Below are 55,925 nucleotides of genomic sequence, written 5' to 3' on the forward strand. Positions count from 1 at the left end.
TTATTTTTGCAAATCAGTATTTAGGATATACTGATAATTTCTACGTGTCTGCACTATTCATTAATTAGGAAAAATTTCAAACTAATCATAGATAATTTCTACTTGAAGTTTATATCAAAATTATCGCTATCTAATTTATGTTTCGTCTAAAAAAGAAAAGAGAATTTGTATTCATTCCTATTCCGTCAATCTCACGCATACACCCACAAGACTAGTTTTTGGTAAAAATAAAAGACACAACTTGCTCTAATTTCTGTTGAATGTAAAGCAAAAAATTATACTCATTGTATCCGTACAAATTGCTCTAATCATCGGTAGTTTTACGTTTAATGTATATCTTGAATCTGAATGGCTTGAATTTGGACAATCAATTAATCGTGCAGGATTAAACCGATTTTTGACTAGTGAGACGCATCTACAAGTACAAAATTTAATTATTCAAAAAAATTTTGATGAAATACCACAATCGCTTGAAAAACTGAAAAATAATTTGTTGGTAATAAAAGATGGTGGCACAATTGAAAATGTCCCTCTAAAGCCGTTACCTGAAGAATTACAAAAGGATTGGAATAAAGTATATGCTGACTATTTGATCTTTGAAAAAGATATCTCAAGTTTATCTGATGTGGATCCTCAAAAGATCTCAAATTTTCAAATATCTGTTGATGAATCTTCAAATAATCTAATTGAAAGCTCAGATCATTTTGTTTTTAAAATTACTATATTTCTTGAAAAATTACATACAATGCTAATTAAATTACAAATTGTTTTGTTATTTACAAATACGCTAGTTCATCTGTTAATGATATATCTAATATTTTTAATTTTAAACAGAGATGCAGAAGAAAAAATTCAATTAGAACGATTTGCAATTATAGGCAAAATAGGAGCAACTATTATACATGATTTAAGAAATTCTTTAACCGTGATAAAAGGATCTATCGATATCTTAAAACTACAAAAAAATAATACTGAAGATAAATTTAAAGAAAAACAATTTCAAAAGATTGATGATTCTATTCGTAAAATAAAATACCTGACAAGTGATATTCTAGATTACACTAGAATCACAAAACTAAATAAAGAAGAATTTATTTTTTCTGAAATTGTTCAAAAATCTCTTGATGAGGTTGATGTTCCAAATCAAATAATAATTACATTGCCGTTAAATGATTACAAAATTAACGCTGATAAAATAAAACTTCAAACTGTAATTTCAAATTTAATTAAAAACTCAATAGATGCGATTGGTGATAAAGGAACAATTATAATGGATTTAAAGAAAAATATTAATTTTTTTATATTTTCAATAACTGATTCAGGAAATAGTTCTCTTATGAATACGTCCAAAATTTTTACACCACTATACACTACAAAACAAGAGGGAACAGGTTTAGGATTGGCAAGCTGTAAAAGAATCATGAAGGAACATGGAGGAGAAATCACTGTTAGTACAAATCCTACAAAATTTACCCTGTTTATCCCTAGAAAATAAAAATTTAGAGCCTATTTTTTAGCATAAAATTTTTTTGCAAGCTCTTTTAATTTTTCAGCAGAATATGGTTTCTCAATTAATTCCAAGGCATTTTTACTTTTTGCCTTTTGCCATTCTGAATAATCAGCATGTGCAGTCATAAATATGATTTTTGCATCTGGAAATTCTTTTTCGATCTCGAAAAATGTTCTATATCCATCCAACTTTGGCATTTTTACATCAAGAAAAACTAATCCTGGTTTGTGTTCTTTATATTTTGATATTGTCTCTAAACCATTTCTAGCTTGAACCACATCAAATCCGAATAATTCTAACAACGTACTAGTTGTATCTAATACTGCAGAATCATCATCCGCTACTAGAATTGTTCCTTTTTTATTCATACCTAATAATTTTAATAATGACTTTAAATTTAAACAATTGAAATATCCTCTAATTTTTTTGAGCGTTGTTTATAGAAATTCTTTGCTTCTGAAAGAAAATCTGAGAACCATGTTTGTAATTCATGATCTTTTCTAAGAACTTTGTAAAGAATTTTTTCATTCCTTTTATTTTTTTATCTTCCATTAAATTTGGAAAATATAACATTGTAACATAAAACCATAGAGAAATTGCTTCTCCAATTTTTTGTTCATTAAACGATTCTGTAAGTGTATTCACTTTAATTCCAAAAAATGAAATTAACTCATAAAATTCATCTTTTTCAATACTTATGATGTTTAAATTGTCAAATAGTAATCCTTTTCCAAGTAATGAAATGTTGTATACATATTTGCCTATAACTGATTTCAAAAATCCCCACTTACCAAAAACCAATGGGAGAATGATTTCATAATTTTTTGCTACTCTATCTACTTCTTTTTCACTAAAATTCATTTGATCTAAACAATAAAGAATACCAAAAAGAGATAACCTATACCTATTTCCAGAATTCCTTTTTGTAGATATGCTATCAACTAATACTAGATTTAGATCAATTATTCCGTCTGAATGTGTGCCTCTGTCTGTTCTACCTATTAACAAACGTCGATATTCTTTTTCTTTAGAACGAATTTTTGAATTATCAGTTGCAAATCTAATCTTTGCCATCTCCCATGTAGTCATAGGTCCTTCCAAAGCCAATATTTTAATAATTCTCTGGACATTTTGATGATGTTTTGATTTTGAGGATTTGTTTCCGTATAATTGATGAGCAGTTGGACGAATATAGTACTTGTATGAAAGCAAATTTGGCATTTTTCCTTCATTAAGAATAACCATACCGCAAGTGGTATGATAATTTAATATAAAAATTCGTATTTACATAAATTGAGATGTCAAGACGAGTGACAATTATGCTTGAAGACGATTTGGTAAAGAAGCTTAGAGTTAAGCAATCTAAAATGCTTCAAGAAACAAATGATACTGTTAGCTTCTCACATGTGATAAATGAAACATTACGAACTTGCTTAAAGATGAAATAATTTTCTCTGAATCTTAAATCTCGATTCTGATAAATCCGTTATTTATAATCCATTGTATACTTTTTACGAATTCATCATCTGATAACAATCCCTGACTCCACCATCCAGCATTTTTCCGTAACCATGAAGGCAAGTTTGACTGAGAATCCTCATTTGATACTGTATCTTTTGGTATGGTGATTATTTCTTGCTTTACGAGGTATTCAAGACCTACTACAAAATCCTTATCTGAAATTTGTGTTAGAGACCACCACTTTGCATTTTTTCTTACCCAATCTGGTATCTTTGTGATCTGTTCTACAAAGTACTTACCATCTTCGGTTCTACACTGTCTTGGATATGATTCCATTATTGGATTTCCAGCAGATATACAATCATCAAAATTATCTATTGGTTCATCTAATGGAACAATTCGAAGAATTCTATCATCATTTGTATCTGGAGATCCTCGTCCATCTTGATTACTAGTAAGAATATACAAAAACCCATCAGGCCCAGTCCTTACATCTCGTAATCTTCCAAACTCATCTTGAAATAATTTTTCGTGAGAAATTACTCTGTTGTTTTGTAAATCAAAATCTATCATGTGTAAATGATTTCCTCTTAATGTTGCAACAAAAAACTTACCCGTCCATTGTGGAATTTTATCGCCATAGTAAAATTCGGCCCCTGATGGTGCCCATGTTTCATCCCCCGTATGTAGAATTGGATTTTGTAGTCCTTCTGCAGTATCATCACCAATAATGTCAGGCCAACCATAATTTGTACCTGGAATAATCACATTAACTTCATCATGGGCAACTCCTCTCCAACCAGAAGGACCGTGTTCTGTTGCAACAAGATTTCCTGAACTATCCCAGTCAATACCTTGTGGATTTCTGTGCCCAATTGAATAAATCGGAGACTCTTTCCATGGGTTGTCTTTTGGATTTGTTCCATCAGAATTAATTCTTAAAATCTTCCCTCCCAAAGAATTCAGATCTTGTGATAATACTGGATTTCCAGCTTCACCTGTTGTAATGTAGAGTTTCCCATCTGGCCCAAACTTTATTCTGCCACCGTCATGGAATGGTCCTCCTGGAATTCCATCAAGCAATACCTTGTCCTCAATAATCTGTCCATCTGATAGTTGATAACGAACTAATTTGTTTGTAATTGATAAAAATTCATTGTATGTGTAATACAGATAGATGTATTTGTTTTCATCATAATTTGGATCCACAGCAATACCTAGTAATCCTCCTTCCACACCTCCAACATTGACTGATAATAGTGGTTCTTTTAATAATTGACCATCTTCAATAATTCTGAGATGTCCGTTTCTTTCAGTGAACAGCATTGTTTTGTCAGAAATCCAATCAATACTCCATGGAATGTTTAGATTCTCAGCTACTGTTTCTACGCTTACACCGTATTCTGGATAATCTTCTGCATATGCTGCTGGAAAAATAAATAGTGAAATGAAAAAAATTATTTTCTTCAATATCATTATGTATTCTTTTTACAATTAATGTTGATTGTTATTGCAATAAAAAAACGAGGAATGCTGGAAGACAACACAATTTTAGATGTTCCCATCTTTTCTTGCGTCTTCCTTTTTCCTATCTGCCTGCCTCCTCAAAGCATATTCTTCAAATTTCGGCTGGTATGATAGTCCTCGTCAAATATATGATGTGACGATAGAATTTAAACTGATCTTAATTAAATCTTAACATTTGTTTATTATTTAAATCAAAATCAGTACAAACATAAATGTTAATGGGATATAAATGATCTCTATCTTGTGAGTCTTTTTGCTCTTTGAAATACTTCCGACCACTGACTCCAAGTGAGTCTTCCTGTCTGTGTATTTTGTTTAGAAGGATGATATGATGTAAGAATTTTGATTTTATCATATCGGAATAATTTATTATGTCCAAACTTTTCTGATTTTACCTTATACAATTTGCATGATGCATCATATGCAATTTTTCCAAGACATAAAACGGTTGTAATATTTTTTAGAATTTCTTTTTCTTGCACTAAATATTCAAAACAAGTTTGCATCTCTTCTCTTGATGGTTTGTTTTGAGGTGGCGCACATCTTACTGTAGCAGTAATGTATGCATTTTTTAACACCAAACCATCATGTATATTCTGACTAGTTGGAATTGAAGCAAATCCATATCTGTGCATTGCTTTTGCTAGCCAATCCCCTGACGAATCCCCTGTAAACATTCTCCCTGTTCTGTTTCCGCCATGAGCTGCAGGAGCTAACCCTACAATTAGCAATTTGGCATTTATATCACCAAACCCTGATAGTGGTTTACCATAATATTTTTCATCTTTGAATCGCCTAACTTTGTTTTTTGCAATATCTCTAATGTACACTGATAATCTTGGACATTTTTTACAAGATGCAATTTTTTTGTTTAGTGATTCAATTTGCTTCAACTATTTGGTTTTGTCTGGTGTTAATAATACCTTTTTCTAAATCATTTTCTACAAAAACTGATTCTATGTTTCCATGTCTGTTTGAATAATGCATTACTATTCCATATGGTAGTTTAGTTTGTCCGATATATTTCATACTTTTCATTCCAAATTTTATACTTAACAAAATGTATGTTCAAAAACTACACTTGCACCGGATCCCTATCAAGATTGATTCCAATTGATTCGGCCCATCTTGCAATCTGTTCTACAAATTCATTTTCATTTTGTAACTTCATGAGAAAACTATCTATTTTTCTATAAAAGAAATTACTATCAATTTATCTATTATTTAGGAAATATGCTTACTAGGCACAAATTTGACAAAAAATGTCTTATTTGTAATAAAGTATACTACGATCTGATCCGTTATTCTTTATATGTCAAAATCAAATAATCTTGTAATGAAAAATAGACAACTTCTAAGCATTGTTTTTTCATTGATCATGTTTACCGGCGTTACTGCTGGTAGTGCAGCATTTGCTGATTCAGATGATCTTGATGAAACAGATGAAGTAACTTCTGAATTAAGAGATATTGAAGACAACTCTGAAACTGAAGATGAAACTGAAGATGAAACTGAAGGTGAAACTGAAGGTGAATTAGATGATAATAGTAAAAGCCTTGATGATAGACTAGAAAGATTTTGTGATATGAATGACGAAGATAAACGTCAATTATTTGCAGATCATCCTAGACTAAAAGACTTCGTTGATAGATTAACAAAATCTTGCCAAATGTCTGAAGATGAAAGAGAAATAGCAATCGATGCTTTAATCAAAGAACACTTTCCTGGAGAACTAGAACGTCATCAACTCAGAGAATATTCAGATGAATACCACATGAATCCTGAAAAAGATATGAGAGTTATGCTTGACAAATACTGTGAATTGTCTGATGAAGACAAGAGAGCATTTGTTGCAGAACATGACAAAGCCGAAGATCATGTTGAGAAAATGAATCAATACTGTGTACTAACTGATGAAACAGATAGAATGAATTTCATTAAAGAACACAGAGATGAGCACATTGCTCAAATGGATAAACAAATGATGGACAATATGTCTGATCATATGGATTATGATCGACTTTGTACACTCTCAGAAACAGACAGAGCTTCTGAAATTACTGATGTTGCAAAACTTGATAGAATTTCTGCTTGGTGTCAAATGACTCCTGATGAGCGAGAAGACTACTTGAAAGAGTATCATGATGACAAAATACATGACTTTGATGGAATGTCAGATATGGCAAAAGACAAACTTCATGAAAATAAAATTAAGATGTCTGATAAATCTGATCGTCTAAAAGCAATGATCATGGATAAACGTGATATTTCTGATGAGAGACAAGATGAAATCAGAATGAAATACATTGAGAAACATGGTGATTTAGACGAGAAAAAGTCTGCACTCAAAATGAAATTCAAAGAATACATGAAAGAAATGAGAGTCAAAATTTCTGATGAGAGAAAAGCTTCAATTCATGATAGATTGGCAGAGATGAAAGCCTTCAAGGCAGAACTCCGCGAACGAGCATCTGATATGACAGACGAAGAAAAACAACAACTTAGAGAAGATTTCATTGAAAAGGCAAAAGATATGCAATTAGCATGGATTTCCCCACGTACCCAAATAACTGCTGGCGTTGACGCCGCAGAAGTTGAGTGTCGTGAAGGATACAGCCTTGTAATGAAAGCATCAAATGGCGTTCCAATATGTCTTAAAGCAGATACTGCACTTAAGATGATAGATAGGGGAATTGTAGTTCCTGCTAACTAACCTTTCTTTTTTATTTCCAAAAATTTCTATAAATTACAGCTAAATTATTTTTGCAAGGTATGCACACTTTGTTAACTAGTGATGTAATCAATAATTAAATTCTAAATTTATCTGATTGCAATGATTTTCCATGACGAAGAATTAAACAATAATGACTTTTTTGAAGCGCTTGAAAAATTATTAGATCCTAAAGATATTGAATTGATGAGGCAAGAATATCAAAATGATTGATTCGGAAAAATTATATACAAAAATTGAAATCTATATCCAAAAATGTCTTAGAGGAAAAACTCCATTTAAAGACACATCTGATTTTATCCAATATATTGCAAGAAAAGAACAGGCAAAAAAGTCAAAACTGGAAAATCAGTCATAAAGTTTGAGAATACCTGATTTCATCTACTAGAAAGATTCTTAGATATTTGTACACTAATACTTCATTATGGATAATCCGACTGAAATCAATTCTGTATATTGGGATGAGAAGACAAAATCATGGAAGTATAGGATGGTTAAAGTTGAAGAATATCATGGGTTTGTACAATGTCAATACTGTCACCAACCGATATCTCATAATATCAAAACTGACGGTGAATTCAAAGTAGTATATGTAAAATGTAGATGCTCTAGAAGCTGAATTTCTTCTAAAATGGTTATAGTATGCTATTTTTACCAAAAATAAGCTAGTTGCCACTAGATGAGAATTTAGATCAATTTTAAATATCATTTTCACGTATAGATTATGACGAGAAGCCGTTATTCTGCGTAGTAGAATGAATGGTTGGAAAACACATCATGTTAGGTATACGTCCTAGAATTGGTGTTTTCCATGTATCTCGTTGTTTTAAGAAACAAACTTTATTCTATATAGAATACGTAGATATTCATAATTCGTACACTCTAAACCTAATACTGTTTACTTTGATGTAATATTATGAAATTGTATGATTTTGATATCATCGAGTGTTATGATGATGACGATTATGACTTTGATGATGACTCAGATTAGTTCATAGATTTTTTAATTAAATTACAGTTTACCTGTATTCATCACCACAATCTCCAATGACATTAAACAAGTCATTTGATCTTGTAGTAATTTCATCTATTGATAAAATGTCATCCGAGTCTAATTTTACCTCAAAAATTTTAGCATTATCTTCTCTGTGATTAATGATTCCTAGTCTTGCTCCTATAATTACTCCTGCAACTTGAGGTTTGTCTAAAATAAATCTCGTTGCAATATTTGCAATACTACACTGGTGTTTTTTTGCAATACCATCCAAGATATTCAGTAATTCTTGAAATAATTTCCATCCACCCCAAGCATCTATCATATTTTTGTATTTTTGCAGACTGGGTGTGGATAGTTCCCCTCTATGTGGCTCATCTACTCCCAAATATTTTTCTGAGAAAAATCCACCAAGTAATGTTCCATATGTTAGAATCTTTATTCCATGTTTTGTAAAAAATGATGTCATAAGTTTTTGTGGTCTTTGATCTAAAATAGAATATTGAACCTGATTTGATACAATCTTAAAACCATTTTCTATCATTATTCTTACTCGCTCAGTATCAAAGTTCGTTAGTCCCAGATGTTTAATTTTTTGCTCGTTTTGTAATTTTGATAAATGATTTAACGCATCAAGATAGCTTACATTATTGTAATCCCACCAATGAAATTGTAGTAAATCAATACAATTAGTATCCATTTTTTTTAATGATTGGTCGATATAATGAGTTACAATGCTATTGCTCATTGGTCCTGGATTTGGGACAAATTTGGTTAATGCTTGAAATTTTTCTTCCTTACCTATCTTTCTTCTAAAATTACCAATAAGTGACTCTGCTGGGCCATAAATGTCTGCAAGATCCCACGTTGTAAATCCACACTTTTGATATTTTTCCATATCGTTAATTGCTAATTCTGAATCAATTTGACCGTGACCTCCTGACACTTGCCACATTCCATTTAAGATTCTGCAAATCTCAAAATCATTTGCAAGACTAGTCTTCTCTATTGCTGGGTGAGAATCACCATCAGATATTTTTTCTGACAAACAATACACATAGTATCTCTAGTGTATAAATTTCCAATGTAATTTGGAAATTCTCAAACTGTATATTTCAGAAATTGTTTTCCAATATACTTAATTCCATTAATTTTATTAAAATCATATGAATAATAAAATTGAAGACAAGATCCAATCAATCATTATTGAAACATTTCAAGACGTAGAGTCTGAGTGGATAAGCTATTTTCAACATAAAGCAGAACAAATGCATTTGGACAAAAAGTCCTTCTTTATTGGAATGATGTATCCAAAAATCACAAAGAATCTAGAAGATAATAATATCCACATTAGGATAAAATCTGATTCTTGGGGTGATCATGAAAATCAAAGAATCAACTCAATGCTTGATGAATTATATGAAAAATATGTGTGATTTTCAAAAATCTATATTTTTTTACTAACAGAAATATCTAAATCATAACCATCTAAGAGATAATCATCATGGAACTCCCTAGAGGAATGAAAGATTTTGATGGTCAAGAAAATGCCAACATTGAACATATTAGATATCACTTTAAACAATTATCCAATTTGTATGGTTTTTCATTTATGGATCCATCTCCAATTGAACTACTTTCAACTCTGGAAACTAAATCAGGTCCAGGAATTAGAGATGAAATTTACTATTTCAAAGATAAAGGGGATAGAGAAGTTGCACTGCGATTTGACTTTACCATGGGATTGACAAGATATATCGCATCACAAAAATCAATGAAGCTTCCAGCTAAACTCTCGGCATTTGGTGGTGTATTCAGATATGACGAACCACAAAAGGGAAGATACAGGTATTTTCACCAATGGGATATTGAAATATATGGTAAAGCTAGCCTTGAATCAGAATCTGAAATCATAGAAATCACATCTCGTTTATTTGATTCTCTTTTACTCAAAGATATAGTTATTGACATAAATCATAGAAATTTGGTAGAGTCATACATTAACAAAGTTTTCAACTCTAAAGATCCAGAATTGGTATCTGATATTTTACGGGCTGTAGATAAGATAGCAAAAAAATCAAAAAATGAAATCTTGAAAGAATTTCAATTAAAAGGATACGAATCAGAAAAATTAGAAAAAATTTTAGAGTTTTCACAAATCAAAGGTTCAATTCAAGATGTTGAAAAATTATTTGATATTACTCAGTTGGAATCATGGGGTGAACTAAAACAAGTTATTGATTCCCTAGAAAACAGAGGTGTATCAAACGTACGAATTAATTTTGGAATTGTACGTGGGCTTGATTATTACTCCGGAATTGTCTTTGAAGTATTTGATAAAAACTCAACTCTTGGTGCTCTTGCTGGTGGAGGAAGATATGACACACTAACAAAAGCTTTCAACAGAGAAGATATTGGTGCTACTGGAGTTGCAGGAGGGGTGGAGAGAATTATTCTTACAATGCAAGAACAAAATATTATTCCTGAAATGTTACAAAAACGAGTTGCAGTGTTATACATTAATGAAGAGATGCAAAAAGTAGCACATTCAATTACATCTCTGTTGAGACTTAACAACATTCCAACTGATATTGACTTAGCTGGACGCAACATGAAAAAACAGATGGATATTGCAAATAATGCAAGATTCTCAATTATAGTTGGACCTCAAGAACTAGAGCAAGGAAATGTTGTTCTCAAAGACATGATTAATGGTACAGAAGGAACCATCTCTCTAGAAAAACTCACAGAGGATCCCAAATCTATTCTTAATTTAGAAAAGCTCTAGTTAACATCATTATTTCAGGACCTGTAGTTAGTGACCCTACCACAACATTGTGATTATTTACAAGAATTCCTGATGAAACATATGGAATGCCATTGTTAATGGTACTGTGTTCAATTTTCACGCCTAGTACATTTGCCATCATTTTCATATCCTCCTCATCAGCTTCTGGATGGATTACCCCCCCGGTAGCATTTGCAACAAGTACAACTCCTGTTTGATTGAATCCAGCTATTTTTTTCTGAATTACCTCAACTCCAAGTACATCTGAAATTGTTTTACATGATTCTTTAGATAACCATGGAGAGACTATTGCACCTTTATCATTTGCACATATGACATTCCCAAGTGCATTAAATTTTGTATCAAGAACACCTATTTCTAAATCAGTCTCTTTTTTCAAATAATCATATTCATTTTGATAAGCAGTAGTTGGCAATAAGATTCCCTTATTGTTCATCACACATAGTGCACCAATTAATCTTGTATTTGCAATTGAAGTGTAATGAACATCCACATCAAGATATTTTGCAAGATTATCTGCTTTTGTTTTGGCAAATCCCATTGGAACTAAAATTATACTGTCATTTACTTTGATGTAGACTCCAAGGTTCGGGCCACGATATACATCATACTTGATAATATCCATATCAGCAGTATTGATCGTTCAGCGTTATGAACGTAAGGAAATTTTCATTCCTAATTTGATCTGATACTAACAAATGTCTTCCTACTGCCTCCATCTAGCTTTAAATAATAACTCAAAGGAATTTGTAATATGCCGATAGCAGAAAATTTCCCTGAAGGTCTTAAACCAACTGGCAAAGTTTCCCTAAGTGATGGAAATTTCCATATTATGTGGGGTCCAGGTAAAAAGACAAACATTGATGGTTCACCAGCTGAGGCATTTGCAGATGCAGATGTTGTAGCAGCATATGCTGCTAGAGGAGAAGAACAAGTTCCTCTTGGTGTAAGTGGTACAATGGTTGCAGTCGATTGGGATTCATGTGTTGCAGATGGTGCATGTATTGAGGCATGTCCAGTACAAGTGTTCCAATGGTACAGAACCGAAAAAGATATTCCAGCAAAAGATGTTGTTGGTCAAACTTTTGAAGGAACTGGCAAGGATGTAAAAGATGAACGAAAAGATCTAACTGACAAGGCCGATCCAATCAGAGAACATGATTGTATTTGGTGTATGGCATGTGTATCAGTTTGTCCTCCCCAAGCAATCAAAGTTGATCAATCAAATGTTGAGAAACATGAGAGTGCAGCAAAATCTTTGTAAGATTTTAAATTCCCTTATAACTAGAAATTTTTCTTTTCTCTTATTTTTTATACTCTTTCACATTTAGTCCCAACTAATTATATCTAGATTTAAATAATATTCTGAGGCAATCTCATCATGGTAGATCTAGTTATACCAGAAGACTTTTGTCACAACGATGTAAAACCAGTAGGAAAGACAAGTCATGCAGATGGCGAGAATTTTCACTGGATCTGGGGCAAAGGAAATCCAAATGGTGCAGCATTCTCAAATGAAGATGTAAAGGCAGCCTATGAAGCAAGAGGAGAAAAACAAGTTCCTCTTGGAATTCATGGTACTACCGTTGCAGTCGATTGGGATTCATGTGTTGCAGCTGGTGCATGTATGAGTGTATGTCCAGTTCAAACATTCCAATGGTACAGAACCGAAAAAGATATTCCAGCAGAAAAATGTCTGGGTGAAACTTTTGATGGTACTGGTAAAACAGAACAAGATGAAAGATTAGATTATACAGACAAATCACAGCCAATCAGAGAACATGATTGCACTGTTTGTATGGCCTGTCAAGAAATTTGTCCTGAAGGAGCTATTCGAATTGAATCAGCTAACCAAGAATGGCACGAGAAAGCAGCCGGAACATTTGTACTAATGAAATCCGGTTCTGAAAATCCTCACGCACACGATTAAAGAAACTTTTTCTTTTTTCTTATTTTTCTATTTTACATCAACAAATTTTAATCACTGTTATCCAAGAATTTTTGCAGAGGTCGCCTAGCTCGGTAGGGCGCGGGCCTTGAGAGCCTGTGTGCGCAAGCATACGGGGGTTCAAATCCCTCTCTCTGCGTTTTAATTTTCTATTTTTGCAAGCTCTGCAAGCATTGCTGAGAGCTGAATCTCAGAATTTGCTCCAACTAAAACTCTATAATCGTACTTTGCAATAACTTCTAAAATATCTGCCAATTTCTCGTGCTTTGATTTGAAAACTGCAGAGTTGAGATATTTTAGAAAATCTGATTCAGACATTCCGTAAACTTTGATTAACTCAATCATTTTTTCTCTTGCTTCTAGAACTTTTCCAGAAAGTGCAATTTTTAAAACCATATCAACGTCACTAGTTTTTGTCAATCCTGCAGATGCTTTTACATGCTCTTCAGTAATTCCGCCAAGACTTGCAGTTGCCTGCATTAGATTGATGGCATGTCTCATATCTCCTTCAGAATAATCATAAATTACTTTGAGACCCTTTTTGTCAGTCTTGACCTTCTCTTTTTTTGCAATCTCTTCTAGTCTATTGATGATATCTTCCTCAGGTATTGATGTGAACTTGAATGTAGCACATCTACTCTGAATGGGGTCAATAATCTTTGAAATGTTATTTGCAATGAAAATAAATCTACATATTTTTGCAGTATCTTCTATTATTCGTCTAAGTGCGGTCTGAGCATCGGCAGTCATTTCGTCTGCCTCATCTAAAATAATGATTTTAAATGGAACATCTACCATCCCTGCAAATCTTGAAAACTTTTTTACTTTTTCTCTGACCATTCCAATTCCTCTCTCGTCAGATGCGTTTAGTTCAAGAGTGTAATCTTTGGCATTTTCTCCTAAAATTTGTCTTGCAATACATAATGCTGCAGTGGTCTTTCCAACTCCCGCAGAACCTGAAAACATCAAGTGGGGCATATCTGTTGGATCTTTGATAAGAGCTTCCAAACTGTTGATAATTTCTGTCTGGTTTACAATTTCAGAAAGTTTTGTAGGTCGATATTTTTCTACCCACATACCTGTTGCAGACATGAGTATCAAAGGATTAATCCCCATTAATAAATCCGAATTGGTTATTATGGAATACTATATTTTAAAATCAAAATTTTGCCTAATCTACATGCGATCAGCCTGAGATTAATTAGGATCAATTGATCTAACTAAATTGTTAAGAGAATTGATCGATCCCACACTTGAGGATCTTAATGACCATAAGTGATCTTACATGGAAATAGAAAAAATAGAAAAAGTACATTCAATTGGATACCGCCTAAAGGATGCTAAGGTTACAGTTAATCAGGATTTTAAATTTAATGTGGCAGGAGTAAAAATTGAGGGAACTCAGGGTGATACTAATAACATGCCTCAATGGGTGGGAAAGATTCTATCTGATAATAACTTGGGGGTGATGGATACTCCTGATATGATAACTGAACTAAAGCAAGCTCTATCCAAAGAAAAGATGGTTGGAGAATATCAAATATCTACACTTGATCCACACTTTTACATAAAATTAAGAGAGTCTATGAAAGAATTGAATCGTGATGATTTTGATAAAGTTGAAAGCATGATGTTAGAATTATTTAGAATGAGAAGAGGTAAGCTTGTGAAGATAGCAGATTCTATCAAACTAAATTCTGAATTATACAATAAACTAACTGTTGAGGAAAATGTTTTCTATAAAACTATCTATGATAACAGTATCGAGTTTGAAAGACAAATAACAGGTGTTCTAAATGAGTAACGCTCAAGCTAGTACCTTTACAGATTCTGCACTATCAGATAAAGTAAAAGAATTTCTAACTAGATTCAAAGACAGACAAGGGAATTACAAGTATGTAGACGCAATTGACGAAATGATGCCGAAAAATACAAAATTCATCATCGTTGATTATAATGACTTGGTAATAGAACCTGAAATTGAAGTTATCTTCTCTAAAAATCCTGATAGAATATTTGATGCATTTTCTAGAGCTATAAAAGAAGCATTACAAACTAGATTTCCTGATTATGCAGAAAAAATCAAAGATGAAGTTCGCGTACGATTAATTAATTTTCCACTTGAAAGAAGTCTAAGACAAATCAATGCTGAAACTATTGGACACATTACCAGTGTTTCGGGGATGGTTGTTAGAGCATCAGAGGTAAAACCACTTGCAAAAGAATTGGTCTTTGTATGTCCTGATGAACACAAAACCAAAGTAATTCAACTAAAAGGAATGGATGTAAAAATGCCAGTAGTTTGTGACAATCCAAGTTGTAAACACAGAGACTTTGAGCTAAAACCAGAAGAAAGCAAATTCATCGATTTTCAAATTTTAAGATTACAGGAACTTCCTGAGGATTTACCGCCAGGGCAGCTTCCACACTATATTGATGTCACAATTAGGCAGGATTTAGTTGATAATTCAAGACCCGGTGATAGAATTATTCTCACAGGAGTAGTAAGAGTAGAACAAGAATCAGTTGCAGGAGTTCAAAGAGGCCATAGCGGATTATACCGATTAAGAATTGAAGGAAACAATATTGAATTTTTGAGTGGTCGTGGTTCAAAGACTGATAGAAAAATAGGGAGAGAAGAGATCTCCCCCGAAGAAGAAAAAAGGATCATCGCACTAAGTCAAAGCTCTGATGTATATCAAAGACTAATTGATTCATTTGCTCCTCACATTCAAGGTCAATCATTAATCAAAGAAGCAATTTTGTTGCTCATTGTAGGTTCTAATCAGAGATTGTTAGGTGATGGAAGTAAAATCAGAGGAGACATTAATGTATTTTTAGTTGGTGATCCAGGTACTGCAAAATCCGAGATGCTAAAATTCTGTGCGAGAATTGCACCGAGAGGACTGTATACTTCAGGTAGAGGTTCAACAGCTGCAGGCCTTACAGCTGCTGTAGTTCGAGATAAAACTGGAATTATGATGTTAGAAGCTGGTGCAGTAGTACTTGGTGATCAAGGCCTTGTAAGCATCGATGAATTTGATAAGATGAAACCTGAAGATAGAAGTGCTTTGCACGAAGTCATGGAGCAACAATCAGCAAGTATTGCAAAAGGTGGTATTGTAGCTACTCTAAATGCTAGAACTTCAATTTTAGCAGCAGCAAATCCAATGTATGGAAAATATGATCCATTCAAAAATATTACAGAAAATGTAAATTTGCCTATTCCTTTGCTTACTAGATTTGATCTCATTTTTGTTGTTAGAGATATCCCTACTAAAGAACGAGATGAAAAGATTGCAAGACACATTATTCAAAGAAACACAACCCAAGGAACAGACAAAAAATCTGTCATTGAAGTTGACTTACTAACAAAATATCTTTCATATGCAAAACGTGGGATTCCTGATTTGACAAAAGAAGCAGAAGAGAAAATTCTATCTTACTATCTTCAAATGAGAAATGTAGAATCTGAAGAAATGATCACTGTCACTCCTAGACAACTTGAGGGAATAATACGACTTTCAACTGCAAGGGCAAGATTACTTATGAAAGACAAGGTGGATGAAGAAGATGCTGACCGTGCTATATTTCTGATTCAGAGCATGCTTCAGGATGCGGGGGTTGATGTTAATACTGGTAAAGTTGATCTTGGAGTCTTACAAGGAAAGCCAAGAAGTGAAGTTTCAAAGATGCAATTATTCATGGATGTTCTCAAAAGTCTTGAAGGTGACAATAAGGTTCCAGTAGATGAGAGAACATTTGTCAAAGAACTTGAAAAGAGTGAAAAATTCACAGAAGAAGAAGCAAGAAACTATATCAGAAGAATGCTCAGAGAAGCATCTATTTATGAATCAAAACCCGGTCATTATAACCGAGTATGAAAATAGAGAAATTAAAACTTCCTGATCCTGTAATTGATTTTTTAAAATCACAAGGTTTTGAAACACTGTATCCTCCACAAGCAGATAGTGTAAAAGCTGGGTTGCTTGATGGAAAAAGTATTCTGGTTTCAGCTCCCACTGCAAGTGGAAAGACATTGATTGCAATACTTGCATTGCTTAGTTATCTTTCAAAAAATAATGGGAAGGTCATTTATCTCAGTCCGTTGCGTGCCTTAGCTGCTGAAAAATTTTCAGAATTTAAAAAATTAGAGAAAATTCCTCTAGGTAAAAAAATTAAAGTTGGTATATCTACTGGTGATTTTGAAAATATTGAAAAAAATTTAGAGACTAGTAATGTATTAATTTTAACAAATGAAAAAATGGATTCCATTATTAGACACGGTATAGAATGGGTTGAAGAAATTGGATTGGTTATTTCTGATGAAGTGCATCTAATTGGTGATGAAAGTAGGGGTCCAACACTAGAGATGATTCTTACTCAGCTAAAACTATTGGATACCAAACCTCAGATTGTAGGTCTTAGTGCAACAATTATGAACTCTGATGAGATTGCTGATTGGCTTGGGTGTACACTTGTAAAAAATGACTGGAGGCCGGTTCCACTTTCAGAAGGCGTGTGTGATGGAGGTGAGGTGACTATGAATGACGGTAAAACCTTTGAAGTTGAGCGTAGTTTACGTGGAACCCCTATAGATTTAGGCATACAATCTGTAAAAGAAGGAGGTCAATCACTTGTATTTGCAGAAACTAGAACTCGTTCAAAATCACTTGCAACAAAGGCTGCAGATGCTATTGCTGAAATTTTAGAAAAGAAGGAACTGACAGAATTAGAAAAAACATCAAAAAAAATTTTATCTGAAAATGAACATACAGAATTAGTAAAAACATTATCTTTACTTGTAAAAAAAGGAGTTGCATTTCATCATGCTGGATTGAATCAAAAATGTAGAGAGATTATTGAGACAGAATTTCGTAAGGGTACAATCAAACTTCTTTCGTCTACTCCTACTTTAGCTGCTGGAGTTAATCTTCCTGCAAGAAGAGTTGTAATTTCAAATATTAATCGATACAATGCTAAAGTTGGAGCGAACAGACCAATCAGTGTCTTAGAATACAAACAACTTTGCGGAAGAGCTGGCAGACCACAATACGATGATTATGGAGAATCAATAATTGTTGGAAATGGAAACACTAAGGAATTAATCGAGTATTACATCAATGGAGAACCTGAACCGATCATTTCAAAAATTACCGACGATAAATCTTTGAGAACTCATATTCTTAGTGTTATAGTAACTCATCCTGGAATTAAAAAAGAAGAGATTTTAGAATTCTTTTTGGAAACGTTAGGAGGATTACAATCTAGAAAACTAACAATAAAATTTGCAATTGACATTTCACTTCGTTTTCTTTCAAGTCAATATTTGATTGTTAAAAAAGGTGAGCGATATGCAGCTACTGAATTTGGAAAAAAGACATCTATGCTATACATTGATCCTCTCACTGCTACATACTTTCGAGATGCTATTGAAAACATTTCTCAAAAAAGAAAACACACATTTGGATTTTTACATTTGATTACAAGTTGTGAGGAGTTTTTTCCAAAATTTTCACTTCGCCAAAAAGACTATGAATCAGCTAGTCTGATGATTGAAAATAATTCTTCAGAATTACTAGAACCTATATCAGAATATGATTGCTCAAGAAGTCTTTTGGCCTTACAGGCGTGGATTACAGAATCTAGTGAATTATCTCTGTCTGATAACCTTGGAATCGAGTCTGGAGACATGCATAGAATGACTGAAAATGCAGATTGGCTTGCATATTGTCTTAGAGAGATCTCAAAGCATGTTGAGAGGGCTGACTTGCTTGAAGAATTAAGTGATCTAAGGAAACGAATAGCTTATGGAATAAGGGAAGATCTACTTGATTTAGTAAGAGTAAAAGGGATAGGACGGGTTAGATCTAGAATTCTTTACAAACATGGGATAAAGAATTTAGATGATTTGGCAAAAATTCCTGTGAACAAATTAGCAGAGATTGATAAAATTGGTTCAACCATTGCAGATAACATAAAAGCAGAGTTACGAAAGGTTAGATAATTGATTGAATTAATATTTCCAACAATACTTTCTTGCATTACTGCATTCTTTGTTGTATTTCTAACTACTCCACCACTAATCAAATTCCTGAAAAAAAGAAATCTAGCTGTAAAAGACATGAATAAAAAAGAAGATGTAATGGTGGTTAGACCTGGTGGTCCTTCAATAATTGCTGGAATCATTGTATCAGAAATTATACTCTATGCATTTTTACAAATGAATGAAATTCTTGCAATAATCATTACAACTACAGCTGCTTTTACAATAGGTTATGTTGATGACCGAAAAGTAATGGGAGGCTGGTTTAAACCTGTAGCACTTGCGATTGCAGCAATCCCAATTATTGTATTTGGTGCGTATGATTCAGATCTTGCATTTCCAATTTTTGGAACAGTACAAATTCCTGTATTGTATCTTGCATTGATAATTTTTATGATTCCTATTACCGGAAACACAATCAACTCAATTGATGTTCTTAATGGTGTTGCTAGTGGTTTTATGGTGATTGCAAGCTTTTCGTTATCAATCTGTTTGTTAATTGTTCAAAATTATGAAATTGCAATAGTTAGTTTGCCTCTTGGATTTGTTTCATTAGCATTTTACAAATATCATAAAATTCCAAGTAAAATTTTTCCTGGTGATTCTGGAGCCCTGACATTAGGTGCAATGTATGGCGCGATTGCTATAGTAGGAGGTGTAGAAATAATTGCAGCAGTTGCACTATTGCCTGCTGTGATAAACTCATTTTTGTTCTTATCAAGTGTAAAGCGAATTGTAGAGCATAGACAAGTCAAAGGTAAACCCGTAGATCACACTGATGATTTTAGGCTAAAAGCAACTGATGATAAAACTGCTCCTGTAACTTTGGTAAGGCTAATTCTTGCAGGAGGTTCATTATCTGAAAAGCAGGTAGGGCATGCAATTTTTAAACTAGCCATTTTTTCAGGAATCTTGGCTGTGATTACTGCGTTTATGATGGGGGTATCATTTTGAAATCTGGTTTGTTTGGATTTTTGTTTGCAATGTGGATTTTGATTATTGCTGGTGGTGGTATTGTTGTTACTCTTCTAGGACCAATATCGATTTCTGGTTTTGGTGAACTTGATTGGTTTATCTCATCTATTATCAAAGCAATAATTGCTATAGTTTTAGTTGTGATTTGGATTTTGATTCTGTCAAAATTAAAAAATATGATTTTTAGAAAAGAAATTAAATCCTAGCTTTCTTTCCATTGTCTTTGTTTTTTATCATATTCATCTCTTGTATATCTTATAGTTGCAGGAGAACCAATAACAACTGAATTTTCTGGAACATCTCTTGTTACAACTGCACCCATCGCAACCACACTGTTTCTTCCAACAGTTACACCTGCTTTGATAACTGCACGTGCACCAATAACTGCATTGTCCTCAATTGTAACTCCTATCATTTTATCACACATAGGATATGGATCATTTGTTAACACTACGGCAGGACCAATGAATACATTCTTCCCAATTCTTGATAGTGGTGGAAGGTATGCTTGACCTTCAATTTTTGTATCGGCACCAATCTTTACATTATAATCAATATGGGCAAGAGAACCGATTTTGACATTATCCCCAATTTCTACATCATCTCCAACATATGAAAAATGCCAAATCTGCACATTTTTACCAATTTTGGCTTTTTCAGAAATAAAATTTGTAATCATTATATCACAAATGCCATGGGTTTGCCTTTGTAATAATTTTTTCAGGCAGTGTATTTTTATTATTTTTTAAAAAATCCATTTCTTGTTTTTTATCTCGTAATTCATCAGGAAGCATAATCGGAATTTCTTCAATTATAGGATAAAATCTAGAACATTTTGTACAGAATAATGCCCCTTCTGATACTACATTATCTTTTTCATTAATTTCAAATAATTCTAAAGGATGATTCTTGTCAATTGGACATGCCAAAATATCCATCATTGTTTTGTTCATTTTAGATCCAGATAGATTGGTATGCCCTTTTGGCTAGATAAAAGTGCAGCTTCAGCTATTTTTGTAACATTAACTGCTTCTTGAGATTTAACAACCTGTTCATTTTTCCCTTCGATGGCCCCTAGGAAACTCTGAATTTCTAACAACAATGGTTCTTGTTTTTCATTTTGCACTGTTTGAGTTTCATCATCCTTTTCTACGATAATTTCTTGGGTGATAAAGTCTGAAGAAATTATCGCATCCGTACAAACTGCATTGAATTTCCTCAGTTTTTTTGGTGTGATCCAGTTTGAGGAAATAATTGCAACCCTGTCATTTTTGTATCCTAGCATGATACTTGTAAAATCTTCATGTTCGTGTTTTATTTTTCCTGCTCTTGCAAATACTACATGAGGCATATCATCAAACAACCAATTGGCTGTATCGATATCGTGAACAGATGTATCATAAATAATTCCAACATCTTTAATGTGTAGAGGCATCCTATTTTCACGGTGAAATTCTAGCATTACTAGATCTCCAAATTTCTTTTCTTTAACCATTTTTTTTACAACATCTACTGCTGGATTAAATCGCTCAATATATCCACATGTGAGAATTACCTTGTTTTTTTCTGCAAGTTTTGCAAGTTTTTCACCCTCTTCTGATTTGTATGTCATTGGTTTTTCAACAAATACATGCTTTTTTGCCTCTAGTAATTTTTCTGCAATCTTTGTGTGTGTTGAAGTAGGTGTAACCACAAAAGCACCATCAAAATCTTCAGAATTTAATAATTTATCTAATGTTTCATAATGGTTTACAGAATATTTTTCTCCATATTCTTTGCTTTTTTCAGAATCAGTGTCACATACTGCAACTAAAACTCCTAATTGTGATAAAATTCTAGTGTGATTTTTACCCCACCCACCAGTACCAATTTGAACAATCCTCATCTAATACACCTTAGTTAACCAATGAGAATAGTCATTGTTTTTGTTCATTACTATATCTGTATACTCTTGCATCATCTTCATTGTTATATCTCCGGGTTTTCCTTTTCCTATCTTTTTTGAATCAATTTCTATTACTGGAGTAACCTCGGCTGCTGTTCCAGTTAGGAAAATCTCATCTGATATAATTAATTCACTTCTTGCAATGTCTCTTTCAATAACATCAATATCCAAATCTTTTGCAATTTTGATAATTGCATCTCGTGTAATTCCTTCAAGTGCTGATGATGTTAGTGCTGGTGTCAATAATTGACCTTCTCTTACAATGAAGATATTCTCACCAGGTGCTTCACTAACATTTCCGTTATGATCTAGTAAAATTGCTTCATCAACACCATTTCTTTTTGCTTCTTGTGTTGCAATTATGGAATTTAGATAATTTCCCCCCATTTTTGCTTGTGGAGGTGTTGACATATCTGAAAATTTTTTCCATGATACTACTCCCGCTGTTATTCCGTTTTTATTGAATAAATCCCCAAAAGGAAATGTAAAAATTGCAACATTTGTTGGAGCCTTTTCAGTTACATGTAGATTAATTCCGTAATCTCCAACAAAATAAAATGGTCTAATGTAGCATGATTTTTTGATCTTATTTTTTTTACAAATCCCTATGATTGCATCTGTAATTTTATTATCAGAGAAATTCAACGAGATATTATAAAATTGACCTGATCTTCTAAATCGTTTAACATGTTCATCTAATCTAAAAATATAGAGATTTTCCCCATTCCAATATGCTCTAATTCCTTCAAAGACTGATGTTCCATAATGAATCGCATGAGTAGTGATTGGTACATTGGCTTTTTCCACTAAAACATATTTTCCGTCAAACCAGACATATTTTGAAAGTGGAAGTTTCATAGGACACTTTTACGTGGTGTGTATTAATCTATTTTCAATTATGTCTTAGGTTTAGTATGACTGTTAAGTTTTTTCTGAATACCCTTCTTTAGGAAATTTCATTCCTGCAACTCTTCTAGTTGTATCCTCTGAATTGGCAAATTTTTTCACCGTTTCCCAATCATCCTCGATTATTTTTGCTATGCTCTCTGGAACATCTTCTTTCCATGCTGATTTTTTACCTAGTGCTGCATCAAACAATTTTTCTTTAACTGATGATGCTGAAAGTATCTTTCTTTCACCAATTCTAGGTTTTAATCTGTAAATTTTTAGCATATACCCTTCAGCCTTATCTCCTGTATATGAGAAAAAATCCCCCTCAACTCCACGAAGAATCTGCTTTCGTAATTGCCATGATTTTGGAGCTAATAATGGAGGCAAGTACTTTTTGAATGGAGCAAAAAATGCATAATCATCAGTAATCTGAATTGAATTACCAAAAACCGACATTAGCATTTTTTTTCTAATTTCAAAGTTAAATGGGAAACTCTTACTGTTGATTTCTCTTTCACCATCTTTGAAAACTACAGGCATTACTTTAACAATATCTGCCTCTTTTTTTAGATCCGAAATTATTTCCACATGTGCGTTAGTTACTGGATTTAGATGAGCAAGATATAATGCGGTAATCAATTACTATACCCTGATTAAATCTCATATTTCAATGATTGATTTGGAAAAAATTATCTTTTTTAAAAATCTCATCCGTATGATTCGTATTTAACTTCAAAACTACCATCTTCTCGTTTGTCATGTTCTGTGGCAAAACCTTTTGGCTTTAAGAAGTCCATTACACCATCAATTGTTCCTTGCCAACCACAAACATAGAACATTGTATTTTCTTTAGTAATTTTATCGCCGATCAATTCTTCAAGTGGTGACATTCCGCTCTCTCTTGGTCTTAGGAAAGTTTCAACTCTTCCAACTTGACCCGCCCATGATCTGTTAAACCATTCTTGCGGTCTACTAATTGCAGCTCTATATTTAAAATTCCATTCATCCTTGCCTCTTTTCTCACTTTCATACTCTAAATTAGTTAGCAAATCTTTGTAACTCAATTCGTCTACATAACTTGCTCCATGTAAAACTATGATTTCACGTTTATCTCCAACGTCATGAAGATGTTGTGCATAGCTTACAAATGGTGCAAGACCTGTACCTCCGCCAATACAAATAATTCTTCTATTATCTTTTTCACCATTTGGCAGTTCTTCATTAATCAATAAAGCTCTACCTGTAGGCTTTAACCAAAGAATTTCATCTCCTTCTTTTGCATTAAAAATCTGTGTAGTTAATCTCCCTGGAAGTGGTTTTCTTACCCATCTAATTACTAGCTCAATGTATTCTCTATTTTCTGGATGAGATGCAATTGAATAAGCACGTCTAACAATTTTACCACCTTCTGCAGGATTTGGCAATCCTAATGTGATGAATTGACCTGCTTTGTATTCTGGAACAGGACCATCTTTTGGGACTAATCTAATAATTACGAGATCTTCTTTTAATAATTGAACATAAGTGATAGTTGCTTTGTTATCTACTACCATAACGATTGAATCAATATTTCCACGGTTAAATATATTGTGTTAATTTCATACTTGGATTTTCTTTCATACCGCTAAACGTTAATAACCAATTTGAAAAACGTATTTCGATCAGAATCCTGATAATTGGGCCGGTCGTCTAGTCTGGTAGGATAGGTGCATGGCATGCATCGGATCAAGGGTTCAAATCCCTTCCGGTCCACTTTTTCTTAATTGTGAAATCATTTTTTCAATTTCATGATCTTTTTCTTTCAGAATTCTATTGATTTCTTCTTCTGAAATACTCATATTTAGTTCAATAATTGCTTGAAGCGCACTTTTTCTCACTTCTAAATTTGAATCAGAAAGTGAATTTAGAAAAATCGTTTTGGCTTCTTGGGCTTTAAGATGGCCTAATGCGCCAAGTGCACATGATCTAACAATGGAACGTTCATCTTTTACAAGTTTCATTATTTCTGTTATTGATGATTTCTCATTTCTATTTGCTAATACTAATGATGTGTAACCTCTAATGTTTTCACTTGTGGAATTCAAACTTTTGATTAATATCTTCAAAATATCATTTTTATTTAATATGAGCGAACTAAATGCTTCCCCTCTAACTTGAATATCTTCATCATTTAACTTTGAAATTATTTTTTCTAAAATATCTTGATTATCTGTCTGTTCTACAGATTCCAAAATTTTGATTTTTTCTTCACTACTGCCTGATTCTAAAACTTTTAAAATATTTTCCAAGTTATGAGGAAATTCATTTTTTCAGGTTAATATTAGTTCAAATCTTTGAAATTCCATTTATTTGATTCAATAAAACCCTCCTAGCTTTAAATTATCGTTAAATAGTAAATGCAACATGTCAAATGAAACCCGAGACACCGTATTCATTGGTAAGAAACCATTGATGGCATATGTAACATCAGCGCTAATTCAATTGGCAAACTTACCTTCCGTCAACATCAAAGCTAGAGGACTCAGCATAGGTCGTGCTGTGGATGTAGCTCAAATCATTGCAAGAAAAACTGAAAATGCAGGCTACTCTATCGGAGAAATCAAAATTGGCTCAGAATCATTAGAGTCTCAAGACGGTAGAACTAGAAACGTTTCAACAATAGAAATTGAAGTAAAGAGAGTTACATCTTAACCGTGCTTTACTTGAAATTTTTTATTTTATCCTCTTTTTGTAAATCCGTATCGTTTTTCCATTTTTCTAAACTTTGGCAAATCTACTAAATCATTAAACTGATCAAAATTTACAACTTTTTGTTTGAATTTTGCAGTAGTTCCAGTCTTCTTTAATTCTTCTAAAATATTCATTGTTGCAAACGTATTTGCAAATAACACTGAAAGTGGATAGAGTATTATCTTAAATCCAATTTTGTTTAATGTTTCAGAAGAGCTTAATGGTGTAGCTCCACCTTCTATCATATTCGCAACTAAAGGTGCTTTGATTGATTTTCCAATTATTTTCATTTCATCTAATGATCTAGGAGCCTCAATAAATATAGCATCTGCACCTGTTTTTTTATTTTTAATACCTCGCTCAATTGCAGCATCTAATCCTTCTGTAGCTCTTGCATCTGTTCTTGCAACAATAATGAAATTTTTATTTTCTCTTGCATCCAATGCGGCTCCTAATTTTTCTGTGTACTCTTCTTGTGGAACCACTTCTTTTCCTTGCATGTGTCCACATCTCTTAGGCCATTTTTGATCTTCTAGAAAAATACCGGAAGCTCCTGCAGCCTCTAGTTCTTTAACTAATTTCCAAACACTTAGAGCATTTCCATAACCTGTATCCGAATCAACAATTACTGGAACTGAAACTGCTCTGCAAATTCTTCTTGCATTATCTACTGTTTCAGTTGCACCGATGAATCCGTAATCTGGCATTCCAAATAAAGTTGCAGACGTTCCATAACCTGTTTGAAACATTGCATCAAATCCTACTTTTTCTGCAATTTTAGCACCGATAGCATCATAGACTCCTGGAATAACGAGCGGTTTACTTGACTTTAACATATTACGTAAATTTTTCATGAATCTATTTTTTCTATGAATTATTTATGATTTTAAAAGAATGTTATAGAGCAATATCCACATCTTTTGTTTCGGGATTAATTTTAGCACCAATCAAAATAATCACCGAACCGATAATTACGTTGATTCCCAATAAAATTGGAATTAATCCTGTATCTTTTGATAACATTGTTACTGCAATTAGAGGGGCCCATGAACCAAAAATCAACCCTCCGTTATAGATAAAACCACTTGCACTGTTTCTAACTTCAGTTGGAAATCTTTCAGATAAAAACGCTGGAATTGGTCCAAAACCTGTAGTTGCAACAACTATCAAAACTACTGTATATGTTATTCTCTCATATGCTGACTCTGCACTGTATAATCCGTAAAATGTTGGGATTGCTACAATCATCGCTGCTATTGCAAAAAATGCTATTGTTTTCCTTCTTCCAATTTTTTGACTAAGAAATCCTGTAAAAATTTGACCAAACAAGGACGTTGTAGTTCCCACAATCATCAATATTGATACTTCAGATTTTTCAATTTCCACATAATTTTGTAAAAATGTTGGATAAAACCCAATTGATGTATAGTATGCATACATAAGTCCTGTCATCAAAATTAAAGAAAAAAAGAATCTTTTTCTTCCATCTTTACTGGAAAGAAGTTTTTTTAATGGTGATTTTTCAGTTTTCTTTTGTTTTTGTTTTGCAAGCCATACATGTGATTCATTCATTCTAAATCTCACAAATAATGCTACAAGTCCAGGAATTATTCCTGTAAAGAACATGATTCTCCAACCAATCTCTACAAATTGCTCATCTGGAAACATAGAAACTGCCACAAAAAATACAACTGATGCGATTACAAAACCAAAATTAAATCCACTTTGCAAAAATCCAGACAGAATACCTCTCCTTTCTTTTGGAACTGTCTCCATTGTAATTACAGCACCACTTCCCCACTCTCCCCCAGCAAAGAATCCCTGCATTAATCGTAATCCAATTAACAAAATTGGTGCCATGAATCCTACCATCTGCCATGTTGGTAGCAATCCTGTCGCAAATGTTGCACCAGAAAATCCCATAATTGTAATGATCATTGCTTTTCTTCTTCCATGTGTATCGCCAAAATTTCCAAAAAATGCACCACCGAATGGTCGCATAATTAATGTGATGATATACGCCGCAAATGTTGCTAAAAGTGAAAACGTTGTATCTTCAGCAGGAAAAAATAATATGCTAATTAATGGAATCACAAGCAGCATCAAAACTAGATCATAACCATCAAGTGACCAACCAAGCCATGATCCAAAAACTATGGATTTTTGTTCTTTGGTAAGTGATACCACAATATTTCTAAAAATTAGATTAATTTCAACTTTTTAAAAAATTATTCTATTTTGATTTCTTTTCCTTTCTTCTTTGAACTTTTTTCATCCACTTTCTTTAATTCCTCTTGAAGAAATTTTCTATATTTTGCAGTCTCTTCATCAGTCATGTTTGATATGTTTGAGCTAAGAATTGATCCCATGCTGGATATTTTCTCTAGTAAATCCAACGCAACAAACCTACCCACATTTCCTAATCTGAAAAGAACATCTAACTGCTTTTTTACGATGTCATTGACCTTGTCAACATCTTGTGCCGTTTCAACTCCTTTTTTTGTCAGTTGGTATCTACCATCTTTTGTCTCTTCGATTAATTTTTCATCTAACAATCTTCCTAACAATGGATAAATCAACCCTGGAGATGGTTTCCATATTCCGTTGCTCTGCTCTGATGCATAACTAATAATTTCTGTACCTGTATGGGGTTTTTTTGTAATAGTTCTAAAATGAAATATCGTGAAAATCCTCTTGGAACTGAACTTCCTACTCTTTGAAACCACTCCGATATCATCACTAGCGATATCACTAGCGATATATTTCAATATTTCGGATCATGCCTGACAATTACTACATATTTAACTCACCTACAGCAAGTTTGACTAAAAATGGTAGAATCTCTTGAATTTGATTTGATAATTTGTGGCTCTGGTCTTGCTGGATTAAGAGCAGCAATAGCTGCTGCAAAAAAGGGACCCAATCTCAAAATTGGAGTTGTTTCAAAAGTGCAAGTAATGCGTTCTCATTCTGTTTCTGCAGAGGGAGGAACTGCAGCAGTACTTTTTGAGGAGGAAGGAGACACAATTGAATCTCATGTTTATGATACTGTAAAAGGAAGTGATTTTCTAGCAGACCAAGATGTTGCTGAAAGATTATGTGTTGAAATGCCTCAAGAAATTCATCAATTAGATCATTGGGGAATGCCATGGTCTAGAAGACCAGATGGGAGAATAGATCAACGAAACTTTGGTGGTTATAGTTTTCCGAGAGCAACATATGCATCAGACAAAGTAGGTTTCTTCGAAATGCAAACTTTGTATGACACATGTCAAAAATTTGAAAATATTGAATACCTTAACGAATGGTTTGTATCCTCAATAATTCATGATGGAAAAAAATTCATGGGAGTCACTGCCATAGAATTATCATCTGGTACATTTTACACTATCAAAGGAAAAGCCCTCATCATTGCTACTGGTGGTGCTGGGAGATTGTACAGCTTTTCAACTTATGCCCTTTCATCAACTCCTGATGGTTTGGACATGGGATTACGTGCTGGTATGGCATTAAAGGATATGGAATTCGTACAATTTCATCCAACAGGAATTTTACCATCTGGAATTTTGATTACGGAAGGTGCAAGAGGAGAAGGTGGGTATCTTCTTAACAATAAAGGTGAACGATTTATGAAAACATATGCTGCTGGTAAGATGGAGTTAGCTCCACGTGATATTGTATCTCGATCAATTATGACTGAAATTCAGGAAGGTCGTGGATTCAAACATGAAACTGGTGTTGATTGTATGAAACTTGATTTGAGACATCTTGGAGATGAAAAAATTAAAGAAAAATTAGGTGGTATTAGAGAAATATCTATAAAATTTTCTGGCATTGATCCTGCTGATGATCTACTTGACATCAGACCTGTTTGTCATTATATGATGGGAGGGCTTCATACAAATATTGATGGTGCAACTGAAATTCAAGGAGTCTGGGCTGCAGGTGAGGCTGCATGCAACAGTGTTCACGGTTCAAATCGATTAGGTGCAAATTCCACCTCTGAATGTATCGTTTGGGGTAAAATCACAGGTGAATTGGCAGCAGAGTACGCTATGAACAATACATCCTCAAATCCTTGGCCACATCACTTAGTTTCAGCAGAAGAAAAAAGAATCTATGATGGAATCTTTAGAGGTAATGGTGATGTCAATCCCTATGAGATTAGACAGCAACTTACTGATACTATGAATGAAAAGGCATATGTCTACAGAAATGAGACTAATCTTGTAGAAGGTCTTAAGAAAATTCGTGAGCTAAAAAAACAGACTTGGAAACATGTAGATGATAAAGCAAAAGAGTACAATACCAACTTTTCAAATGTAATGGAACTTGATTCTATGTTTAGAGTAGCAGAAATTGTATTGCTTGGTGCAATCAATAGAAAGGAATCCCGTGGAGCACATGCAAGAACTGATTATACTAAACGTGATGATGCAAACTTTTTACATCATACACTTGCTTACTATGATCCTAATGAACCAATCATGAAAACATATCCAGTTACAATTACAAAATATCAACCAGTGGAGAGGAAGTACTAGATGACTCAAGACGAACACAAAGAAGGAATTAAAGGAATGGTAAATCCTGGTAGATATGGAATTGAACGTGTTGCATACTGGTTAATGCGATTAAGTGGCTTGGGGTTATTAGCATATTTTATTGGTCATATTTATGAAACAAGTAATATTCTGAGAGGACAAGTAGGATGGACTGAATTTCTTGAATTAACTCAAACTACTGAGGGACACGCAATTTTAGCAATTGTAATTGCGATGTGTGTTTTTCATACTGTTAATGGAATTAGAGTGATGTTAGGGCATGGTGGAATTGGTGTAGGAAAACCTGCAAGACCTGATTACCCCTATGATCCAGCATCCCAAAATTACAGACATAAAATAGGAATTTACTCAGCAATCGTTCTTGCAGCAGTTGCAATGATGTATGGATTAGCGGTAATGTTTGGTGAATGATATGAGAGAAAGCACGATTATGAAAATTCATTATGGTACTGCCCTAGCTGCAGTAGCATTAGTGGCAGTTCACATTTTGATGCGTCTCACTCAGGGATTTGCAGAATCTTTAGAATATGAAAGCGTTCTTGCCAACTACAAATTCATTCCATATGCTGCAATGTTGGAATTGATTCTCATTTTGCTTGCTGTTCATGGATTTAATGGACTAAGAGTTATTTTACTGGAGTTAAAACAAGGTAGATCTTATGAAAAAGCCGTTTCTTATGGATGTCTTGCTGCAATGATTGCATTAATAGCATATGGTTCAAGAACAATTATTATGACCAATATGGGGATGGTTTAGAAATGGCTCAAGTATCTGGAATTGCAGATGAACAAACATCCACCCCATTATCATCTTCAAATACAATTCTTTTGAGAATTTCAAGATTTAATCCTGAACATGATGACTCTAGCCAATTCATGGAGTTTACAGTTCCTTATGAGAGATGGACTACTGTTTTAGAGGCAATTCTTGATGTGAAAAAACACTTTGACCATTCTGTAGCAGTCCGTTACTCTTGTAGACAAGCAACATGTGGTTCATGTGGTATGATGATTAATGGAAAACCAAGATTGGCATGTTTTACAAAAATTAGTGAACTAAATTCTAATGTTGTTACAGTTGAACCGATGAATAATTTTCCAATTATTCGTGACTTGGCTGTAAAATTTGAAAGATTATTTGATACTCATCAAAAAATTAAACCATATCTAATACGAGATGATTCAGAATTAGTATCTGACGAAAGAGAATTTTTACAATCCCCTGAAGAAGTAGAACAATACATCCAATTTGCTAATTGTATCAAATGTGGTTTATGTAATTCTGCATGTCCTACGATGGCAACTGATTCTTCTTTTGTAGGGCCTCAAGCATTGGCCCAAGCATATCGATATGTTGCAGATAGTAGGGATAAAGGAAAAGATTCTAGATTAAAAATCATTGATGATTCTCATGGTATCTGGAGATGTCATTTTGCAGGTTCTTGTAGTCAAGTATGTCCAAAAGGAGTTGATCCTGCAATGGGAATTCAACTACTTCGTGGATATTTACTAGGTTTTCGAAGCTAACCTAATTTTTTTGGCTTTGGACTGTTGTTTACTTGATTGTTAATTTGTTCAGCCATAAAGTGGTTTGAAACATTAACTTTGACATCATCTACGCCCTCTACTTTCAAAAGGTTATCATGAATGTCTTGACAAATCTTAAAACCAAATACTGCTGGACAGAATGGACTAGTAAGATGCAAATCAACCTTAACATTGCTGTTATTGATGTCGACCTCGTCAATTAATTCTAGTTCAACAATCGATGTGTTGATTTCAGGATCTACAATTTTTGATAATTCATCAAATAATTTCACTCGAAGCTGTTTGATATCTTGGCTCATGTCGGCAAAAGCGTCGATGCTATATATAACCATTTTAGAACCTTAGATAATGTATCGTTCACGTCTTGGTACTGATTTGAGTGATATTACTTTAGATTATGTTTCATCAATTAATGATGATTCCGATATTGCATTTTATGATATTGTTGGAAGTCAAGCTCACACTTTGATGTTATTTCAAAATAATATTATTACAAAAAATGATGCAAAAAAAATCTTATCATCATTAGAGACTCTAAAGAATGAAAAATTTGATTCAGCGTCTGGGGCAGAAGATATTCATGAATTAATTGAATCGTTGGTTATCAAAAAGGCTGGAATGGCAAGTGGCGGAAAAATGCATACTGCAAGATCACGTAATGATCAAGTTGCCTTGGATATTCGCATGAAAATTAGAGATGATATCAATATTATCTGTAATTGTCTTTTAGATACTGTTGAAGCCCTAGTTTCTGTTGCTAAAAATCACCAAAAAACAATCATGCCTCTTTACACACATCTTCAACAAGCTCAAGCTGGCCTACTCTCTCATTATCTTTTGGCACATGCAGATGTTTTGTTAAGAGATTTTCAAAGATTGTTTGTAACTTTTGAACGAATAAACCAAAGTCCACTTGGTGCAGGGCCTGTTGGTGGAACAAGTATTCCAATTGATAGACATACTACTGCTAAGATGCTAGGTTTTGATGGTATTGTTGAAAACTCTATTGATGCAACAAGCACACGAGATTTTGTAGCAGAATATATTGCAATGGTTTCAATTTTAATGACTAATCTAAGTAAGATTTCTGAAGATTTTATAATTTGGTCCACCTCAGAATTTTCTTTTATTGAATTATCTGATGAGTTTACATCACCATCAAGTGTAATGCCTCAAAAAAAGAACCCTGATATATTAGAGCTAACAAGAGGGAAAACTGCCGAAGTTATAGGAAATCTCACTGCAATTCTAACTACTATCAAAGGCCTAGCAACTGGATACGGTCGAGATCTACAACAAATAAAATCTTCTATCTGGTCTACATCAAAAATATCTATCAGCGCATTATTAATTTTGAAATCAGTATTTCTTACAATGAAAGTAAATGAAAAACAAATGAAAAAAGTTACTGAATCAAGTAATTTAATTGCATTAGATATTGCTGAAAAATTAGTTTTAGAAGGAATACCATTTCGTGTAACACATAAAATTGCAGGAGTATTAGTTCAATTGGCTCACAATTCAAAAAAATCAATTTCGAAACTGACTCCAATAGAAATAACAAAATCTGTATCTGATACTAAAGTAGATCCGAAGATTGTCTCAAAAATTATCTCTACTACAACAGTTGTTTCTTCTCTTAAAGACAGAAAATCATTTGGTTCTTCAGGTTTTGAAGAACAAAAAAGAATGATTTCTGACAGAATTCAAAAAATCAACCAATATAGAACAGATGTATCAAAAAGAGAAAATAAAATTAATTCTTCAATTGAAGACTTGAAAAAGCAAATTGATGAAATTATTAGATGAATAAAAAAGAAAAGTAGCGGGTCTAAAGGGATTCGGACCCTTGACAACCGGATTAAAAGTCCGGTGCGCTACCTGGCTGCGCCATAGACCCTCACAAAAAATGCTTATCGTGTATAATTTAGTCTTTTACAAAAAATTTTGTTGTGACAGAAACTTTTAATCTGGCAATCTGACTCCATCAACTTGTGCCCTTGTAGTATAGCCCGGTCTAGAATTCGGCCCTGTCACGGCTGAGACGCGTGTTCAAATCCCGCCGAGGGCGCCATTATTTCTTTTAATTCGATAATTTAGAAATTATTTTGTAACGATCACATTTTGATTTGTTAATATTGTTCAAAAATAAGCATATTGCGTTCATCTTACAAGAATATTAAAATTCAGGCAATTTTAGTAAAATTTGATGTCTGAAGAGAAAAAAGAATCTGAAATAGAAGCAATATCTGCAGAAGATTCATACTCTGAAAAAACATCTGTTGAAGAAACTCCTAAAGTTGACCCAAAAGCAGCTGAAGAAGCTACTTCAAAAACTGAGGATGCTCTAAAGGCAGCAAAAGAAGCTGAGGCTGCAGCAAAAGCAGCTGAAGAAGCAAAATCATCTGCGGAAGCAATTGCAAAGGCAGAAGCCGCAGCAAAAGCAGCTGAATCTGCAGAAGCCGCAGTTAAAGAAGCTCTTGCAAAAGCAGAAGCCGCAAGAGCTGAGGCTGAAGCTGCAGCTGAAGAAGAATACAAAGCAATTGCAGCTGAAGTAAAAGCAGATGCTGCTAAGAAACCTGATTTTACATTTAAGAGGCAAGGGGAAGAAATTTTCCGACGAGAAATGGGTGAGCCAGAATTTTTCTTAGATAAAAAAGATAGATTTCCACGACCTATACTTACACAAGATCAACAAGAATCTCTAACCAGAGAAGCTGAGATTCCACGTGATCAAACTCCACAGTATATTCCTGAACATGTTCTTAGTCCTGAATTTGCAGGTGTTTCTAATTATGAACGAGGTGTTGATTCCTTTTTAGAAGAAACTAGACAAAAACTTGCAAAACTAAAAAATGATCCAAATACAACTGAAAAAGAAATTAAGGATGTTGAAAATGAAATTACTTATTTGGAATCATTACATGAAAATTTCTTTATAGGAATGAATGTTTTTAGAACAGCTAAAGGTGGAAGAGACAAAATTAAAGCATAAGGAGTGATGATTTGAGCCAAATAAATTTTGATGTGATGAATGCGAGAGTAACTTTCAAAAATGTTCCTATTCACACAATATCTAAATTTGCTTTTAAAGATGTAGTTGCAGCTTGTAATGAATTCAAAAAAATTCCTGGTGTTGAAGAGTGTATCATTATTCAAACTGCAACTCGAGTTGAAATTTTTACTGTAAGTAATGTTGAAACCGATGATTCACCTGATGCACGAAGACCAGAAGGCAAAACTCTTGTATTAAATAAAATAAAAGATACTTGGGTATCTCTGTCTTCATTAGAACAAATTGATATTGATCATTTTGATCAAACTCTTGAAGTTTACAAAGGCGATGATGTTTATCTTAACCTTTTACGATTAGCATCTGGATTAGATTCATTAGTTGTTGGATGGCAAAGCGTATTCGATGACATTACACAATCATTGGCAAGTGCAAAGAGTGCTGGCGTGTCTGGCAAAATTCTTAATAAATTATTTGAAAATGTTATTCGTTTAGCTACACGTATGAGAGATACTACGGGAATTGCAAAAGATGTTGTTTCACTGGGTGATGTTGCAGTAAAACTAGTTGATGAGAAGGCAGGACTTGATTCCAAGAAGAAAGTATTGCTAATTGGAACTGGTGAACCTGCTGCTATGCTAGCAAAAACTTTGGGTAAAAAAGGAATTGTATTTGATGTTACAAGCCGTTCTCTTGAACGTTCAACAGGTTTCACTACTCTCCTAGGTGGAAATCCAGTAGACTTCAATGATGTTTTGGCTGGATTTGATAAATATGATATTGTTTTTGTGGCAACGACATCTGATTATTTCTTAATTACATTTGATAGGATTAGACTGGCAATGGAAGAAAAGAAAAAAGGTACGCTAATTTTAGATTTATCCGATCCTAGAACTGTTGATGAAGGAATTACTGCACTTCCAGGAATCAAATTGTTATTCCGAGATCAAATAACAGAAATTTATGACGAAAGCGTCAAAGCCAGAACTGGTATTGTTCCTGCAGTCGAAAAAATAATTGAAAAAGAGCTTCCCATTTTATCTGCTAGAATGAAACGAATAGATGTTTAATTATTTACATTCCTTGTTTTCTTAAGAGAAATTGCATAATTGCTTCTTTAGAATAATCTATTCCATGTTCTTCATCCGTATGGTTTCTAAAATCTTCTATCACTGATTCCATTTCTCCTTCTGCTACAAAATCACACTCAAATCCATAATCATTACACTTGAGTTTTGCCATATTTTGCTAAAAAATAATCAATATAAAAATCCACAGGTGAGTAATATTTAGGGCAATAAGCTTTCCGAGTCTTAAAAAATCAAAATCGAATATTGTTATTTTCTAAAAAACTCTATCCGTATGACTCATACTTTACTGCAAAACTGCCATCTGGCTTTTTTTCATGCTCGGTGACAAACCCTTTTGGACCTAAATAATCTAGAACACCGTCAATTGTTCCTTGATAGCCACAAATGTAGATGATCGTATTTTCTGGGGTAATTTTCTCACCTACCATCTCCTCAACTGGAGATAATCCTGTTTTTTTATCAGGTTGGAAAAATGATTCAACTCTCCCTACATGACCATTCCATGATCTATTGAAATATTCTTTTGGTCTACTTATTGCAGCTCTATATCTGAAGTTCCATTGATCTCTTCCTCTTTTCTCACTCTCCATTTCTAAATCCGTCAAAAGACGTTTGTAACTTAATTCATCCACATAACTTGCTCCGTGAAGTACTATCACCTCACGTTTATCGTTGGTATCATGAAAATGTTTTGCAAATGCAATAAATGGTGCTAATCCTGTACCTCCACCTACACAAATTACCCTCCTATTGTCTTTTTGCCCATTAGGTAATTTATCACTAATTTGTAATGCAGCTCCTGTTGGATCTCCGAGATATACTTCATCACCTACACTTAGATAAAATAATTCAGTTGTTACTCTGCCTGGAAGTGGTTTTCTTACCCATCTAATTACAAATTCAAAATAATCTCTGTTCTCTGCATGTGATGCAATAGAATATGCCCTTCTAACTATTTTTTTTTCTGATGGTATTGGAAGGCCTATTGTCAAAAATTGACCTGTCTTGTATTGTGGCATTCCTTTTTCTGGAACCAATCTGATTATTACAAGATCTTCTTTTAGTAACTCCCTATAAACGACCTTTGCTTTCATTTCAGTTACCATACAAGAAGTTTTTTCGTGACTTTGGATAAATATATTTCTGTTATGATTTAATTCAAAAATTAGACAATTGTTCTAAAATGACACATTAACTGTAAAATTTATGTCAATGATTCAATTAATGTTGTTATTGAATTACTGATCGATTAGTGACACTATTTCATCAAGAATTTTTTGATTTGAAGCAGCAATAAAGGACACCCTTGTTTCATAACTCAAGTCTGCATCTAATGGATTCAAATTTGCATCTAGTAGCAATCCTCCTGCTTCTTTGATAATTAGATATCCTGCTGCGATATCTTGGATTCGAATTTTTCCTCTTAAATCAATAAAAATATCTAGCAATCCTCTTGCAAAAAGTGCCATTTCTAGAGCATTTGCTCCAAAGTGTCTGGTATGTTCATGTTTTTCATATATTGGAGATAATCTTTTCATCAATTCTGGTGATGCCCCAGATGTATTGATTCCAATTATTTTGTATATTGGATCTTTGTCGTGAACATTGATTTGTTCTCCATTAAAAAATGACCCATTATTTTTTGAAGCCCAATACATTTCACCATTTGTTAAATTTGTAATTACGCCCTCTGTAATGGAACTTAATTTATTTTCAGTAGCAAATGCTAATGAACTGCAAAAAAATGGTACCCCTCTAACCGCATTAGCAGAACCATCAATTGCATCCATTATGACATATCCCTTAGAATTGTTTGATAACTCAACGTGTCCACATTCTTCACCCAAAACAATACATTCAAAATTGATTTCCTTTAGATAATCTAAAACAGTTTTTTCAGCAATAATGTCGATGTTTCTTGAAATATCCCCACCTGCACCTATGCCAAAATCTCCTGCTGCATGTTCAGTTCCTGCAAGTTCTTTTACATTTTCATAAATTTTTTTTGAAGCTTCACGAAGAATTTCTATTACTTCCATATTTACAATTAAGTCATTCGTAATTTAAGTGAAGAAAATATTTGTTTTGAAAGCATAAATAACAATAAGAAAGCTAAACGATTGTGAGTGGTAAAGATCAATCTGTTGTAAGCAAAGAAGCTTTGATGAGCACAAAACCTGGAAAACAAATAATGAAACAGGCTTTATTCAAATCAAAAGGTTACAAATTATTTACCAAATACAAAGAAGAAACAGAAAATGAATTTCCACACTTTGCAGAAAGATTTGCTCAAGGTTTATTGCGTGAAATAAGATCTGATTCTGATCCTAATTCTACACAGCAAGCATTTGGAAATGAAGTGGGTTCTACGGAAATAATACTTAATTCCTCTGAAATTGAGCCTATAAAATCAAAATTAGAAAGTCTTGAAGTAATGCAAGATAGAGTAAATAGAATTTTAAATTCAAATTTTGTAAAAATGACATTTCCTGTTTTTAATGGATTGTTTGATGCTGCATCCGATTTTTCTGGAAGAAACGATCCTCAATTAAAACAAGATATGGTTGAAGGGCATATTCTGGCAATTGATCTTAGTGAACCCATGGATAGAATTGTGGATAAAGATGAAGACTTGGAATTCCTTGATGATTATAAATTAATGAATCCATATATCTTGAAATTAGCCAGAGATAAAATTTCAAAAGGTGGAGAACAAGTTCTCAAAGAATTTGAAGAAGGATTCAAAGATGCGAGAGTTGGACAATACCTTGATGAAAAATTAAAATCAAAACCAACACAAATCACAGAAGAGGAGATGACTCTCTCTTACAAAAAATACCGTGCTGTAATGGGAACTGCTGGTAGAAATATGGCTTTGGCGGAAAGACCATTATCTGAGATTTTCTATTTGGGTATGGCAAGAGCTGCAGAAGGCGTTGGTTGTGGAAATGAAATTGAAGATTCAATTAAAAACGGATTTGTCAAAATTCCTTCTTGGCCACTTTATTATTCATTATTGGCGAATGACGTGAAAAAAGGATTTGAGATAACTATGGAAAAAAGTAATTTGTATTTGCAAGATGCACGACTGACTCTTGATTTGTTACCTGAAGGGTTTTCTCACAAAGAATTTTTAGAATTTTTATTTTTGACTGTGGAACATTATAACCAATTTTGGTACAATAAATTACAAAAGGCCAATAAATGGTCAGAATTTACATCTAAACTTCCAAAGTGATAAAATTGATGTGGTCTGAAAAATATCGACCTCAGATTATTTCTGATATGGTGGGAAATGAAGAATCACGTGCAGCCATAATGGAATGGTTTGTAAAGTGGAAAAAAGGCACCAAGCCACTTCTTCTGGTTGGTCCTCCTGGTATAGGAAAAACTACAATTGCATATCTTGTAGCCGAACAATTTGGATATGATATGATTGGTCTTAATGCAAGTGATGTAAGAAGTAAATCACGAATTAATGAAATTCTAATGCCTGTTTTGGCCAATGTCAGCGTTATGGGAATTCCAATGATCTTTGTAGATGAAGTAGATGGAATTCATGGACGTAGTGATTTTGGGGGTGCTTCAGCACTTATTGATATTCTCAAAGAACCTACAGTTCCAATAATTCTTGCAGCAAACAGTGACACATCTGATAAAATGAAGGGTATTAAAAAAGCAGTAAAAACAATTTACTTCAAAAAAATTCCTCCTCGTCTGTTACGAATTTATCTTGAAAATATTTTGAAAAAAGAAAGTGCAAAATTAAGTCCAGGTTCTTTAATCAAAGTAATTGGCAAATCACGAGGAGACATTCGTTCTATGATTAATCTTACACAATCATTTGTGACTGGATTTAACCCACAAACAGAAACAACTTTTGAAAATATTAACATTGAAGATGGAATCAATGCTTTTTTTAAAGCAAATTCAATTGAAGAAGCTAGACTTATTTTGTATTCTATGCAAATTGATCCAAGAGAAAAAATTAATGCGTTTTATTCAAGTATCATTACAAGTAATATCGATAATTCAACACTTGCAAAATATTTAGAAATAATGTCTAATGCAGATATGCTTTTTGGAAAAATTATGAAAACTCAAAATTGGAGACTCTTAAGATATCTGAATGATATTTTAATAAAATTATATCAAAATGATGATAGAATAAGATACTCTCAATACAATCTTTCATGGCCATTACTTAATAGAATTCGTTGGGATGGTGCCAAAATAAAATCACTGTCATCCATTATGGCAAAAAAATTACATTTGTCATCAAGTTCTTTTGTAACCCTTTGTCTTCCTTTTGTTTTATTTTGTATTAAGAATAAATCACTGGAATTGGAATTAGAAGAAACTTTTGGTGATATTATTGAAAAGGAGATTGATCTAATTCAATGAGCTGGCGAAAAATTCCTATGAAATTCCCAGGAACATGTATTGTATGTAATGAAAAAATCGAGATAAATGAAATTGGATTATGGGCAAAAGGATTAGGTGTGAAACATGAAAAATGTGCTCAAATCGATCAATTACAGTGTATTGTATGTGGAGCACCTGCAGGATGCCCCAAATGTGAATTTCTCGAAAACTGCGATATTCCAAATGTGTCCCAATTCTGTATTTGTAAAAAATGCAGTGAGGAAAAAGATGCTTTTAGTTATTATCAAAAATCCACAAACAAAAAATTCCCCATTCTCAACTCTTAACCTTCTAAAATAATCAAATATCCATGAATTTTTGTAAAAATTTCATGTTGCTGAAATTCTCAAACTAAATTAATATATGAAACCGTCTTGCTTTAGGTTACTGTTATGCATTCTGAAAAGATTGAAGGATATACTAAAAAGAATAATACAGCATTACAGGGTGGTGGTCAAGATAGAATCAAGGCTCAACACGATAAAGGTAAGTTAACTGCTCGTGAACGAATCGATCTTTTACTTGATGAGGGAACTTTTACAGAAATTGATCCATTAACCACACATCATTACCACGAATATGATATGCAGAAAAAGAAATTCTTTACAGATGGTGTAGTGGGAGGATATGGAAATGTTCATGGTAGACAAATCTTTGTTTTTGCATATGATTTCACTGTACTTGGTGGAACACTTAGTCAGATGGGAGCTAAAAAAATTACTAAATTAATGGATCATGCAGTAAAAACTGGATGTCCAATAATTGGAATAATGGATTCTGGTGGAGCAAGAATTCAAGAAGGAATAATGAGTCTTGATGGATTTGCAGACATCTTTTATCATAATCAATTAGCTTCTGGAGTAATTCCACAAATTACTGCAAGTATTGGTCCTTCAGCAGGAGGCTCAGTATATTCACCTGCAATGACTGACTTTGTAATTATGGTGGAAAAGGTTGGAACTATGTTTGTCACAGGTCCAGATGTAGTCAAAACTGTATTGGGTGAAGAAATCTCATTTGATGATCTTGGAGGCGCAATGACACATGGTTCAAAAAGTGGTGTTGCACATTTTGTTGCACAAAATGAATACGAATGTATGGATTACATCAAAAAATTAATTTCATATCTACCTCAAAACAACACTGAAGAGCCACCAAAAATCACAACTGATGATGATCCAAATAGATTGGATCATAACCTGATCAATATCATTCCAGAAAATCCTTTACAACCTTATGATATGAAAGAAATTATCAATTCTATTGTTGACAATCATGAATTCTTTGAAGTACATGAATTGTTTGCTCCAAATATTATAGTGGGTTATGGAAGAATGAATGGTAAAGTTGTAGGAATCATAGCTAATCAACCTATACATCTAGCAGGTGCACTTGATATTGATTCTTCAAATAAGGCAGCACGTTTCATAAGATTTTGCGATGCATTTAACATTCCCCTTATCACTTTGGTAGATACTCCTGGATACATGCCAGGTTCTAATCAAGAACATAATGGAATAATTAGACATGGTAGCAAACTGCTTTATGCATACTGTGAAGCTACAGTTCCAAGAATTACATTAGTTATAGGTAAGGCATATGGTGGTGCTTACATTGCAATGGGAAGTAAAAATCTTAGAACTGATATTAATTATGCATGGCCAACTGCCAGATGTGCAGTTTTAGGTGGAGAAGCAGCTGTAAAAATCATGTATCGAAAAGATCTTGATGAAGCAGATGATCCTGAGACACTTAAAAAGCAATTAATTGATGAATTTGCAGAAAAATTTGAAAATCCATACGTTGCTGCATCTCATGGAACTGTTGATAATGTAATTGATCCTGCTGAGACTAGACCTATGTTGATTAAAGCATTAGAAATGCTTGCAAGCAAACGAGAAAAACAACTTCCAAGGAAACATGGAAATATCAATTTGTGATTAAATATGATTGAAAAAGTACTCATCGCAAATAGAGGAGAAATTGCTTTACGAGTTATTAGAACTTGTAAGGCCCTTGGAATCAAAACTGTTGCAGTCTACTCTGATGAGGACTATAACTCAATGCATGTAAAACAGGCATCTGAAGCATATCATATTGGTGAAGCGGCACCTTCAAAATCCTATCTTAATCAAGAAAAAATTCTTGAAGTAATGATGGCTTCTGGAACAGATGCAGTTCATCCTGGTTATGGTTTTCTTTCTGAAAATGATGACTTTGCAAGACTTTGTGAAAAAAATAAAATTATTTTCATTGGCCCAAAAGCTGATTCAATGAATCTTTGTGGTGATAAAATGAAATGTAAAGATGCAATGCTAAAAGCTAAAGTTCCAACTGTTCCTGGAAGTCCTGGTTTAGTAACAGATGCTGATGATGCAGAAAAAATTGCAAATGAGATAGGTTACCCTGTAATGCTAAAGTCAGTTTACGGTGGTGGTGGACGTGGAATTAGAATCGTCAATAATGATAAAGAATTGCGTGAAGGCTATGAATCTGTAACTGGTGAATCTATTGCGGCTGTGGGAAAATCTGCAATTTTAGTTGAAAAATTTCTAGAAAAAACCAGACATATTGAATATCAATTTGCTAGAGATACTCATGGTAATGTAGTTCATATCTTTGAAAGAGAATGTTCGATTCAAAGACGTAATCAAAAATTAATTGAGCAAACTCCATCACCAATAGTTGATGAGGAGACTAGATCTCGTGTAGGTGAGCTAGTTCGTAATGCTGCTACTGCAGTCGATTATACTAATTTGGGAACAGCTGAATTTTTACGAGCAGATAACGGCGAATTTTATTTTATTGAAATAAATGCAAGATTACAAGTTGAACACCCAATCACTGAATTTGTTTCTGGATTGGATTTGGTAAAATTACAATTAGATATTGCAAATGGAGAACCAATACCATTCAAACAAAGTGATCTTAAAATGAATGGTTATGCTATTGAGTGCAGAATTAATGCCGAAGACACCTTCTTGGACTTTGCTCCGTCTACCGGACCTGTACCTGATGTAACAATTCCTTCGGGACCTGGAGTTAGATGTGATACTTATCTATATCCTGGATGTACTGTATCACCATTTTATGACTCTCTTATGGCAAAGCTCGTTACGTGGGGTCAAACATTTGAAGAATCAAGAACTAGAATGCTTGCTGCATTAAATGATTTTTACATTCAAGGTGTTGAAACATCAATTCCACTTTATAAAACAATTCTAAATTCAGAAGAATACAAAAATGGAGAACTTTCAACTGATTTCCTTAAACGTTTTGATATGATTGATAGATTAACTACTGATCTAAAGAAAGAAAAAGAAGAAAAAAGTGAAGCTGCAATAGCCGCTGCAATAATTCACTCTGAATACTTTAAAAGTCGCGTACAAAGTAATGCTGCCAATAACTCTAATTGGAAATATAATTTGGATTGATGATTAATGGATTACAAAATAACTGACATTGAAAAATCCTTTGATGGTAAGATTGTAGAAAATCTTGGAAACAATGATTATGTAATTAAGATTAATGATAATGAACATAAATTAAAAATCATATCCATGAATTCTACTGGAATTGAATTCATTTTGAATCAAAAATATCACAAAGCAAAATATCTTGATCAATCAACTAACGAAATAAATATTGTAATTGACAATGTTCCTATTACAATTAATCGTCACACTCACTTTGATGAAGTTGTCTTCAAACATTCTGGCGGAGCTGGTGCTGGAAATGCACAATTATCATTGAAGAGTCAAATTCCTGGCAAGGTCGTATCAATTTCTGTTGCTGAAGGTGATTCTGTAAAGAAAGGCGATGTGATTTGTACATTAGAATCAATGAAAATGCAAGTATCAGTAAAAGCACACAAAGATGGAGTTGTCAAATCCATAAAAATTAAAGAGACTGCAACTGTAGCCAAAGGCGACCCAATAGCTGATATAGAATAAAAATAATTTCCTTATTTCAGGAAATTTTTAATCTCTTCATAGTTTGGTTCTTTTAATGGATCTTCTGAAACCCATTTGTAACCAATTTTTCCATCTTCGTTAATAACAAAGACGGATCGTTTTGCGGCATTGTATCCTTTAATGTGAAGTAAATCCGGCATTAATATTCCATAATCACGAATTGTTTTACTACTATAATCTCCCAATAGTGGAAAATTAAAGTGATTTTTTTCTGCAAATGCTTTATTTGCAAATGGGCCGTCATTACTGATTGCCACAACTTTTGCACCTAGATCAGATATCTCCTTCCACGAATCTCTAAAATTACATAGTTCGTTTTCGCAAACTGGAGAACTTGCAGCAACTATGAATGATAAAACTATTTTTCCGCCTTTATAGTCATCCAAAGTTCGCATCTTCAATTCTGTATCTGGAAGCTCAAAATTAGGAGCAATGTCTCCAATATTCAATGACATGATCGCTGTTTGACAATGTTCTATAAAGGACTTTAGAAAAATAATTTTTTTAGAAATTGATCTAAAAAAGGAAGAATACCTTTTTATACAAAAATTAGGGTCAAAAGATGAATTGGTCGGGGAATTAGCGGGCAATTATAGTACCGTTGTATTGATGTTTGGTTTTGCTATAGTAGCAATGGCTCCAGCGTTAGTTATTTCAAGAATGCTTTCTCCTCGAAAACGAAGTAATCCTGTTAAATTTTTGCCAATGGAATGTGGTCAAGTTCCATCTGGAGAGGGAAGAACTCATTTCATGATGCAGTACTATCCTTACATTCTGATGTTTGTTGTCTTTGATGTGATGGCAATATTCTTGTATGCTTGGGGTAGTTCTCTTTTGGAAATTCCAAAGATTGCAACTTTACCGATGATGGGCTTTTTAGGAATTATGTTTGGTGCAATGGCATTTGCATTGTATCAATCAGGGAGACGAAGAATATGGTAGTTTTTTATATAAATTGTATTTACGAGGGTAGGGGATAAGATTGCTTAAAGACTTAGTTACACCAGAAAATGCAAATGTCTTTGTAGGAAAATTAGGAGATATTTTAGAAAGAGCAATTGATAAACCCCTGGGCTATGCCATTAATTGGGGTAGAATTTGGTCATTATGGCCAGTACACATTGAAACAGCTTGTTGCAGTGTAGAATTTGGCGCAGCATCAAGTCCTAGATATGATGTTGAAAGATTTGGTATCATTGAAGCATTTGGTTCACTTAGACAATGTGATCTTGTAGTTGTTCAAGGAACTATTACAAGAAAAATGGCACCACGCCTCAGATTAGTTTATGATCAAATGCCAGAGCCAAAATATGTGATTGCTATGGGAGCATGTGCAATTACTGGCGGACTATATTTTGATTCATACAATGTACTTCCGGGAATTGACGGAGTGATTCCAGTTGATGTTTATGTTCCAGGTTGTCCACCTAGACCTGAAACTCTAATTCAAGGATGTATGTTACTACAAGAAAAAATTAAGAGAATGAAGGCTAGGAAGTTTGTATAATGAGTTCTGATTCTGAAAAACCTAATGCAGATGAAACTCCTGAAGTAAAATCAACACCGCCTGCAACAAAAAAACCCGAAGTCGAATTACCAGCATTTGAAAAGAGCATTTCTGATAAAATTGTTGAAAAGTTTGGTGATAAAGTCGAAGTTACATTTGTCAAAGAAGACAGGGTTGGAATTAAGGCTGGTAGAGAAAATGTCCATGATGTTGCTGAATTCATTCGTGATGCCCTAAACTATGATCATGTGGAATCTGTTTCAGGCGTAGATTATCCTCAAGATAAAGAAATTGAGGTTGTGTATCATATAGGATCTTATTCTGATTCTTCATTAGCAAGACAAATTCTTGTTTTATCAACTAGAGCTCAAAGAGAAGAAAACCCAATTCCTGGAAATGATGCAACTAAACTTCCTACTCTTAGAGATATTTTTTACAGCGTAGAATTTCATGAAAGAGAAGTTTTTGAAATGTTTGGTGTTTTCTTTGAAGGCCATCCTGATAATAGACGATTACTTTTGCCAGAAGACTGGGCAGATTTACCTCCACTTAGAAAGGACTTTGCAATAAAGGGAAGATAGAGATGACCGGAGAATTACCACCTGGATTAGCACTCCAAAAAGTTGACGAGAGAATAATGACTCTCAATGTTGGACCTCAACATCCTGGCTCTGGTCATATGAGAATTATTGTTCAAATTGACGGTGATTATATTGTTGCATGTGATCCTGATCCTGGATATGTTCACCGTGGAGAAGAAAAGATGGCTGAGTATAGAAATTACATTACAAATATTCCCCATTTAGAAAGACCAGTAATTCATGATTCTTGTAATGTATTGTATCCATATGTTTTAGGAGTTGAAGAACTTGTTGGAATTGAAGTTCCTGAACGTGCAAAGTATGTCAGAGTCATTGCGTCTGAACTGAACAGATGTATTTACACAATGTACTGGCTTGCAATTTATGGTATCTTTTTAGGACACTCTACCATGTTTATGTGGCCAGCAGGAGATCGTGAACTCTTAATTGATCTTATGGAAAAAATGACTGGTGCAAGAGTAACTCATGCACATTTTGTTCCAGGTGGAGTAAGAAATGATTTACCACCAAACTTTGAAGATGTTTGTTTACGTCAAGTTAATTATTTTGAAAAACGTATCAAAGAATACTCTGCTGTATTTTATGATAATCCAATTCTAATTGCTAGAACTAAAGATACTGGTATACTTTCTCGTGAAGATGCAATAAGACTTGGAACAACAGGTTCTGTACTTCGTGCAAGTGGAGTTGATTATGATCTTAGGAAGAAGGAACCATATGATGTCTATGAAGAATTAGACGTTCACACTAATGTGATGAAAGAAGGTGATTCTTATGCAAGATCCAAAGTACCATGGCTTGACATGATGGAAAGCTGTAACATTATTAGGCAAGCATTACAAAAAATGCCAAAGTCTGGTTCTGTTAGAACGAAACTAAAACCTAATCCAAAAGGAAAGGGACTTGATTCAGTATACAAACGTGTAGAATCAGGTAGAGGATCACTAGGTTGCTATATTGTCTCTGATGGAAAAACTGAACCGTACAGACTAAAGATGAGTGTTGGATCATTTAGAAATTTAATTGCATTGCCATATCTTCTCAAAGGCGAAAAACTTGGTAACATGCCATCAGTTTATTGGAGTCTTAATTATTGGCCAGTGGAGGCAGACCGATAAATGTCAGTTATTGCACCAAAATTCAAACTAAGTGAGTTTATCAAATCATTATTAGATAATGCATTTTGGGCTGTTCTAATTCTATCTTTGATTGGTATCCCAGCAGTTTTCATTGTTTTATTCTTCATTGAAATGCCTGTGATTAATGGTGAAATACTTACACCATTTCTTGCATTAACTTGGATTGCAGATCCGTCTCGTACACTTCCAATAGTCAAAGCCTTCATGGCTACTGATATTTTTAGAGTGATGGTTTTTCCAGGATTTGGATTTGCTGCATTACTAGCTGCTGGAACAATATTTATTGAAAGAAAGATGCTTGCAAAATTACAATTAAGAGTTGGACCATTTTACTGTGGAAAGTTTGAAGGTATCTTACAATTAATGGGAGATGGGTTGAAATTAATTTCAAAAGAAATCATCATCCCTGCAAAGGCTGATAAACCTATTTTCTGGGCAGCTCCAGTATTATTTGTTGCAGCCGCAGCCGCATTTGTTGCGTTAATTCCTGTGGCTCCTGGTTGGGTAGTTGCAGATGTAGATTTGGGATTACTTGGTGTATTTGCAGTAATTGGATTTTTCCCAATCATTACTATTCTTTCTGCTTGGTCTGCAAATAGTAAATTCCCATTCATTGGTGGTATCAGAGCTTTATTCCAAATGGTCTCATTTGAAATCCCTTTGATCTTGTCTTTATTGGGGGTTGTAATGCTAACAGGATCTCTTAACTTATCTGAAATTGCTGCAAGTCAATCTAGTTTCCCATGGATTGTATTTTTACCAATAGGCGCTATTGTTTTCTTCATTACTATGCTTGCAGAGCTAGAAAGAATCCCATTTGATTTGCCAGAAGCAGAAAGTGAAATTGTAGCTGGTTGGCTAACAGAATTATCTGGAATGATGTATGGACTTGTACAATTAGGAACTTATCTGAAACTTTATGCGTTTGCAGCATTGTTTGTTGTCTTATTCCTTGGTGGTTGGAATGGCCCAATGGTTGTTCCTCCATTCCCAGCTGAAATTCTTACTGAAGGAATTGTTATGGGACCAATCACTGCACACATTCCAGGATTACCATTATTTACACAAGAGATGCTTAATGGAACCCTTTGGTTTGTTCTCAAAACAGTAGCTGTCATATTCTTCATATTATTACCAAGAGGAGTTTTCCCAAGAATCAGAGTTGACATGTTATTGAATCTTGGATGGACTAAACTAATTGGCCTTGCTTTCGTTAACATCTTTATTGCACTTGGATTGCTTTACGCTGGAGTGCTAGGACCAGGAGGATTACAATAATGGGAACTGCAACAGGTATTATTCGCGCATTAAACTCTGGAATAAAACACATTGCAATTAAGCGATTCACACTTCGATATCCTGAAGAGAAACTAAAGTTTGTAGGTGATGGTTATCAATTTGATCCATCCACTGGAGTAGGAATTGCAGGACTAAAAGGTCGTCATATGCTATTCCATGATCATTGCACTGGTTGTCAGTTGTGTTCTATTGCATGTGAAGGTGTTGCTGAAGCAATTGCAATGGTAAAGGTTCCTGATCAACAAAAACAAAACAAGAAATCTATTATGCCTCAAATTGATTATGGAAAATGTGTTTTCTGTGGTCTTTGTGTTGATGCATGTCCATTTTATGCACTTTACATGACTAATGATTATGAACTATCTTCATTTTCTAAAGAAGGTTTGATTTACACTCCTGCGCAACTACAGGTAAAACCATACGTTGCACAAGATAGTGAAATCCAAATTACTAGCAGAGGTGCAACACATGGCTGATGCTGCATTTCTTGCATTAACAGTAATTACAATTGGATCTGCAATTGCAGCACTAGAATTAAGATCATTAATCTACGGTTCAATTGCTTTAATGGGAACGCTTGGCGGTATTGCAGGATTCTTTTTCTTGTTAGATGCACCATTTGTTGCGTTGTTTCAATTAGCAGTCTATGTTGGTTCTATTGCTGTTTTAATTTTGTTTACTGTAATGTTGGTAAAAAGAGAATTGATATTCAAAAAAATCGAAGACAAGAGAAGAAAGTTTGCAGGAATTGGATTGATGCTTGTGATGATGGTTGCATTAGGTGCAGTATTCCTTGATTCTGGAATCAAAACAATTACGACTGATGAGCCTGCCACTAATTTTAGAGATATAGGTACTGACTTTGTTACCTATTATTGGCCAGCACTTATCTTGATGGGATTACTTTTGACTGGCTCTGTAACAGGGGCACTAGTTTTAGCTAAACGTGAGGATGTGGAGAATGACCAACGAGCTAATTGATTTTACACTTGTGTCTGTTGCTATGTTGGCAATAGGCATTTACGGTCTTGCAGTAAAACGTAATTTTATTCGAATGCTTTTTGCAGTTGAAATTATTATCAACGCTGCAAATCTTAACCTTGTTGCATTTGGTAGATTTTTACCCCACAGTGGAGGTCAAACTTTGGCATTGTTTTCAATAGCAATAGCTGCAGCAGAAGTCGCAGTTGGACTTTCATTAATTATTGTAGCATATCGCATGTATCAAAACGTCGATATTGCAGACTTTAGGAGTTTGAAAGGATAATGGAATATGCATTATTACAGGCAGTTTTCTTGCCATTACTCTTATCTCCAATCGCATACCTAATTGGAAGAAAAGTCGGTCCTACACCAGCAATGTGGTTTACATTTGCAATTCTACTATACACAACAATACTTGTAATCAACGCTGCACTTTCTGGAACAGTTGAGGAACACTATCCTTGGACTGAACAATTCGGCGAGTTTGGTTTCTTGTTAGATGGTTTGGCATCGCCATTTGCAATAATTATCTATGTACTATCTACAATTTTGGCACTTTATTCAAAACCATATATGATTCATAAATTCCATGAACAATTTGAAGAAGAACAAAAAATCAATGTCTCTTCAAGTGGTCAAAATTCCATAGTTGAATCATCATCTCTTTCAAATTATGTTAATGCTAAATCTGGACTTTACTTTGCACTCTATCTTGTATTTGCAATGGGTATGCTTGGAACAGTTCTTTCTACAAATCTGATTGAATTTTACATATTCTTTGAGGTAATGCTAATTCCTGGTTTCTTCTTAGTTGCTCTTTGGGGTGATGGTCCAAGAAGAAAGATCGGTTTAATGTTCTTGTTTTGGACTCATGCAGGTGCAGTCGTTTTATTGTTGGGCTTTTTGATGATTGGTTTGACCATTGGAAGTTTTAACTTTACAGATATTGACGAATCCGCAATCCCTGCTGACATTGTTATGCTTTCGGCAGTTGCAATTTCTATAGGACTTGGTGTAAAACTGGCAGTTTTTATGTTCCATATTTGGCTTCCATATGTTCACGGTTCTGCCCCAACTCCTATCAGTGCATTATTGTCACCTGCCATGATCGGAATTGGTGCTTATGGTATTTTCAGATTAATTGTTGAATTCTTACCTTTGACATTTGCAGATCTTTCAATTTGGTTCCATATCTGGGGTCTTGTTACAATGATTTATGGTGGTGCAATGGCACTCATGCAAGATGACTTGAAACGATTACTTGCATATTCTAGTATTAGTCAGATGGGTTACATCCTATTTGGCATAGGTTCAATATCTGTACTTGGTCTTTCAGGTGCCGAGATGATGTATGTAACACATGGTATTGGTAAAGGCATCCTCTTCATGATGGCCGGAATTATTATTGTTAAAGTTGGAACTAGAAGCATTACAAAACTAGGAGGATTGGCAGGAAAGATGCCAATAACAGCAGTATGTGCCGTTATAGGTGCATTAACAATAATGGGCGTTCCACCAACCAGTGGATTCATGGGTGAATGGCCTCTCTTTTTCGGAGCATTACAGACTGCAATTCAAGAAGGCTCAACAATTAGAGCTGTAACCTTTGGTTTAGGTCTTGTTGCAACTGTTCTTACAATGTCTTACATGCTATGGATGCTAAAACGTGTCTTCTTTGGAAAAACTCCCGAACATCTTGAGAATGTGAAGGAAGGAAGTTGGTACATGACAGCCCCAATGATGGTGTTGGCAGGATTCTCAATTGTAGTTGGCATTTATCCAGATATTTTCTTGAAAACAATAATCCCATACATGAACGGAGTGTTAGGAGTTTAGATTATGGCAACTGAAGCTTTTGGATTACCATTTGAAGTTGGAACTCTTAGTGCTTGGTTAGTTTGGATTCTGCCATTTGCAGCAGCAATGATTATTCCTGGCGTTGGAAAACTATCAAAACATGCAACTGGTTATGTTGCAGTTGCATTTGCTTTGATGAGTGCTTTATCTGCAGCGACAATGATTCCTGTTGCTTTGGAAGCACATGAAATGCATCATCAAATTATGTGGATAGAGGCACTTGGACTTAAAGGAGGTGTATTGGCAGATCCACTTTCAATAATAATGTCAAACGTAGTTGGCTGGATTTCATTCCTCATTATGATTTACAGTACAGGATACATGAAAGGCGATAAGGACATTGCAAGATTCTGGTTCTGGATGATGTTCTTTATTGGTTCAATGCAATTGATTGTCTTATCGGATAACCTACTTCAAGTATTCTTTGGATGGGAAGGTGTGGGACTTGCATCATACGCATTGATCAGCTTTTGGTATCGTGACAAAAAGAAAGATCATGTTGGTGTTGAAGGTAGAACTGTTCTTGGCATGCTAGATTACTATTCACCAACACACGCTGGTATGAAGGCATTCATTATGACCAAAGTTGGTGATGTGATGATGATTGCAGGTATGCTTTTGATATTTTTGTTTGCAGGTACTTTTGGATTTAGAGAATTAATGGGTGATACTGAATGGGCAACTGCAATGGCTGCTCAAGGACTTTTAGTTCCTGCATTTGTTTTATTATTTGGAGGAGCTGTCGGAAAATCGGCTCAATTCCCACTAAACGAATGGCTATTGGAAGCAATGACTGGCCCTACTGCAGTATCTGCTCTTATTCACGCAGCAACAATGGTCAAAGCAGGCGTGTTCTTGGTAGCAAGAATTGGCCCACTTGTATTTGCATTAGGTGCTGCAGGAATCATGGCAGACCAATTCTTTGAGGTTGTTGCTTGGGTTGGAGCAATCACTGCATTATTACTTGCAACACAAGGCATGGTAAATCCTGAAATTAAGAAAGTTCTTGCTTATTCTACTGGTTCACAAATTGGTTACATGATGATGGCATTAGGTGTTGCTGGATTGTCTCATCAATATGTTGATGGTTATACCGCAGGATTTTTCCATTTAATTTCACACGCAATGTTTAAAGCTTCATTGTTCATGGCAGCAGGTTCTTTGTTACATATTGTAGGTTCTAGATTTATGACCGATATGGGTGGTCTGAGAAAACAGATGAAGAAAACATATGCATTCATGTGGGCTGCTGGACTTGGTTTAATGGGCGCTCCATTTATCACAACAGGTTTCTGGAGTAAGGATGCAATATTTGCAGCGGTTTATGAATCTGGAAATGAATGGGCATTGCCATTGTATGTAATTGCTGTACTCACTGCAGTAATCACAACATTTTACACTACTCGAATGATTGGAATGGTTTTCTTCGGAAAGAAGAGCAGACACATTGAAAAGATGGAAGAAGAAGGTCATCATATACATGAAGCATCATTGTCAATGTGGGTTCCATATGGAATTCTCGCAGTGCTCACTATTGGAATTGGTCTTATTGGATTATCCACCGAAGAAGGACTCCACCATGTATTTGTAGAATATCTTGAAGAATCTTTTGGCATTCACACTATACATGTTGCAGCTGAAGAATCAATTCTTCCAGAATTCTTACAGGGCCTTAATCCCGTTGCATTAGGATCATCATTAGTTGCATTTTCAACTGGTATAGGATTGGGCTACATCTTCTATATTGGAAGATGGGTTGATCCTGTCAAATTCATTAATTCGAATATTTTCTTTTATGCAATACACAAAGTTATCTTAAACAGATGGTATCTTAATGCCATAATCTATTGGTGTTTTGTAGTAGCACCATTGTGGTTGGCAAGAGGTATTTTCAGATACTTTGAAAAGACCGCTATTGATTATGGTATGAATGACGGGGTACAGAAAGCAGTTGGATGGGGCGCAAAAGTTATCCAAGGAACTCAAACTGGTGTATCACAATCATATCTATTCGTATTTGGAGCAGGATTACTATTTGTAGTCCTGATATTGTTGATATAGGAGATTGATGAGATGTTAGAAATTACTTCAACCCCATTGGTCTTAATTGCAATCTTAGGAACTGTTGGCGTTTTACTTCCAATTATTAGTATTTCAAGAAAAGAGCAAGGCTCTAATTCATTTTATGCTATAATTGCATTTGCTGCATTAATTGTATCAGTTGCTTATGTAGGCTATCAATTCATAAATGATAATGTATCCCCATCAGCTCTTTTCTCTCAAGATGTGGTGGTAGATGATGCATTTGGTGGATTCTTTGCAATAGCAATGTTGATTGTTGCCCTCTTCACAACTGTTGGCTCTTTTAACTATATGCGAAAACAAAACTCGCCTGCTGTATACTATTCACTGATTTTACTTGCAACAATTGGTATGGTGTTAGTTGCATATTCTACTGACTTGGTAATGTTGTTTGTTGCATGGGAACTCATGAGTATACCAACATACGTTTTAGTAGGATTTATGAAAAAGAATCCAAGCTCAAATGAGGCTGCTCTAAAATATTTCCTATTTGGTGCACTATCATCTGCAATCATAGTTTACGGAATTTCAATTTCATATGGACTAACTGGCTCTACAAATATTGGTGAAGTCATTCAAGGATACTCTACACTTGATCCAACCTTATTCCCTCTTGCGTTACTCTCTGTTGGAATGTTTATTGCAGGATTTGGATTCAAGATGGGACTTGTACCTTTCCATCAATGGCTTCCTGACACCTATGAAGGTGCTCCATCCCCCATTACTGCTTTGCTTGCAGCTGCAACAAAGAAAGCTGGTTTTGCGGCAACAATACGAGTTGTAGTTCTTGGAATGGTTGTTCTTAATCTTGATTGGACTTTAGCTCTAGGTGTTATTGCAGTGATGACTATGACAATTGGAAATGTTGCTGCAATTATGCAAAAGAATCTCTCAAGAATGCTTGCATATTCTAGTATTGCCCACGCTGGATACATTTTGATTGGACTTGCAGTTGCACCTCACAGTTCACTTGGTTTACAAGGCTCTTTGTACCAAATAATGAATCATGCTATAATGAAAGGCGCTGCCTTTATTGCAATTGCAGGCATTGTGACTACACTTGCAGTTACAAATATTGATAAACTAAAGGGGCTTGGAAGACGAATGCCAATAACTGCACTTGGTTTAGTGATTGCTTTATTTGCATTAGCAGGAATCCCTCCACTCTCAGGATTTTGGAGTAAATTGATGTTATTTGGCAGTGCATTGGATGCTGGCTCTGTAATCTGGTGGGCACCATGGCTTGCAATTGCAGGTGTTCTTAACAGTGCATTGTCACTTGCTTACTATGGTTGGATTACAAGAAAGATGTACTTTGAAGGTGAAACAGAAAAGAGAGTTGCAGAACCAAAATCAATTATTGCTGTGATGATCTTCTCAACAATCTTCTTGGTAGGATTTGGTGTATATCCAGATCCACTAATTAAATTTGTAGAATTTGCAACTCCAGTTATCAGTTTAGGACTTATGCCTTAAACGAAGTAAACTTGATCAAATTATCTAAATTGGTTTTGGCGTTACTATCTGGTATTTTTCTTAATCCTTCTCTCGCTTTTTGAGCATATTCTTTTAGTAATTCTTCCATTTTATTAAAAACATCTCTTGGATCTGAACTTTTTTTGATTAGCAAATTAAACAACTTATCTTCATTTTTCCAATCCAGTAAATCATCTCTTATTTGATATGCAATTCCAATGTTTTTTCCATATTCAGTTAATGCCTCAATTTGTTCTTCAGTTCCATTTACAATAATTGCCCCTATTCTAGCTGCAACTTCAAATGCTGTAGCAGTCTTGTATTCTATAACTTTGAGATAATCATCAAATGTAACATCCTCACTAGTCTCTAGTCGATTTTCAATCATTTCACCTTCACTCATTAGCATAGCAGTAGTGGCCAAATCTTTTGTAATTCTAGCATTGTCTAATCTAGAAGATATTGCAAGAATTAATCCTAAAACAAAATCTCCTGTAAGGATACTGGTATTGTAACCGTATTTGATATGAAATGGATCCTTTTGTCTTCTCATAGTTTCATTATCGATAATATCATCATGAATGATAGATTCCATATGCAAAAATTCAACTGCACATGATGCTGCAAATGTATTTTCATCAATCTTCCCTACACTCTCAGCAGCCAAAGTCAAAATAATCGGTCTTATTCGTTTTCCACCCTCTAGAGAATACTTTAGTGGTTCAATGAATTCAGATTCAGAATATAAGGCAAGCTCATCTTCTAAAGCTTGATCTATTCTTTGAATGTACTTTCC

The 55,925-nt window shown here is 34.1% G+C and carries 63 protein-coding genes and 4 tRNA genes; 42 read left to right on the forward strand and 25 right to left on the reverse strand.

What is annotated here, in order from left to right; genetic code table 11:
- Window positions 1–256 precede the first annotated feature (256 nt).
- Window positions 257–1,495, forward strand: coding sequence for a sensor histidine kinase (locus tag BD31_RS09700; RefSeq protein ID WP_008301031.1), 1,239 nt, complete (start codon window positions 257–259; stop codon window positions 1,493–1,495).
- Window positions 1,496–1,506: 11 nt separating this feature from the next.
- On the opposite strand, the gene BD31_RS08045 is transcribed toward BD31_RS09700, so the two are convergent.
- Complete coding sequence (locus BD31_RS08045) at window positions 1,507–1,878, reverse strand: response regulator (protein WP_008301106.1); 372 nt, start codon at window positions 1,876–1,878, stop codon at window positions 1,507–1,509.
- Between the two features lie 49 nt (window positions 1,879–1,927).
- Entirely contained in the window at window positions 1,928–2,755 is an 828-nt protein-coding gene (locus BD31_RS08050) for a hypothetical protein (RefSeq protein WP_008301080.1), read from the reverse strand.
- A gap of 53 nt (window positions 2,756–2,808) precedes the next feature.
- Here BD31_RS08050 and BD31_RS10400 point away from each other — a divergent pair, with 53 nt between their 5' ends.
- Window positions 2,809–2,958, forward strand: a complete 150-nt coding sequence (locus BD31_RS10400; protein WP_193353396.1) for a hypothetical protein — start codon at window positions 2,809–2,811, stop codon at window positions 2,956–2,958.
- A 13-nt stretch (window positions 2,959–2,971) separates the two neighbouring features.
- On the opposite strand, the gene BD31_RS08055 is transcribed toward BD31_RS10400, so the two are convergent.
- The 3 genes from BD31_RS08055 to BD31_RS10125 form a co-directional block, all read right to left on the reverse strand.
- Window positions 2,972–4,447, reverse strand: a complete 1,476-nt coding sequence (locus tag BD31_RS08055) for a PQQ-dependent sugar dehydrogenase (protein ID WP_008301070.1) — start codon at window positions 4,445–4,447, stop codon at window positions 2,972–2,974.
- A 287-nt stretch (window positions 4,448–4,734) separates the two neighbouring features.
- A complete protein-coding gene (locus BD31_RS08060) occupies window positions 4,735–5,391 on the reverse strand; it encodes a uracil-DNA glycosylase (RefSeq protein WP_008301104.1) in 657 nt (218 codons plus the stop codon).
- Window positions 5,378–5,527, reverse strand: coding sequence for a hypothetical protein (locus BD31_RS10125; RefSeq protein ID WP_008301062.1), 150 nt, complete (start codon window positions 5,525–5,527; stop codon window positions 5,378–5,380). The genes BD31_RS08060 and BD31_RS10125 overlap by 14 nt, the downstream gene beginning before the upstream one ends.
- 307 nt (window positions 5,528–5,834) lie before the next feature.
- Here BD31_RS10125 and BD31_RS08065 point away from each other — a divergent pair, with 307 nt between their 5' ends.
- The 3 genes from BD31_RS08065 (at window position 5,835) to BD31_RS08070 (ending at window position 7,848) form a co-directional block, all read left to right on the forward strand.
- The gene (locus BD31_RS08065) at window positions 5,835–7,211 is read left to right on the forward strand and encodes a hypothetical protein (protein WP_048097595.1); all 1,377 of its coding nucleotides are present in this window, start codon (window positions 5,835–5,837) and stop codon (window positions 7,209–7,211) included.
- A 223-nt stretch (window positions 7,212–7,434) separates the two neighbouring features.
- Window positions 7,435–7,587: a hypothetical protein gene (locus tag BD31_RS10405; RefSeq protein WP_008301041.1), complete on the forward strand. Its 153-nt coding sequence runs from the start codon at window positions 7,435–7,437 to the stop codon at window positions 7,585–7,587.
- Window positions 7,588–7,653: 66 nt separating this feature from the next.
- On the forward strand, window positions 7,654–7,848 hold the full coding sequence (locus tag BD31_RS08070; protein ID WP_048097596.1) for a hypothetical protein: 195 nt from the start codon (window positions 7,654–7,656) through the stop codon (window positions 7,846–7,848).
- A 400-nt stretch (window positions 7,849–8,248) separates the two neighbouring features.
- Here BD31_RS08070 and BD31_RS08075 read toward each other — a convergent pair whose 3' ends face one another.
- The gene (locus tag BD31_RS08075; RefSeq protein ID WP_008301038.1) at window positions 8,249–9,280 is read right to left on the reverse strand and encodes an aldo/keto reductase; all 1,032 of its coding nucleotides are present in this window, start codon (window positions 9,278–9,280) and stop codon (window positions 8,249–8,251) included.
- Between the two features lie 109 nt (window positions 9,281–9,389).
- Between BD31_RS08075 and BD31_RS08080 the strand changes: the two genes are divergently transcribed.
- Together BD31_RS08080 and hisS are read left to right on the forward strand one after the other, a co-directional pair.
- On the forward strand, window positions 9,390–9,659 hold the full coding sequence (locus BD31_RS08080) for a hypothetical protein (protein ID WP_008301098.1): 270 nt from the start codon (window positions 9,390–9,392) through the stop codon (window positions 9,657–9,659).
- Window positions 9,660–9,727: 68 nt separating this feature from the next.
- Entirely contained in the window at window positions 9,728–11,011 is a 1,284-nt protein-coding gene (gene hisS, locus BD31_RS08085) for a histidine--tRNA ligase (RefSeq protein ID WP_008301085.1), read from the forward strand.
- Here hisS and BD31_RS08090 read toward each other — a convergent pair.
- Window positions 10,992–11,657: a translation initiation factor IF-6 gene (locus tag BD31_RS08090; RefSeq protein WP_008301068.1), complete on the reverse strand. Its 666-nt coding sequence runs from the start codon at window positions 11,655–11,657 to the stop codon at window positions 10,992–10,994. The two genes, hisS and BD31_RS08090, sit on opposite strands and share 20 nt — an antisense overlap.
- Before the next feature lie 129 nt (window positions 11,658–11,786).
- Between BD31_RS08090 and BD31_RS08095 the strand changes: the two genes are divergently transcribed.
- From BD31_RS08095 to BD31_RS08105, 3 genes are all read left to right on the forward strand, one after another.
- Window positions 11,787–12,296 carry a 4Fe-4S dicluster domain-containing protein gene (locus tag BD31_RS08095; protein ID WP_008301058.1) on the forward strand — a complete coding sequence of 170 codons (510 nt, stop codon included), beginning with the start codon at window positions 11,787–11,789 and terminating at the stop codon, window positions 12,294–12,296.
- A 117-nt stretch (window positions 12,297–12,413) separates the two neighbouring features.
- Window positions 12,414–12,962: a 4Fe-4S dicluster domain-containing protein gene (locus BD31_RS08100; RefSeq protein ID WP_008301110.1), complete on the forward strand. Its 549-nt coding sequence runs from the start codon at window positions 12,414–12,416 to the stop codon at window positions 12,960–12,962.
- Window positions 12,963–13,035: 73 nt separating this feature from the next.
- Window positions 13,036–13,119, forward strand: a tRNA-Ser gene (locus BD31_RS08105).
- Between the two features lie 2 nt (window positions 13,120–13,121).
- On the opposite strand, the gene BD31_RS08110 is transcribed toward BD31_RS08105, so the two are convergent.
- On the reverse strand, window positions 13,122–14,072 hold the full coding sequence (locus BD31_RS08110; RefSeq protein WP_048097597.1) for a replication factor C small subunit: 951 nt from the start codon (window positions 14,070–14,072) through the stop codon (window positions 13,122–13,124).
- A 193-nt stretch (window positions 14,073–14,265) separates the two neighbouring features.
- Here BD31_RS08110 and gins23 point away from each other — a divergent pair, with 193 nt between their 5' ends.
- Genes gins23 through BD31_RS08135 form a run of 5 tightly spaced genes read left to right on the forward strand, consistent with a single transcriptional unit; the run spans window position 14,266 to window position 20,207 of the window.
- Window positions 14,266–14,784 (forward strand): DNA replication protein Gins23, encoded by a 519-nt coding sequence (gene gins23 / locus BD31_RS08115; RefSeq protein ID WP_008301024.1) that lies wholly within the window; start codon window positions 14,266–14,268, stop codon window positions 14,782–14,784.
- On the forward strand, window positions 14,777–16,864 hold the full coding sequence (locus BD31_RS08120; RefSeq protein ID WP_008301034.1) for a minichromosome maintenance protein MCM: 2,088 nt from the start codon (window positions 14,777–14,779) through the stop codon (window positions 16,862–16,864). The genes gins23 and BD31_RS08120 overlap by 8 nt, the downstream gene beginning before the upstream one ends.
- On the forward strand, window positions 16,861–18,987 hold the full coding sequence (locus BD31_RS08125) for a DEAD/DEAH box helicase (protein ID WP_008301046.1): 2,127 nt from the start codon (window positions 16,861–16,863) through the stop codon (window positions 18,985–18,987). Before BD31_RS08120 ends, BD31_RS08125 begins: the two co-directional genes overlap by 4 nt.
- Complete coding sequence (locus BD31_RS08130; RefSeq protein WP_008301026.1) at window positions 18,988–19,980, forward strand: MraY family glycosyltransferase; 993 nt, start codon at window positions 18,988–18,990, stop codon at window positions 19,978–19,980.
- Complete coding sequence (locus BD31_RS08135) at window positions 19,977–20,207, forward strand: hypothetical protein (protein WP_008301064.1); 231 nt, start codon at window positions 19,977–19,979, stop codon at window positions 20,205–20,207. The genes BD31_RS08130 and BD31_RS08135 overlap by 4 nt, the downstream gene beginning before the upstream one ends.
- Here the strand turns inward: BD31_RS08135 and BD31_RS08140 are convergent.
- The 6 genes from BD31_RS08140 to BD31_RS08165 all read right to left on the reverse strand — a co-directional run bounded on the left by BD31_RS08140 (window position 20,204) and on the right by BD31_RS08165 (window position 24,390).
- On the reverse strand, window positions 20,204–20,680 hold the full coding sequence (locus BD31_RS08140; protein WP_008301052.1) for an acyltransferase: 477 nt from the start codon (window positions 20,678–20,680) through the stop codon (window positions 20,204–20,206). The two genes, BD31_RS08135 and BD31_RS08140, sit on opposite strands and share 4 nt — an antisense overlap.
- Window positions 20,681–20,684: 4 nt before the next feature.
- The gene (locus tag BD31_RS08145; RefSeq protein WP_008301036.1) at window positions 20,685–20,954 is read right to left on the reverse strand and encodes a Trm112 family protein; all 270 of its coding nucleotides are present in this window, start codon (window positions 20,952–20,954) and stop codon (window positions 20,685–20,687) included.
- Complete coding sequence (locus BD31_RS08150) at window positions 20,951–21,886, reverse strand: Gfo/Idh/MocA family protein (RefSeq protein ID WP_008301082.1); 936 nt, start codon at window positions 21,884–21,886, stop codon at window positions 20,951–20,953. The genes BD31_RS08145 and BD31_RS08150 overlap by 4 nt, the downstream gene beginning before the upstream one ends.
- Complete coding sequence (locus BD31_RS08155) at window positions 21,887–22,804, reverse strand: branched-chain amino acid transaminase (protein ID WP_008301101.1); 918 nt, start codon at window positions 22,802–22,804, stop codon at window positions 21,887–21,889.
- 63 nt (window positions 22,805–22,867) lie between these two features.
- Entirely contained in the window at window positions 22,868–23,476 is a 609-nt protein-coding gene (locus tag BD31_RS08160; RefSeq protein ID WP_008301021.1) for a hypothetical protein, read from the reverse strand.
- Between the two features lie 68 nt (window positions 23,477–23,544).
- Window positions 23,545–24,390 carry a ferredoxin--NADP reductase gene (locus tag BD31_RS08165; RefSeq protein WP_008301132.1) on the reverse strand — a complete coding sequence of 282 codons (846 nt, stop codon included), beginning with the start codon at window positions 24,388–24,390 and terminating at the stop codon, window positions 23,545–23,547.
- A gap of 125 nt (window positions 24,391–24,515) precedes the next feature.
- Here BD31_RS08165 and BD31_RS08170 point away from each other — a divergent pair.
- Window positions 24,516–24,589, forward strand: a tRNA-Ala gene (locus BD31_RS08170).
- Here the strand turns inward: BD31_RS08170 and BD31_RS09875 are convergent.
- Window positions 24,571–25,125 carry a HEAT repeat domain-containing protein gene (locus tag BD31_RS09875; RefSeq protein WP_008301125.1) on the reverse strand — a complete coding sequence of 185 codons (555 nt, stop codon included), beginning with the start codon at window positions 25,123–25,125 and terminating at the stop codon, window positions 24,571–24,573. The genes BD31_RS08170 and BD31_RS09875 overlap by 19 nt on opposite strands.
- 115 nt (window positions 25,126–25,240) lie before the next feature.
- Here BD31_RS09875 and BD31_RS08175 point away from each other — a divergent pair, with 115 nt between their 5' ends.
- Window positions 25,241–25,528 carry an AlbA family DNA/RNA-binding protein gene (locus tag BD31_RS08175; protein WP_008301076.1) on the forward strand — a complete coding sequence of 96 codons (288 nt, stop codon included), beginning with the start codon at window positions 25,241–25,243 and terminating at the stop codon, window positions 25,526–25,528.
- Window positions 25,529–25,554: 26 nt separating this feature from the next.
- Here the strand turns inward: BD31_RS08175 and BD31_RS08180 are convergent, their stop codons facing one another.
- The 3 genes from BD31_RS08180 to BD31_RS08190 all read right to left on the reverse strand — a co-directional run bounded on the left by BD31_RS08180 (window position 25,555) and on the right by BD31_RS08190 (window position 28,335).
- Window positions 25,555–26,403, reverse strand: a complete 849-nt coding sequence (locus BD31_RS08180; RefSeq protein WP_048097598.1) for an isocitrate lyase/PEP mutase family protein — start codon at window positions 26,401–26,403, stop codon at window positions 25,555–25,557.
- 61 nt (window positions 26,404–26,464) lie between these two features.
- The gene (locus tag BD31_RS08185) at window positions 26,465–27,754 is read right to left on the reverse strand and encodes an MFS transporter (RefSeq protein WP_008301017.1); all 1,290 of its coding nucleotides are present in this window, start codon (window positions 27,752–27,754) and stop codon (window positions 26,465–26,467) included.
- A gap of 41 nt (window positions 27,755–27,795) precedes the next feature.
- Window positions 27,796–28,335: a PadR family transcriptional regulator gene (locus tag BD31_RS08190; protein ID WP_238536107.1), complete on the reverse strand. Its 540-nt coding sequence runs from the start codon at window positions 28,333–28,335 to the stop codon at window positions 27,796–27,798.
- A 63-nt stretch (window positions 28,336–28,398) separates the two neighbouring features.
- Here BD31_RS08190 and BD31_RS08195 point away from each other — a divergent pair, with 63 nt between their 5' ends.
- From BD31_RS08195 to BD31_RS08210, 4 genes are read left to right on the forward strand one after another with little or no spacing between them, the layout of a single operon-like run.
- Window positions 28,399–30,111 carry a succinate dehydrogenase/fumarate reductase flavoprotein subunit gene (locus tag BD31_RS08195; protein WP_008301060.1) on the forward strand — a complete coding sequence of 571 codons (1,713 nt, stop codon included), beginning with the start codon at window positions 28,399–28,401 and terminating at the stop codon, window positions 30,109–30,111.
- Window positions 30,112–30,543, forward strand: coding sequence for a succinate dehydrogenase/fumarate reductase transmembrane subunit (locus BD31_RS08200; protein WP_008301077.1), 432 nt, complete (start codon window positions 30,112–30,114; stop codon window positions 30,541–30,543). It begins immediately after the preceding gene.
- A gap of 1 nt (window position 30,544) precedes the next feature.
- Entirely contained in the window at window positions 30,545–30,889 is a 345-nt protein-coding gene (locus BD31_RS08205) for a succinate dehydrogenase/fumarate reductase transmembrane subunit (RefSeq protein ID WP_048097599.1), read from the forward strand.
- A gap of 2 nt (window positions 30,890–30,891) precedes the next feature.
- Window positions 30,892–31,659 (forward strand): succinate dehydrogenase/fumarate reductase iron-sulfur subunit, encoded by a 768-nt coding sequence (locus BD31_RS08210; protein WP_048097600.1) that lies wholly within the window; start codon window positions 30,892–30,894, stop codon window positions 31,657–31,659.
- On the opposite strand, the gene BD31_RS08215 is transcribed toward BD31_RS08210, so the two are convergent.
- Window positions 31,656–31,979 (reverse strand): metal-sulfur cluster assembly factor, encoded by a 324-nt coding sequence (locus tag BD31_RS08215; protein WP_008301108.1) that lies wholly within the window; start codon window positions 31,977–31,979, stop codon window positions 31,656–31,658. The genes BD31_RS08210 and BD31_RS08215 overlap by 4 nt on opposite strands.
- Before the next feature lie 49 nt (window positions 31,980–32,028).
- Between BD31_RS08215 and argH the strand changes: the two genes are divergently transcribed.
- Window positions 32,029–33,489 (forward strand): argininosuccinate lyase, encoded by a 1,461-nt coding sequence (gene argH / locus BD31_RS08220; protein ID WP_008301123.1) that lies wholly within the window; start codon window positions 32,029–32,031, stop codon window positions 33,487–33,489.
- A gap of 17 nt (window positions 33,490–33,506) precedes the next feature.
- Here argH and BD31_RS08225 read toward each other — a convergent pair.
- Window positions 33,507–33,580: transfer RNA gene (locus tag BD31_RS08225), tRNA-Lys, on the reverse strand.
- Window positions 33,581–33,676: 96 nt separating this feature from the next.
- Here BD31_RS08225 and BD31_RS08230 point away from each other — a divergent pair.
- From BD31_RS08230 to BD31_RS08240, 3 genes are all read left to right on the forward strand, one after another.
- Window positions 33,677–33,754 (forward strand) — tRNA-Asp (locus BD31_RS08230).
- 135 nt (window positions 33,755–33,889) lie between these two features.
- On the forward strand, window positions 33,890–34,675 hold the full coding sequence (locus BD31_RS08235; RefSeq protein ID WP_008301094.1) for a hypothetical protein: 786 nt from the start codon (window positions 33,890–33,892) through the stop codon (window positions 34,673–34,675).
- Between the two features lie 11 nt (window positions 34,676–34,686).
- Window positions 34,687–35,763: a glutamyl-tRNA reductase gene (locus BD31_RS08240; protein ID WP_008301050.1), complete on the forward strand. Its 1,077-nt coding sequence runs from the start codon at window positions 34,687–34,689 to the stop codon at window positions 35,761–35,763.
- Between the two features lie 4 nt (window positions 35,764–35,767).
- Here the strand turns inward: BD31_RS08240 and BD31_RS09880 are convergent, their stop codons facing one another.
- From BD31_RS09880 to BD31_RS08250, 3 genes are all read right to left on the reverse strand, one after another.
- On the reverse strand, window positions 35,768–35,935 hold the full coding sequence (locus tag BD31_RS09880; RefSeq protein ID WP_008301084.1) for a DUF1059 domain-containing protein: 168 nt from the start codon (window positions 35,933–35,935) through the stop codon (window positions 35,768–35,770).
- Window positions 35,936–36,047: 112 nt separating this feature from the next.
- Window positions 36,048–36,890, reverse strand: a complete 843-nt coding sequence (locus BD31_RS08245) for an FAD-binding oxidoreductase (RefSeq protein ID WP_008301067.1) — start codon at window positions 36,888–36,890, stop codon at window positions 36,048–36,050.
- A gap of 132 nt (window positions 36,891–37,022) precedes the next feature.
- Entirely contained in the window at window positions 37,023–37,823 is an 801-nt protein-coding gene (locus BD31_RS08250) for an inositol monophosphatase family protein (RefSeq protein WP_008301129.1), read from the reverse strand.
- A gap of 83 nt (window positions 37,824–37,906) precedes the next feature.
- Between BD31_RS08250 and BD31_RS08255 the strand changes: the two genes are divergently transcribed.
- The 6 genes from BD31_RS08255 to BD31_RS08280 all read left to right on the forward strand — a co-directional run bounded on the left by BD31_RS08255 (window position 37,907) and on the right by BD31_RS08280 (window position 44,162).
- Window positions 37,907–39,022 carry a hypothetical protein gene (locus BD31_RS08255; protein WP_008301045.1) on the forward strand — a complete coding sequence of 372 codons (1,116 nt, stop codon included), beginning with the start codon at window positions 37,907–37,909 and terminating at the stop codon, window positions 39,020–39,022.
- An 8-nt stretch (window positions 39,023–39,030) separates the two neighbouring features.
- Window positions 39,031–40,188, forward strand: coding sequence for an AAA family ATPase (locus BD31_RS08260; RefSeq protein WP_048097601.1), 1,158 nt, complete (start codon window positions 39,031–39,033; stop codon window positions 40,186–40,188).
- Window positions 40,185–40,496, forward strand: coding sequence for a hypothetical protein (locus tag BD31_RS08265; protein ID WP_048097602.1), 312 nt, complete (start codon window positions 40,185–40,187; stop codon window positions 40,494–40,496). The genes BD31_RS08260 and BD31_RS08265 overlap by 4 nt, the downstream gene beginning before the upstream one ends.
- A gap of 105 nt (window positions 40,497–40,601) precedes the next feature.
- Complete coding sequence (locus tag BD31_RS08270; protein WP_008301102.1) at window positions 40,602–42,149, forward strand: acyl-CoA carboxylase subunit beta; 1,548 nt, start codon at window positions 40,602–40,604, stop codon at window positions 42,147–42,149.
- A 6-nt stretch (window positions 42,150–42,155) separates the two neighbouring features.
- On the forward strand, window positions 42,156–43,643 hold the full coding sequence (locus BD31_RS08275; protein ID WP_008301048.1) for an acetyl-CoA carboxylase biotin carboxylase subunit: 1,488 nt from the start codon (window positions 42,156–42,158) through the stop codon (window positions 43,641–43,643).
- Window positions 43,644–43,649: 6 nt separating this feature from the next.
- Complete coding sequence (locus BD31_RS08280) at window positions 43,650–44,162, forward strand: acyl-CoA carboxylase biotin carboxyl carrier protein subunit (RefSeq protein WP_008301087.1); 513 nt, start codon at window positions 43,650–43,652, stop codon at window positions 44,160–44,162.
- 11 nt (window positions 44,163–44,173) lie between these two features.
- On the opposite strand, the gene BD31_RS08285 is transcribed toward BD31_RS08280, so the two are convergent.
- Window positions 44,174–44,638, reverse strand: a complete 465-nt coding sequence (locus BD31_RS08285; RefSeq protein WP_008301092.1) for a redoxin domain-containing protein — start codon at window positions 44,636–44,638, stop codon at window positions 44,174–44,176.
- A gap of 154 nt (window positions 44,639–44,792) precedes the next feature.
- Here BD31_RS08285 and BD31_RS08290 point away from each other — a divergent pair, with 154 nt between their 5' ends.
- The 11 genes from BD31_RS08290 to BD31_RS08340 are packed head-to-tail and all read left to right on the forward strand — an operon-like array spanning window position 44,793 to window position 55,129.
- On the forward strand, window positions 44,793–45,125 hold the full coding sequence (locus tag BD31_RS08290) for an NADH-quinone oxidoreductase subunit A (RefSeq protein ID WP_048097607.1): 333 nt from the start codon (window positions 44,793–44,795) through the stop codon (window positions 45,123–45,125).
- Between the two features lie 40 nt (window positions 45,126–45,165).
- Window positions 45,166–45,690, forward strand: a complete 525-nt coding sequence (locus BD31_RS08295) for an NADH-quinone oxidoreductase subunit B (protein WP_008301079.1) — start codon at window positions 45,166–45,168, stop codon at window positions 45,688–45,690.
- Window positions 45,690–46,271 (forward strand): NADH-quinone oxidoreductase subunit C, encoded by a 582-nt coding sequence (locus BD31_RS08300; protein ID WP_008301020.1) that lies wholly within the window; start codon window positions 45,690–45,692, stop codon window positions 46,269–46,271. The genes BD31_RS08295 and BD31_RS08300 overlap by 1 nt, the downstream gene beginning before the upstream one ends.
- Window positions 46,272–46,273: 2 nt before the next feature.
- Window positions 46,274–47,410 carry an NADH-quinone oxidoreductase subunit D gene (locus BD31_RS08305; RefSeq protein WP_008301120.1) on the forward strand — a complete coding sequence of 379 codons (1,137 nt, stop codon included), beginning with the start codon at window positions 46,274–46,276 and terminating at the stop codon, window positions 47,408–47,410.
- The gene (gene nuoH / locus BD31_RS08310) at window positions 47,411–48,709 is read left to right on the forward strand and encodes an NADH-quinone oxidoreductase subunit NuoH (protein ID WP_008301054.1); all 1,299 of its coding nucleotides are present in this window, start codon (window positions 47,411–47,413) and stop codon (window positions 48,707–48,709) included.
- On the forward strand, window positions 48,709–49,206 hold the full coding sequence (locus tag BD31_RS08315) for an NADH-quinone oxidoreductase subunit I (protein WP_008301096.1): 498 nt from the start codon (window positions 48,709–48,711) through the stop codon (window positions 49,204–49,206). Before nuoH ends, BD31_RS08315 begins: the two co-directional genes overlap by 1 nt.
- Window positions 49,199–49,711, forward strand: coding sequence for an NADH-quinone oxidoreductase subunit J family protein (locus BD31_RS08320; protein WP_008301116.1), 513 nt, complete (start codon window positions 49,199–49,201; stop codon window positions 49,709–49,711). Before BD31_RS08315 ends, BD31_RS08320 begins: the two co-directional genes overlap by 8 nt.
- Window positions 49,692–49,997 carry an NADH-quinone oxidoreductase subunit NuoK gene (gene nuoK, locus BD31_RS08325; protein ID WP_008301028.1) on the forward strand — a complete coding sequence of 102 codons (306 nt, stop codon included), beginning with the start codon at window positions 49,692–49,694 and terminating at the stop codon, window positions 49,995–49,997. The genes BD31_RS08320 and nuoK overlap by 20 nt, the downstream gene beginning before the upstream one ends.
- Entirely contained in the window at window positions 49,997–51,550 is a 1,554-nt protein-coding gene (locus BD31_RS08330; RefSeq protein WP_008301088.1) for a complex I subunit 4 family protein, read from the forward strand. The genes nuoK and BD31_RS08330 overlap by 1 nt, the downstream gene beginning before the upstream one ends.
- Window positions 51,551–51,553: 3 nt before the next feature.
- Window positions 51,554–53,632 carry an NADH-quinone oxidoreductase subunit 5 family protein gene (locus BD31_RS08335; RefSeq protein WP_008301127.1) on the forward strand — a complete coding sequence of 693 codons (2,079 nt, stop codon included), beginning with the start codon at window positions 51,554–51,556 and terminating at the stop codon, window positions 53,630–53,632.
- Between the two features lie 12 nt (window positions 53,633–53,644).
- Window positions 53,645–55,129: an NADH-quinone oxidoreductase subunit N gene (locus tag BD31_RS08340; protein ID WP_008301083.1), complete on the forward strand. Its 1,485-nt coding sequence runs from the start codon at window positions 53,645–53,647 to the stop codon at window positions 55,127–55,129.
- On the opposite strand, the gene BD31_RS08345 is transcribed toward BD31_RS08340, so the two are convergent.
- A partial coding sequence (locus tag BD31_RS08345; RefSeq protein WP_008301065.1) for a polyprenyl synthetase family protein occupies window positions 55,119–55,925 on the reverse strand: 807 nt, incomplete at its 5' end. The genes BD31_RS08340 and BD31_RS08345 overlap by 11 nt on opposite strands.

It is taken from the genome of Candidatus Nitrosopumilus salarius BD31 (genome assembly GCF_000242875.2).
GTDB lineage: Archaea > Thermoproteota > Nitrososphaeria > Nitrososphaerales > Nitrosopumilaceae > Nitrosopumilus > Nitrosopumilus salarius.

Bases quoted from the DNA above. Each gene is read 5' to 3' on its own strand.
- BD31_RS08235 (WP_008301094.1), top strand. From the start codon at position 33,890: ATGTCTGAAGAGAAAAAAGAATCTGAAATAGAAGCAATATCTGCAGAA.
- BD31_RS10400 (WP_193353396.1), top strand. From the start codon at position 2,809: ATGTCAAGACGAGTGACAATTATGCTTGAAGACGATTTGGTAAAGAAG.
- BD31_RS08205 (WP_048097599.1), top strand. From the start codon at position 30,545: ATGAGAGAAAGCACGATTATGAAAATTCATTATGGTACTGCCCTAGCT.
- BD31_RS08050 (WP_008301080.1), bottom strand. From the start codon at position 2,755: ATGGTTATTCTTAATGAAGGAAAAATGCCAAATTTGCTTTCATACAAG.
- BD31_RS08210 (WP_048097600.1), top strand. From the start codon at position 30,892: ATGGCTCAAGTATCTGGAATTGCAGATGAACAAACATCCACCCCATTA.
- BD31_RS08320 (WP_008301116.1), top strand. From the start codon at position 49,199: ATGGCTGATGCTGCATTTCTTGCATTAACAGTAATTACAATTGGATCT.
- BD31_RS08260 (WP_048097601.1), top strand. From the start codon at position 39,031: ATGTGGTCTGAAAAATATCGACCTCAGATTATTTCTGATATGGTGGGA.
- BD31_RS08200 (WP_008301077.1), top strand. From the start codon at position 30,112: ATGACTCAAGACGAACACAAAGAAGGAATTAAAGGAATGGTAAATCCT.
- BD31_RS08155 (WP_008301101.1), bottom strand. From the start codon at position 22,804: ATGAAACTTCCACTTTCAAAATATGTCTGGTTTGACGGAAAATATGTT.
- BD31_RS08065 (WP_048097595.1), top strand. From the start codon at position 5,835: ATGAAAAATAGACAACTTCTAAGCATTGTTTTTTCATTGATCATGTTT.
- BD31_RS08280 (WP_008301087.1), top strand. From the start codon at position 43,650: ATGGATTACAAAATAACTGACATTGAAAAATCCTTTGATGGTAAGATT.
- BD31_RS08275 (WP_008301048.1), top strand. From the start codon at position 42,156: ATGATTGAAAAAGTACTCATCGCAAATAGAGGAGAAATTGCTTTACGA.
- BD31_RS08165 (WP_008301132.1), bottom strand. From the start codon at position 24,390: ATGGTAGTAGATAACAAAGCAACTATCACTTATGTTCAATTATTAAAA.
- BD31_RS08265 (WP_048097602.1), top strand. From the start codon at position 40,185: ATGAGCTGGCGAAAAATTCCTATGAAATTCCCAGGAACATGTATTGTA.
- gins23 (WP_008301024.1), top strand. From the start codon at position 14,266: ATGGAAATAGAAAAAATAGAAAAAGTACATTCAATTGGATACCGCCTA.
- BD31_RS08110 (WP_048097597.1), bottom strand. From the start codon at position 14,072: ATGTCTGCAACAGGTATGTGGGTAGAAAAATATCGACCTACAAAACTT.
- BD31_RS08330 (WP_008301088.1), top strand. From the start codon at position 49,997: ATGGAATATGCATTATTACAGGCAGTTTTCTTGCCATTACTCTTATCT.
- BD31_RS09880 (WP_008301084.1), bottom strand. From the start codon at position 35,935: ATGGCAAAACTCAAGTGTAATGATTATGGATTTGAGTGTGATTTTGTA.
- BD31_RS08070 (WP_048097596.1), top strand. From the start codon at position 7,654: ATGGATAATCCGACTGAAATCAATTCTGTATATTGGGATGAGAAGACA.
- BD31_RS10405 (WP_008301041.1), top strand. From the start codon at position 7,435: ATGATTGATTCGGAAAAATTATATACAAAAATTGAAATCTATATCCAA.
- BD31_RS08140 (WP_008301052.1), bottom strand. From the start codon at position 20,680: ATGATTACAAATTTTATTTCTGAAAAAGCCAAAATTGGTAAAAATGTG.
- BD31_RS08150 (WP_008301082.1), bottom strand. From the start codon at position 21,886: ATGAGGATTGTTCAAATTGGTACTGGTGGGTGGGGTAAAAATCACACT.
- BD31_RS08045 (WP_008301106.1), bottom strand. From the start codon at position 1,878: ATGAATAAAAAAGGAACAATTCTAGTAGCGGATGATGATTCTGCAGTA.
- BD31_RS08285 (WP_008301092.1), bottom strand. From the start codon at position 44,638: ATGTCATTGAATATTGGAGACATTGCTCCTAATTTTGAGCTTCCAGAT.
- BD31_RS08145 (WP_008301036.1), bottom strand. From the start codon at position 20,954: ATGAACAAAACAATGATGGATATTTTGGCATGTCCAATTGACAAGAAT.
- BD31_RS08180 (WP_048097598.1), bottom strand. From the start codon at position 26,403: ATGTTAAAGTCAAGTAAACCGCTCGTTATTCCAGGAGTCTATGATGCT.
- BD31_RS08340 (WP_008301083.1), top strand. From the start codon at position 53,645: ATGTTAGAAATTACTTCAACCCCATTGGTCTTAATTGCAATCTTAGGA.
- BD31_RS08250 (WP_008301129.1), bottom strand. From the start codon at position 37,823: ATGGAAGTAATAGAAATTCTTCGTGAAGCTTCAAAAAAAATTTATGAA.
- BD31_RS08100 (WP_008301110.1), top strand. From the start codon at position 12,414: ATGGTAGATCTAGTTATACCAGAAGACTTTTGTCACAACGATGTAAAA.
- BD31_RS08055 (WP_008301070.1), bottom strand. From the start codon at position 4,447: ATGATATTGAAGAAAATAATTTTTTTCATTTCACTATTTATTTTTCCA.
- BD31_RS08090 (WP_008301068.1), bottom strand. From the start codon at position 11,657: ATGGATATTATCAAGTATGATGTATATCGTGGCCCGAACCTTGGAGTC.
- BD31_RS08300 (WP_008301020.1), top strand. From the start codon at position 45,690: ATGAGTTCTGATTCTGAAAAACCTAATGCAGATGAAACTCCTGAAGTA.
- BD31_RS08315 (WP_008301096.1), top strand. From the start codon at position 48,709: ATGGGAACTGCAACAGGTATTATTCGCGCATTAAACTCTGGAATAAAA.
- BD31_RS08175 (WP_008301076.1), top strand. From the start codon at position 25,241: ATGTCAAATGAAACCCGAGACACCGTATTCATTGGTAAGAAACCATTG.
- nuoK (WP_008301028.1), top strand. From the start codon at position 49,692: ATGACCAACGAGCTAATTGATTTTACACTTGTGTCTGTTGCTATGTTG.
- BD31_RS08245 (WP_008301067.1), bottom strand. From the start codon at position 36,890: ATGGTAACTGAAATGAAAGCAAAGGTCGTTTATAGGGAGTTACTAAAA.
- BD31_RS08335 (WP_008301127.1), top strand. From the start codon at position 51,554: ATGGCAACTGAAGCTTTTGGATTACCATTTGAAGTTGGAACTCTTAGT.
- BD31_RS08095 (WP_008301058.1), top strand. From the start codon at position 11,787: ATGCCGATAGCAGAAAATTTCCCTGAAGGTCTTAAACCAACTGGCAAA.
- BD31_RS08215 (WP_008301108.1), bottom strand. From the start codon at position 31,979: ATGAGCCAAGATATCAAACAGCTTCGAGTGAAATTATTTGATGAATTA.
- argH (WP_008301123.1), top strand. From the start codon at position 32,029: ATGTATCGTTCACGTCTTGGTACTGATTTGAGTGATATTACTTTAGAT.
- BD31_RS08080 (WP_008301098.1), top strand. From the start codon at position 9,390: ATGAATAATAAAATTGAAGACAAGATCCAATCAATCATTATTGAAACA.
- BD31_RS08305 (WP_008301120.1), top strand. From the start codon at position 46,274: ATGACCGGAGAATTACCACCTGGATTAGCACTCCAAAAAGTTGACGAG.
- nuoH (WP_008301054.1), top strand. From the start codon at position 47,411: ATGTCAGTTATTGCACCAAAATTCAAACTAAGTGAGTTTATCAAATCA.
- BD31_RS08120 (WP_008301034.1), top strand. From the start codon at position 14,777: ATGAGTAACGCTCAAGCTAGTACCTTTACAGATTCTGCACTATCAGAT.
- BD31_RS08195 (WP_008301060.1), top strand. From the start codon at position 28,399: ATGGTAGAATCTCTTGAATTTGATTTGATAATTTGTGGCTCTGGTCTT.
- hisS (WP_008301085.1), top strand. From the start codon at position 9,728: ATGGAACTCCCTAGAGGAATGAAAGATTTTGATGGTCAAGAAAATGCC.
- BD31_RS10125 (WP_008301062.1), bottom strand. From the start codon at position 5,527: ATGAAATATATCGGACAAACTAAACTACCATATGGAATAGTAATGCAT.
- BD31_RS08290 (WP_048097607.1), top strand. From the start codon at position 44,793: ATGTTTGGTTTTGCTATAGTAGCAATGGCTCCAGCGTTAGTTATTTCA.
- BD31_RS08125 (WP_008301046.1), top strand. From the start codon at position 16,861: ATGAAAATAGAGAAATTAAAACTTCCTGATCCTGTAATTGATTTTTTA.
- BD31_RS08270 (WP_008301102.1), top strand. From the start codon at position 40,602: ATGCATTCTGAAAAGATTGAAGGATATACTAAAAAGAATAATACAGCA.